54 protein-coding genes (1 of these 54 only partly in view) are annotated in these 55,686 nt (G+C 73.3%); 33 read left to right on the forward strand and 21 right to left on the reverse strand.

Annotated elements, in window-relative coordinates:
* Positions 1-119 precede the first annotated feature (119 nt).
* Together ACWD5O_RS20985 and ACWD5O_RS20990 are read right to left on the reverse strand one after the other, a co-directional pair.
* Complete coding sequence (locus ACWD5O_RS20985) at positions 120-353, reverse strand: DUF7455 domain-containing protein (RefSeq protein ID WP_354963126.1); 234 nt, start codon at positions 351-353, stop codon at positions 120-122.
* 245 nt (positions 354-598) lie between these two features.
* Positions 599-2,212, reverse strand: coding sequence for an RNA polymerase sigma factor (locus tag ACWD5O_RS20990; protein WP_354963125.1), 1,614 nt, complete (start codon positions 2,210-2,212; stop codon positions 599-601).
* Between the two features lie 289 nt (positions 2,213-2,501).
* Here ACWD5O_RS20990 and ACWD5O_RS20995 point away from each other — a divergent pair, with 289 nt between their 5' ends.
* On the forward strand, positions 2,502-3,323 hold the full coding sequence (locus ACWD5O_RS20995) for an inositol monophosphatase family protein (protein WP_354963124.1): 822 nt from the start codon (positions 2,502-2,504) through the stop codon (positions 3,321-3,323).
* A gap of 89 nt (positions 3,324-3,412) precedes the next feature.
* Here the strand turns inward: ACWD5O_RS20995 and ACWD5O_RS21000 are convergent, their stop codons facing one another.
* Entirely contained in the window at positions 3,413-3,931 is a 519-nt protein-coding gene (locus ACWD5O_RS21000; protein ID WP_354963313.1) for a LytR C-terminal domain-containing protein, read from the reverse strand.
* 433 nt (positions 3,932-4,364) lie between these two features.
* On the opposite strand from ACWD5O_RS21000, the gene ACWD5O_RS21005 reads away from it, so the two are divergent.
* Both ACWD5O_RS21005 and ACWD5O_RS21010 read left to right on the forward strand, forming a co-directional pair.
* Positions 4,365-4,661 (forward strand): DUF4193 domain-containing protein, encoded by a 297-nt coding sequence (locus ACWD5O_RS21005; protein ID WP_007075406.1) that lies wholly within the window; start codon positions 4,365-4,367, stop codon positions 4,659-4,661.
* Between the two features lie 120 nt (positions 4,662-4,781).
* Positions 4,782-5,579: a hypothetical protein gene (locus ACWD5O_RS21010; RefSeq protein ID WP_354963123.1), complete on the forward strand. Its 798-nt coding sequence runs from the start codon at positions 4,782-4,784 to the stop codon at positions 5,577-5,579.
* Positions 5,580-5,606: 27 nt separating this feature from the next.
* On the opposite strand, the gene ACWD5O_RS21015 is transcribed toward ACWD5O_RS21010, so the two are convergent.
* A complete protein-coding gene (locus ACWD5O_RS21015; RefSeq protein ID WP_387325311.1) occupies positions 5,607-6,140 on the reverse strand; it encodes a DUF3093 domain-containing protein in 534 nt (177 codons plus the stop codon).
* 69 nt (positions 6,141-6,209) lie between these two features.
* Here ACWD5O_RS21015 and dut point away from each other — a divergent pair, with 69 nt between their 5' ends.
* The 4 genes from dut (at position 6,210) to ACWD5O_RS21035 (ending at position 8,671) form a co-directional block, all read left to right on the forward strand.
* Entirely contained in the window at positions 6,210-6,752 is a 543-nt protein-coding gene (dut, locus tag ACWD5O_RS21020; RefSeq protein ID WP_354963121.1) for a dUTP diphosphatase, read from the forward strand.
* Positions 6,753-6,777: 25 nt separating this feature from the next.
* Positions 6,778-7,455: a DUF3710 domain-containing protein gene (locus ACWD5O_RS21025; protein WP_354963120.1), complete on the forward strand. Its 678-nt coding sequence runs from the start codon at positions 6,778-6,780 to the stop codon at positions 7,453-7,455.
* 126 nt (positions 7,456-7,581) lie between these two features.
* Positions 7,582-7,962, forward strand: coding sequence for an OB-fold nucleic acid binding domain-containing protein (locus tag ACWD5O_RS21030; protein ID WP_089017103.1), 381 nt, complete (start codon positions 7,582-7,584; stop codon positions 7,960-7,962).
* 25 nt (positions 7,963-7,987) lie between these two features.
* Positions 7,988-8,671, forward strand: a complete 684-nt coding sequence (locus tag ACWD5O_RS21035; RefSeq protein WP_354963119.1) for a DUF3159 domain-containing protein — start codon at positions 7,988-7,990, stop codon at positions 8,669-8,671.
* 28 nt (positions 8,672-8,699) lie between these two features.
* Here ACWD5O_RS21035 and ACWD5O_RS21040 read toward each other — a convergent pair whose 3' ends face one another.
* Positions 8,700-9,389: a potassium channel family protein gene (locus tag ACWD5O_RS21040; protein WP_354963118.1), complete on the reverse strand. Its 690-nt coding sequence runs from the start codon at positions 9,387-9,389 to the stop codon at positions 8,700-8,702.
* Between the two features lie 3 nt (positions 9,390-9,392).
* Entirely contained in the window at positions 9,393-10,058 is a 666-nt protein-coding gene (locus tag ACWD5O_RS21045; RefSeq protein ID WP_354963117.1) for a potassium channel family protein, read from the reverse strand.
* A 163-nt stretch (positions 10,059-10,221) separates the two neighbouring features.
* Between ACWD5O_RS21045 and ACWD5O_RS21050 the strand changes: the two genes are divergently transcribed.
* The 4 genes from ACWD5O_RS21050 (at position 10,222) to dxs (ending at position 16,872) form a co-directional block, all read left to right on the forward strand.
* Positions 10,222-12,300, forward strand: coding sequence for an APC family permease (locus ACWD5O_RS21050; protein WP_354963116.1), 2,079 nt, complete (start codon positions 10,222-10,224; stop codon positions 12,298-12,300).
* On the forward strand, positions 12,293-13,567 hold the full coding sequence (locus tag ACWD5O_RS21055) for a class I SAM-dependent RNA methyltransferase (protein WP_354963115.1): 1,275 nt from the start codon (positions 12,293-12,295) through the stop codon (positions 13,565-13,567). Before ACWD5O_RS21050 ends, ACWD5O_RS21055 begins: the two co-directional genes overlap by 8 nt.
* Before the next feature lie 48 nt (positions 13,568-13,615).
* Positions 13,616-14,785 carry an anhydro-N-acetylmuramic acid kinase gene (locus tag ACWD5O_RS21060; RefSeq protein ID WP_450086280.1) on the forward strand — a complete coding sequence of 390 codons (1,170 nt, stop codon included), beginning with the start codon at positions 13,616-13,618 and terminating at the stop codon, positions 14,783-14,785.
* Positions 14,786-14,925: 140 nt separating this feature from the next.
* Complete coding sequence (gene dxs / locus ACWD5O_RS21065; RefSeq protein WP_354963113.1) at positions 14,926-16,872, forward strand: 1-deoxy-D-xylulose-5-phosphate synthase; 1,947 nt, start codon at positions 14,926-14,928, stop codon at positions 16,870-16,872.
* Between the two features lie 75 nt (positions 16,873-16,947).
* On the opposite strand, the gene ACWD5O_RS21070 is transcribed toward dxs, so the two are convergent.
* Complete coding sequence (locus ACWD5O_RS21070) at positions 16,948-18,141, reverse strand: hypothetical protein (protein WP_387325303.1); 1,194 nt, start codon at positions 18,139-18,141, stop codon at positions 16,948-16,950.
* Between the two features lie 367 nt (positions 18,142-18,508).
* On the opposite strand from ACWD5O_RS21070, the gene ACWD5O_RS21075 reads away from it, so the two are divergent.
* The gene (locus ACWD5O_RS21075) at positions 18,509-20,287 is read left to right on the forward strand and encodes a hypothetical protein (protein ID WP_450086322.1); all 1,779 of its coding nucleotides are present in this window, start codon (positions 18,509-18,511) and stop codon (positions 20,285-20,287) included.
* Complete coding sequence (locus ACWD5O_RS21080) at positions 20,287-22,086, forward strand: hypothetical protein (RefSeq protein ID WP_354963112.1); 1,800 nt, start codon at positions 20,287-20,289, stop codon at positions 22,084-22,086. The genes ACWD5O_RS21075 and ACWD5O_RS21080 overlap by 1 nt, the downstream gene beginning before the upstream one ends.
* Here the strand turns inward: ACWD5O_RS21080 and ACWD5O_RS21085 are convergent, their stop codons facing one another.
* Positions 22,087-23,976: a hypothetical protein gene (locus ACWD5O_RS21085; protein WP_450086323.1), complete on the reverse strand. Its 1,890-nt coding sequence runs from the start codon at positions 23,974-23,976 to the stop codon at positions 22,087-22,089.
* A gap of 120 nt (positions 23,977-24,096) precedes the next feature.
* Here ACWD5O_RS21085 and ACWD5O_RS21090 point away from each other — a divergent pair, with 120 nt between their 5' ends.
* Both ACWD5O_RS21090 and ACWD5O_RS21095 read left to right on the forward strand, forming a co-directional pair.
* Positions 24,097-24,234, forward strand: coding sequence for a hypothetical protein (locus ACWD5O_RS21090; RefSeq protein WP_354963111.1), 138 nt, complete (start codon positions 24,097-24,099; stop codon positions 24,232-24,234).
* Positions 24,231-25,514: an outer membrane protein assembly factor BamB family protein gene (locus ACWD5O_RS21095; RefSeq protein WP_354963110.1), complete on the forward strand. Its 1,284-nt coding sequence runs from the start codon at positions 24,231-24,233 to the stop codon at positions 25,512-25,514. Before ACWD5O_RS21090 ends, ACWD5O_RS21095 begins: the two co-directional genes overlap by 4 nt.
* On the opposite strand, the gene ACWD5O_RS21100 is transcribed toward ACWD5O_RS21095, so the two are convergent.
* Entirely contained in the window at positions 25,515-26,717 is a 1,203-nt protein-coding gene (locus ACWD5O_RS21100) for a peptidase C39 family protein (RefSeq protein ID WP_354963109.1), read from the reverse strand.
* A gap of 138 nt (positions 26,718-26,855) precedes the next feature.
* Here ACWD5O_RS21100 and ACWD5O_RS21105 point away from each other — a divergent pair, with 138 nt between their 5' ends.
* The 4 genes from ACWD5O_RS21105 to ACWD5O_RS21120 all read left to right on the forward strand — a co-directional run bounded on the left by ACWD5O_RS21105 (position 26,856) and on the right by ACWD5O_RS21120 (position 29,692).
* Positions 26,856-27,524: a response regulator transcription factor gene (locus ACWD5O_RS21105; protein ID WP_354963108.1), complete on the forward strand. Its 669-nt coding sequence runs from the start codon at positions 26,856-26,858 to the stop codon at positions 27,522-27,524.
* Entirely contained in the window at positions 27,521-28,696 is a 1,176-nt protein-coding gene (locus ACWD5O_RS21110) for a sensor histidine kinase (protein ID WP_354963107.1), read from the forward strand. The genes ACWD5O_RS21105 and ACWD5O_RS21110 overlap by 4 nt, the downstream gene beginning before the upstream one ends.
* A gap of 169 nt (positions 28,697-28,865) precedes the next feature.
* The gene (locus ACWD5O_RS21115) at positions 28,866-29,273 is read left to right on the forward strand and encodes a VOC family protein (protein ID WP_450086281.1); all 408 of its coding nucleotides are present in this window, start codon (positions 28,866-28,868) and stop codon (positions 29,271-29,273) included.
* A complete protein-coding gene (locus tag ACWD5O_RS21120) occupies positions 29,270-29,692 on the forward strand; it encodes a VOC family protein (protein WP_354963105.1) in 423 nt (140 codons plus the stop codon). The genes ACWD5O_RS21115 and ACWD5O_RS21120 overlap by 4 nt, the downstream gene beginning before the upstream one ends.
* 66 nt (positions 29,693-29,758) lie before the next feature.
* Here ACWD5O_RS21120 and ACWD5O_RS21125 read toward each other — a convergent pair whose 3' ends face one another.
* The 5 genes from ACWD5O_RS21125 to ACWD5O_RS21145 form a co-directional block, all read right to left on the reverse strand.
* Positions 29,759-30,616 carry a hypothetical protein gene (locus ACWD5O_RS21125; protein WP_450086282.1) on the reverse strand — a complete coding sequence of 286 codons (858 nt, stop codon included), beginning with the start codon at positions 30,614-30,616 and terminating at the stop codon, positions 29,759-29,761.
* Positions 30,617-30,788: 172 nt separating this feature from the next.
* Positions 30,789-32,858, reverse strand: a complete 2,070-nt coding sequence (locus ACWD5O_RS21130) for a 3-hydroxyacyl-CoA dehydrogenase NAD-binding domain-containing protein (RefSeq protein ID WP_354963103.1) — start codon at positions 32,856-32,858, stop codon at positions 30,789-30,791.
* Complete coding sequence (locus ACWD5O_RS21135) at positions 32,855-34,051, reverse strand: thiolase family protein (protein ID WP_354963102.1); 1,197 nt, start codon at positions 34,049-34,051, stop codon at positions 32,855-32,857. Before ACWD5O_RS21135 ends, ACWD5O_RS21130 begins: the two co-directional genes overlap by 4 nt.
* A gap of 204 nt (positions 34,052-34,255) precedes the next feature.
* On the reverse strand, positions 34,256-35,593 hold the full coding sequence (locus ACWD5O_RS21140; protein ID WP_354963101.1) for a ribonuclease D: 1,338 nt from the start codon (positions 35,591-35,593) through the stop codon (positions 34,256-34,258).
* Positions 35,594-35,702: 109 nt separating this feature from the next.
* Entirely contained in the window at positions 35,703-36,275 is a 573-nt protein-coding gene (locus ACWD5O_RS21145; protein WP_354963100.1) for a DUF3000 domain-containing protein, read from the reverse strand.
* Positions 36,276-36,404: 129 nt separating this feature from the next.
* Here ACWD5O_RS21145 and hemE point away from each other — a divergent pair, with 129 nt between their 5' ends.
* The 3 genes from hemE to hemQ are packed head-to-tail and all read left to right on the forward strand — an operon-like array spanning position 36,405 to position 39,616.
* Positions 36,405-37,502, forward strand: coding sequence for a uroporphyrinogen decarboxylase (gene hemE, locus ACWD5O_RS21150; protein ID WP_450086283.1), 1,098 nt, complete (start codon positions 36,405-36,407; stop codon positions 37,500-37,502).
* A gap of 6 nt (positions 37,503-37,508) precedes the next feature.
* Positions 37,509-38,918 (forward strand): protoporphyrinogen oxidase, encoded by a 1,410-nt coding sequence (gene hemG, locus ACWD5O_RS21155; protein WP_354963098.1) that lies wholly within the window; start codon positions 37,509-37,511, stop codon positions 38,916-38,918.
* On the forward strand, positions 38,915-39,616 hold the full coding sequence (gene hemQ, locus ACWD5O_RS21160) for a hydrogen peroxide-dependent heme synthase (RefSeq protein WP_354963097.1): 702 nt from the start codon (positions 38,915-38,917) through the stop codon (positions 39,614-39,616). The genes hemG and hemQ overlap by 4 nt, the downstream gene beginning before the upstream one ends.
* 15 nt (positions 39,617-39,631) lie before the next feature.
* On the opposite strand, the gene ACWD5O_RS21165 is transcribed toward hemQ, so the two are convergent.
* The 5 genes from ACWD5O_RS21165 to ACWD5O_RS21185 form a co-directional block, all read right to left on the reverse strand.
* Complete coding sequence (locus ACWD5O_RS21165; protein ID WP_354963096.1) at positions 39,632-40,120, reverse strand: GNAT family N-acetyltransferase; 489 nt, start codon at positions 40,118-40,120, stop codon at positions 39,632-39,634.
* A gap of 94 nt (positions 40,121-40,214) precedes the next feature.
* On the reverse strand, positions 40,215-41,330 hold the full coding sequence (locus ACWD5O_RS21170) for a lytic polysaccharide monooxygenase auxiliary activity family 9 protein (RefSeq protein ID WP_450086284.1): 1,116 nt from the start codon (positions 41,328-41,330) through the stop codon (positions 40,215-40,217).
* A gap of 118 nt (positions 41,331-41,448) precedes the next feature.
* Positions 41,449-41,904: a GNAT family N-acetyltransferase gene (locus ACWD5O_RS21175; protein ID WP_354963094.1), complete on the reverse strand. Its 456-nt coding sequence runs from the start codon at positions 41,902-41,904 to the stop codon at positions 41,449-41,451.
* A gap of 53 nt (positions 41,905-41,957) precedes the next feature.
* The gene (locus tag ACWD5O_RS21180; protein WP_354963093.1) at positions 41,958-42,902 is read right to left on the reverse strand and encodes a DMT family transporter; all 945 of its coding nucleotides are present in this window, start codon (positions 42,900-42,902) and stop codon (positions 41,958-41,960) included.
* 178 nt (positions 42,903-43,080) lie between these two features.
* On the reverse strand, positions 43,081-43,341 hold the full coding sequence (locus ACWD5O_RS21185; RefSeq protein WP_089017074.1) for a Prokaryotic metallothionein: 261 nt from the start codon (positions 43,339-43,341) through the stop codon (positions 43,081-43,083).
* A 155-nt stretch (positions 43,342-43,496) separates the two neighbouring features.
* On the opposite strand from ACWD5O_RS21185, the gene ACWD5O_RS21190 reads away from it, so the two are divergent.
* From ACWD5O_RS21190 to ACWD5O_RS21200, 3 genes are all read left to right on the forward strand, one after another.
* On the forward strand, positions 43,497-43,772 hold the full coding sequence (locus tag ACWD5O_RS21190) for an isoamylase early set domain-containing protein (RefSeq protein WP_354963092.1): 276 nt from the start codon (positions 43,497-43,499) through the stop codon (positions 43,770-43,772).
* Between the two features lie 108 nt (positions 43,773-43,880).
* Entirely contained in the window at positions 43,881-44,627 is a 747-nt protein-coding gene (locus ACWD5O_RS21195) for a lytic polysaccharide monooxygenase (RefSeq protein WP_354963091.1), read from the forward strand.
* Between the two features lie 63 nt (positions 44,628-44,690).
* Positions 44,691-45,299 carry a DUF305 domain-containing protein gene (locus tag ACWD5O_RS21200; protein WP_354963090.1) on the forward strand — a complete coding sequence of 203 codons (609 nt, stop codon included), beginning with the start codon at positions 44,691-44,693 and terminating at the stop codon, positions 45,297-45,299.
* Between the two features lie 27 nt (positions 45,300-45,326).
* On the opposite strand, the gene msrB is transcribed toward ACWD5O_RS21200, so the two are convergent.
* Positions 45,327-45,731, reverse strand: coding sequence for a peptide-methionine (R)-S-oxide reductase MsrB (gene msrB, locus ACWD5O_RS21205; protein ID WP_354963089.1), 405 nt, complete (start codon positions 45,729-45,731; stop codon positions 45,327-45,329).
* Positions 45,732-45,778: 47 nt separating this feature from the next.
* On the opposite strand from msrB, the gene ligD reads away from it, so the two are divergent.
* Positions 45,779-46,816, forward strand: a complete 1,038-nt coding sequence (gene ligD / locus ACWD5O_RS21210; RefSeq protein WP_354963088.1) for a non-homologous end-joining DNA ligase — start codon at positions 45,779-45,781, stop codon at positions 46,814-46,816.
* Between the two features lie 12 nt (positions 46,817-46,828).
* Here the strand turns inward: ligD and ACWD5O_RS21215 are convergent, their stop codons facing one another.
* Entirely contained in the window at positions 46,829-47,137 is a 309-nt protein-coding gene (locus ACWD5O_RS21215) for a hypothetical protein (protein ID WP_387325282.1), read from the reverse strand.
* A gap of 10 nt (positions 47,138-47,147) precedes the next feature.
* Here ACWD5O_RS21215 and ACWD5O_RS21220 point away from each other — a divergent pair, with 10 nt between their 5' ends.
* From ACWD5O_RS21220 to ACWD5O_RS21250, 7 genes are all read left to right on the forward strand, one after another.
* A complete protein-coding gene (locus ACWD5O_RS21220; RefSeq protein WP_387325279.1) occupies positions 47,148-47,393 on the forward strand; it encodes a hypothetical protein in 246 nt (81 codons plus the stop codon).
* A 54-nt stretch (positions 47,394-47,447) separates the two neighbouring features.
* Positions 47,448-48,587 carry an HNH endonuclease signature motif containing protein gene (locus ACWD5O_RS21225; protein WP_387325276.1) on the forward strand — a complete coding sequence of 380 codons (1,140 nt, stop codon included), beginning with the start codon at positions 47,448-47,450 and terminating at the stop codon, positions 48,585-48,587.
* Between the two features lie 241 nt (positions 48,588-48,828).
* A complete protein-coding gene (locus tag ACWD5O_RS21230) occupies positions 48,829-49,308 on the forward strand; it encodes a DUF2975 domain-containing protein (protein WP_354963086.1) in 480 nt (159 codons plus the stop codon).
* Positions 49,308-49,523 (forward strand): helix-turn-helix domain-containing protein, encoded by a 216-nt coding sequence (locus tag ACWD5O_RS21235; protein WP_238648963.1) that lies wholly within the window; start codon positions 49,308-49,310, stop codon positions 49,521-49,523. Before ACWD5O_RS21230 ends, ACWD5O_RS21235 begins: the two co-directional genes overlap by 1 nt.
* A complete protein-coding gene (locus ACWD5O_RS21240; protein ID WP_354963085.1) occupies positions 49,520-49,684 on the forward strand; it encodes a hypothetical protein in 165 nt (54 codons plus the stop codon). Before ACWD5O_RS21235 ends, ACWD5O_RS21240 begins: the two co-directional genes overlap by 4 nt.
* 128 nt (positions 49,685-49,812) lie before the next feature.
* Positions 49,813-52,995: an FtsX-like permease family protein gene (locus ACWD5O_RS21245; protein ID WP_450086285.1), complete on the forward strand. Its 3,183-nt coding sequence runs from the start codon at positions 49,813-49,815 to the stop codon at positions 52,993-52,995.
* Positions 52,992-55,686: the 5' portion of an FtsX-like permease family protein gene (locus ACWD5O_RS21250; RefSeq protein WP_449935233.1), read on the forward strand. It continues 11 nt past the right edge of the window; 2,695 of the gene's 2,706 nt are visible here — the first part of the coding sequence; it begins with the start codon at positions 52,992-52,994; its stop codon lies off the right edge, out of view. The genes ACWD5O_RS21245 and ACWD5O_RS21250 overlap by 4 nt, the downstream gene beginning before the upstream one ends.

Genomic DNA, 55,686 nt, shown 5'->3' on the forward strand with positions numbered 1-55,686 from the left:
GCGCGGGGCGCGGGGCGCGGGGCGCGGGGCGCGGGGCGCGGGGCGCGGGGCGCGCGCAGAGAAAAGCCGACCGGAGACACCCTCGGGGTGTCTCCGGTCGGCTATGTCGGGTTGCGGATTCAGTTCGCCATCAGATCGGCGCCACGCCAACTGAAATCGGGCTCCGTTGCGAACCGGACGGTGATCTTCGCGAGATCCTCCGCGTACTTGTTCGCGTGGTGCCCACAGAAAACCAACTCGCTCCCACCCGCCAGAGTGATCCGGAGCTTGCCGGCAGCATTGCAGCGGTCGCACCGTTCATCGGCGGCTGGGGGCGCCACCGTCTCGGGCGGCGGCGTGAGGGTCGAGTTCATCGCCTTCCTCCTCTGGTCGTCACCGATGAACAATCTCTTCGGTCGTTGCTCACCTATCGTGCAACACCCTTGCCGGGCCTTGCCTTCCCTGTGTGCCCGCGGGGGACCGAGGTCACACATGGCTGGGACAGTGTGCCGTGCACCCAGGGTGCCACGTCAACGATCACATTCGTGCATCCGGACGATCACCATCTGGTGTTGCACACCAGGTGGTCAAAACGACACGTTCGGTTGACGAAACCCGCTCAGTCCAGGTAATCCCGGAGGACCTGCGACCGGGACGGGTGACGCAGCTTGGACATCGTCTTGGACTCGATCTGCCGGATCCGCTCCCGGGTCACCCCGTAGACCTGGCCGATCTCGTCCAGCGTCCGCGGCTGGCCGTCGGTCAGGCCGAAGCGCAGGCGTACCACACCCGCCTCACGCTCGGAGAGCGTCTGCAGCACCTGCTGGAGCTGGTCCTGCAGGAGCGTGAACGAGACCGCGTCGACCGCGACCACGGCCTCGGAATCCTCGATGAAGTCGCCGAGCTGGCTGTCGCCCTCGTCGCCGATGGTCTGGTCCAGCGAGATGGGCTCCCGGGCGTACTGCTGGATCTCCAGTACCTTCTCCGGTGTGATGTCCATCTCCTTGGCCAGCTCCTCCGGCGTGGGCTCGCGGCCCAGGTCCTGGAGCAGCTCGCGCTGTATGCGGCCGAGCTTGTTGATGACCTCCACCATGTGCACCGGGATGCGGATGGTGCGGGCCTGGTCGGCCATCGCGCGGGTGATCGCCTGCCGGATCCACCAGGTGGCGTACGTGGAGAACTTGTAGCCCTTGGTGTAGTCGAACTTCTCGACCGCGCGGATCAGGCCGAGGTTGCCCTCTTGGATCAGGTCGAGGAAGGCCATGCCACGCCCCGTGTACCGCTTGGCCAGCGATACGACCAGGCGGAGGTTCGCCTCCAGCAGGTGGTTCTTGGCCCGCTCGCCGTCGCGGGAGATCCAGCCCAGGTCGCGGACCATCTCCCGGGTGAGCTTCTCCTCGCCCTCGTCGGCCGCCCGCAGCCGCTCCGCGGCGTAGAGCCCGGCCTCGATCCGCTTGGCCAGCTCCACCTCCTGCTCGGCGTTGAGCAGCGGGACCTTGCCGATCTGCTTCAGGTATGCGCGCACCGAGTCGGCGGAGGCGGTCAGCTCGGCGTCCCGCCGGGCCTGCTTGAGCGCCTCGGACTCCTCGTCGTCCCACTCGAAGTCGTTGTCGGTGGCCGAGGCGGCGGCGTCGGTCTCGGCGGCCTGGGTCAGCGCGGCCGGCTCCTCGACCACCACGTCCTCGATCGTGGCGGCGAGCTCCTCCGGGTCGATCTCGCCGTCGGCGCCCTCGCCCTTCTTGCCGCCGGCCTTCGCCGGCTTGGCGCCGGCGGCCGCGGCGACCGTCGCCTTGGTGGCCCGGGTCGACTTGGTCGCGGCCTTCGCCGGCGCGGCGGCGGTGGCGACCTCGGCGGTGGTGCCGGCCGCCTTGCGCGGGGCCACCTTCCGCGGGCCCGGCGTGGACGGGCCGTCGTCGGAGGCGGGTGCCTGCTTGGGCGCCGGTGCGGCGGCCTTTTTGGTGGTCTTGGCGGTGGTGGCCCGGGACGCCGGCGTGGTCGAGCGGGCCGCCGCGACCCGGCGACGGGTGCTGGCCGAGCCGTCCACCACCACGGTCACTCCCGCCTCGGAGAGCGCCCGCAGGATCTTCTTGGCCTGGGCCGGAGTCACCTCGGCGGACTCGACGGTGCGCGCGAGCTGAGCCGACGTGAGCTGACCGCCGGCGCTCTGCGCGTGGGCGATCAGAGTGTCGGTGAGCGAGCGAACGTCGGCGCCGGGCTGGCGGGGTTCTGTCACGAATGACCTTCCGGAGGCGAAGAGCGGGTACGGCCGGGTCGTCCGGCACAGCGTGGGGCGACAGGCCGGGCGTTGTGGTGAGGGACCCCCGTGTCCCGGACCGGCCGGTGGTCGGCGGTCCGTGGCGCGTGGGCGCAGGGGTGAATTGTAACGCCGTCTGCGGCGATCATCCTGCGCCGCACGGCGTAACGGCGGCGGGGACCGCCGATTCGGCGCAGATGTGGACTTTGTAAGGATGATACTCACGCGCGGCCCGGAACGGCCCGCTCGTGCGGGAAGGGGACGTGGGATGGACCGTTCGGTGCCGGCGACCGAGGATTTGTTGGCTGTCGCGCTCGACGTTACGCGGGGCGCCGCGGCCACCGCGTACCGGATGCGGGCCGAGGGCGTCACCGTGGCCGCCACCAAGAGTACGGTCACCGACGTGGTCACCGCGGCCGACCGGGCGGTCGAGCGGCAGGTGCTCGACGCGCTGCACCGGCTGCGGCCGGGCGACGCGGTGCTCGGCGAGGAGTACGGCACGGGGGACACCGGGCCGGTCGGGCCGGGCGGCGTGCGCTGGATCGTCGACCCGATCGACGGCACCGTCAACTACCTCTACGGGCTGCCGTACAGCGCGGTGTCGCTCGCCGCCGAGGTGGACGGCGTGGTGGTCGCCGGCGTGGTGCGCAACGTCAGCACCGGCGAGGAGTGGACCGCCACGGCCGGCGGTGGCGCGTGGCGTGACGGCGTCCGGTTGCGCTGTTCCGGCGAGACCGACCTGGGGCAGGCGCTGGTCGCCACCGGCTTCGGCTACGACGCCGGTCGCCGGGCGCACCAGGCCCGGGTGGTGGCCGGGCTGATCGCGCACGTGCGGGACATCCGCCGGCTCGGCGCGGCCGCGCTGGACCTCTGCCTGGTCGCCGAGGGACGCCTGGACGCGTACTTCGAGAAGGGTCTGGCCGCCTGGGACCTCGCTGCCGGTGGGCTGGTGGCCGCCGAGGCGGGTGTGCGGGTCACCGGCCTGGAGGGGCGTCCGGCCGGCCCGGACCTGGTGCTCGCGGCCCCGCCGGCGCTCTTCGCGCCGCTGCACGACCGCCTGGCCGCCCTGGATGCCGCCGGCGGCCCCTGACCGGCGTGGCCGGTGCGTCCGAGGGTCCGTCGGCGACACCGAGCCGGCGGGCGGTGACGGAAGGGGTCAGCGCCCGCCGACCTGCCCGGTCAGTTCTTGGCGACCGGGGACGGGCACGACTCCGGGGGCGCCGCCGGGGCGCCCAGGTCACCGAGGGACTGGTTCACCTCGGTCGTCGTGGCGAGCTGCTGGAAGCGGCTGCCCAGCACCACGTCCACCGTGTCGTCGGTGCGCTTCGGGTCGTAGCCCGGCTCGGCGTTGTTGAGGAAGTACGCCTGCAGCAGGTGCGCCGAACCGACGCCCTTGGGGCCGTACCGCAGCACGGCCACCTCGTCGATCCCCTTGGGCGCGTTGCCGACCTTCTTGACCTGGAACTTGCGGTTGCGGAAGTCGTCCGCGACGCTGCCGGCCCGGCCCGGCTCGTCGGTCGCGTTCAAGACGTTGATCTTGACGTCCTTGGGCTCGTGCAGAGTCACGTCGGCCAGCGGCCAGCCATCGGGGCAACCCTCGGCCGTGCCCGCATTGCCCTGGGTGTCGCGGACCAGCGCGGTGATCACGAAGGCCAGGGCCAGCACCCCGAGCATGCCGACGACGACGAGTGCTCGCACTCGCGCAAAACTCATCTGGGCGCTCCCGGACGTCAGGTGGGTGGCGGCGGCCGCCAACGATCGCACTGACCGGCGGCCGTCGAATACGCCGCTGAGGTTAACGGTTGTCCGGCCGTCGCGTGGAAACAGTCCGACATGCCGGCGCGCCGACCGCGAACCGGGTACTACTACCCCTATCTTCGTGTCGCCTGAGTCACATTGGGAACAACTTGGGGGGCTGGGGCGTACATCTCAGCCGCAAGGGCGGTATACATGCCTCGCCCAAAGGGGGGGTAAGGTTCCGCGCTCGCAGGGGAGTCGCCCCAGCGGGCTCAACCCGTTCGGTCCCCGGGTCGGGTGCCCGACACAACTGGTGGCCGGCCAGCGGAACCGAAACAGCGTCGTCCGGCGTTACAACCGGAAGCGACAACATCGATATGGGAGAGTGAAACCGATGGCCACCGACTACGACGCCCCGCGTCGCGATGAGGTCGACCTCGGCGAGGACAGCCTGGAAGAGCTCAAGGCCCGGCGCGTCGACTCACAGTCGGGCGCGGTGGACGTCGACGAGGCCGAGGTGGCCGAGAGCTTTGAGCTGCCCGGCGCCGATCTGGCCGACGAGGAGCTCACGGTCAAGGTGCTACCGATGCAGCAGGACGAGTTCCGGTGCGCCCGCTGCTTCCTTGTGCACCACCGCAGCCAGCTGGCGGTCGAGCGTAACGGCGAACTGATCTGCCGCGAGTGCGTCTGACACTCACGACACCAGCGGCGGCCTCCTGATCGGGGCCGCCGCTGCCGGTGTAGCGATGCGCCACCGCTGGGTACCTGCTTGACTCGTAGGGGTAGCCACAGCACCGGGAGGTCCGACCCCATGAGCGATCGAGGCGACACCACCGGCGCCGGCGCGGACGACCTCGGCGCCACCGTCGCGGCGTTGACCGCGGACGACATCGAGCCCGCGAAGCGCCGCCAACTGCTCACCCGGATGGTCGGGCAGGCCCGCGCCCGGGGCATCGGCGACCTGTTCAAGCCCCGCTCCGCCGTGCGCTGGATGGTCGACACCGTCGCCGAGATCGCCCCGCACGTACCGGTGCGGGACCTGGCCACCCTGCGCCGGCACTTCCCGGGGCTGGACGACAACGCCCTGGCCGAGCGGTTGATCCGCAACGCGGCCCGGACCACCGCCGGGATCGGCGCCGCCGGCGGGGGAGTCGCCGCCGTCGAGTGGACGGTCGCCCCGACCCTCCTGTCTGCGCCGGTGCTGCTGGCCGCCGAGACGGTCGCCGTGGTGGCGGTCGAGCTGAAGCTGGTCGGCGAGTTGCACGAGGTGCACGGCGTGGCGCTGCCGGCCGCCGGCAGCCAACGGTCGGTCGCCCTGGTGCACTCCTGGGCCACCCAGCGCGGGGTCAACCCGATGCTGCCCGGCGTGGGGGTGGGCGCGGTGCTCGGCACCGCCGCGCGCAAGGAACTGCGGGACACCCTGCTCCGGCGCTTCGGACGCAACCTCACCACGCTCGGGCCGTTCCTCACCGGCGCGGCGGTGGCCAGCTTCCTCAACCGCCGGGCGACCCGGTCGATGGCCGACCAGCTCCAGGTCGACCTGCGTCGGCGCGGCATCGCCCGGCCGGCCCCGCCGCCAGCCCTGCCCGGCCCGCCGACCGGCACCTGAGCGGGCCGACACGCGGCGCCGCCGCGGTCAGCCCGGCTCGCCTGCCGTGCGGTCGACGCGGGCGCGGGCGTCCCGGGCGGTCAGCAGCGCCTCGGCCAGCTCGACCGGATGCCGGGTGCTCACCACCCAGAACGGGGTCGGGTCGGCCGGGTCGTCGAGCACCACCTGCACGGCCCCGCCGATCCACGGCCGCTGGACGACGAAGGCGAGCGGGTCCGCGCCTACCCCGAGCACCTCACGGCGGCCGGCCGCGTCCAGCGGCACCACGTCCGCCACGAAGCGCACCGGCAGCCGGGCGTCGTCCACCCGCAGCTCACCGTCGGCGACCGCGACCCGGATCCGGCCCAGCCACCACAGCCCGGCCGCGGTGGCCGGCAGCAGCACCGCGAACGGCAGCCAGGTGCGGACGCCGTCGGCGCCCATCCAGATCTCGACGGCCAGCAGCGCGGCGCTTGCCAGCCCGGCCAGCCACAACCACCAGGGCAGATCCAGCCGTTCGGCGTACGCCGTGCGGGCCACGACCGGTGGCTGACCGGCGGACGGAGAGGGCGACATGCTCACTCCTGCGAGGGTACGGCGCACGACGGCCCGGGTAACCGGCAGGATGGCAGGGTCACCCCGATCCACCGGATGGAAGAGAGACCCGTGACCGACGTCGTACCCGTGCCCGTACGGCTGCTCGATGCCGAGCTGCCGCTGCCCGCGTACGCCCATCCCGGCGACGCCGGGGCCGACCTGGTGGCGGCCGCGGACGTGGAGTTGCCGCCCGGCGGCCGGGCCCTGGTGCCCACCGGCGTTGCCATCGCGCTGCCCCAGGGGTACGTGGGCCTGGTCCATCCCCGCTCCGGCCTGGCGGCCAGGCTCGGCGTGACGGTGCTCAACGCGCCCGGTACGGTCGACGCCGGCTACCGGGGTGAGATCCTGGTCAACCTGATCAACCATGATCGGGAAACGCCGGCGAAGATCTCCCGCGGCGACCGGATCGCGCAGCTCGTGGTCCAGCGGGTCGCGCGGGCGCGGTTCGAGCCGGTGGCCGAGCTGCCCGGGTCCCAGCGCGGGACCGGTGGGCACGGCTCCACCGGCGGGCACGCCGGGCTGGTGCCGTCGCCGGCGGGCCTGGTCGAGCAGCGGGACGAGCCGAGCCGCGGGCAGACGGAAGAGGTGGCAGGGTGAGTGTGAACAGCGGAGGGTGGGCGCAGTGATCTTCTCCCGAAAGCGGGCCGATGCCGGGCGGCACACCCGTGACGAGCGGACCACCGAGGTCGGCGGCCAGAGCACCGAGGAGTCGACGCCGACGTTGGAGCGCGGCCCGTACGACATCTCCGAGGTCAACGACGACGTGCAGCGGCTCGACCTCGGCAGCCTGCACATCCCGGCGGTCGCCGAGGTGGAGGTGCGGGTGCAGGCCGACCCGCAGGGCGTGATCCAGCAGGTGGTGCTGGTGCACGGGGAGAACGCGCTGCAGCTCGGTGTCTTCGCCGCCCCCCGGTCCGAGGGGATCTGGGACGAGGTGCGCGAGGAGATCCGCCAGTCGCTGCTCCGCGACGGCGCCACCGCCCAGGAGGTCGACGGCGAGTACGGCCCGGAGCTGCACGCCCAGGTGAACACCCCGGACGGCCCGACCAATCTGCGGTTCGTCGGCGTCGACGGGCCGCGCTGGATGGTCCGCGGCGTGTTCCAGGGCCCGGTGGCCCTCGACCCGGCCACCGCCGGGCCGCTCGCCGAGTGCCTGGACGGCCTGGTGGTCGACCGGGGGCAGGAGGCGAAGCCGGTCCGCGAGCCGCTGCCGCTGCGGCTGCCCAAGGAGGTCGCCGACCAGGCCGACGCCGACGCCGAGGCCGGGGACGCGTCCGCCGCTGAACCGCGCCAGGTCTGACCCACGCGCACCGGCCCGCCGGAACCGCCCCCGTCGGCGTACGCTGGCGGCACGGTTCCGGCGTCGCCGGCGGCCGGGCCAGTGCCGGCCGGGGCCGGTGATCGTGGAGAGGGTGACGCGGAGGTCATGACGACCGACGAGAGCCGGGTGTCGCTGCGGCGCATCCTGCAACGGCTCACCGCCAGCGAGGCCGAGATCGACGCGCAGGAGCTGCGTCGGGAGAGCGCCGAGTGCGGCGGTGTCCCGGCCCAGCAGTGTTCCCGGGGCCAGGTGGTCTCGGTCGCCGGTCGACTGCGCACGGTGGTCTACACGCCGCGGACCAACCTGCCCACCCTCGAGGCCGACCTGTACGACGGCAGCGACGTGGTCACCCTGGTCTGGCTGGGTCGGCGGCACATCGCCGGGATCGAGCCGGGGCGGCACCTGACCGCGCGCGGCCGGGTCGCGGTGCGGGACGACCGCAAGGTCATCTACAACCCCTACTACGAGCTGGACTCGCCGAAGTGACGGCGTTGCGGACGGAAGGCCGGCGATGACGACGGGACAGCACCGGGCGGCGCAGCCGGAGACCGGTCCTCAGGACGACGAGCGGCTGCCGACGATCGCCGAGCAGATGGCCGACCAGCTCGGCGGCTGGCGGGGGCTGGTCGAGTCCAGCATCCCGGTGGTGGTCTTCGTCATCGCCAACATCATCGGCGAGCTGCGGCCCGCGGTGATCGCCTCGGTGGCTGTCGCGCTGCTGATCGCCGGGCTGCGGCTGGTCCAACGCCGGCCGATCCGGCACGCGGTCAACGGGCTGTTCGGCGTCGGCATCGGTGCGGCCATCGCCTGGCGTACCGGCGACGAGCGCGACTTCTACCTCCCCGGCATCCTCTACGGCATCGGCTACGGCATCGCCCTGCTGGTCTCGGCGGCCATCCGGCAGCCGCTGGTGGGCTGGATCTGGTCGGTGCTGGTGGCCAAGGGTCGTGCGGAGTGGCGGGACGACCCGAAGCTGGTGCGCACCTTCACCCAGCTGACCGTGCTCTGGGGCGTGGTCTGGCTGGCCAAGGTGGGCGTGCAGGCGGGGCTCTACCTGGCGCACCAGGACACCGCGCTGGGCGTGGCCCGGCTGGCGCTGGGCTACCCGCCGTACGCGCTGCTGCTGCTGATCACGGTCTGGACGGTGCGCCGGGTCACTCGGGAGTCGCAACCGACCCCGCTGCCCGGCGCCTGAGCGCAGCGCCGGGCCGCCGGGCGACGGCTCAGCGGGAGCTGCGGGTCCGCTCGACGCTGTCCGGGCCGAGGATCACCGCCCGGACCTGGTCCTCCACCTCGGCGGTGCAGACGAAGACCAACTCGTCGCCGGCCTCGATCGGGTCGTCCGGGCTGGGCACCAGGACCCGCTTGCCGCGCAGGATCGCCACCAGAGCGGAGTCGCGGGGCAGCGGCACGGCGTGGATCGGCTGACCGACGTACGGCGCGGTCGGCGGCAGCGTGATCTCGACCAGGTTCGCCTCGCCCTGCCGGAAGGTCATCAGCCGGACCAGGTCGCCGACGGTCACCGCCTCCTCGACCAGCGCCGCCATCACCCGCGGCTTGCTCACCGCGACGTCCACGCCCCACTGCTCGGTGAACAGCCACTCGTTTTCGGCCCGGTTGACCCGGGCGACCACGCGGGACACCGCGAACTCGGTCTTGGCCAGCAGCGACACCACCAGGTTGACCTTGTCGTCGCCGGTCGCCGCGACCACCACGTCGCAGCCGGCGACGTTGGCCTCCTCCAGGCTGGCCAGCTCACAGGCGTCGGCCAGCACCCACTCGGCGGCCGGCACCCGGTCCGGGCGCAGCATCTTCGGTTGGCGCTCGATCAACATCACCTGGTGACCGTTGTCGATCAGCTCCTGGGCGATCGAGCGGCCCACGTTGCCGGCGCCCGCGATGGCGATCCGCATGGCTCACTGTCCCCCTTCCGGCGGCGTCGCCGCCACCGACGTGACCGTCGCCACGATGTCGTCACTGACCAGCATGAAGACCTGGTCACCCTCCTGTACGACGGTCGAGGCGGTGGGCAGCGTGCCGATGCCGAAGCGGATCAGATAGGCCACCCGTGCCCCGGTCGCCTCCTCCAGCGCGCGCACCGACCGGCCGATCCAGTCCTTGTGCACCGGGACCTCGACGATCGACACGGTGCTCGTCGGGTCGCGGAAGATCTCCACGTTGCCCTCCGGCACCAGGTGCCGCAGCATCCGGTCCGCCGTCCAGCGCACGGTCGCCACGGTGGGGATGCCCAGCCGCTCGTAGACCTGCGCCCGGCGCTGGTCGTAGATCCGGGCCGCGACCCGGGACACGCCGAACGTCTCCCGGGCCAGCCGGGCGGAGATGATGTTGGAGTTGTCGCCGCTGGAGACGGCGGCGAAGGCGTCCGCCCGCTCGATGCCGGCCTGCCGCAGCACCTCGCCGTCGAAGCCCGCCCCGGTCACCGTTATCCCGGCGAAGTCGGGGCCGAGCCGGCGGAAGGCGTCGGCGTCCTGATCGATCACCGCCACCGAGTGCCCCCGGGACTCCAGGCTGTGCGCGAGGGTCGACCCGACCCGGCCACAACCCATGATCACGACGTGCACGCTGTCCCTCCCAAGGTGCGTACCGCTCCCGCTGCCGGTGGCCTCCGAGTGCGAGCCTGCCACGTCCCGGTCGGAAGCGGGGACCGACCGTACCCCGCCGCTCCAGCCAGCCGTGATCGCCCACCCCCGCGCCCCCGCCGTGGTGGTCGTACTCTTGGCGTTCGTGGCCAGTCCCACCTCGCTGCTGAAGCGGCTGCTCCTCGGTCGACCGTTCCGGTCCGACCGGCTGCAGCACACCCTCCTGCCGAAGCGCATCGCGCTGCCCGTGTTCGCTTCCGACGCGCTGTCCAGCGTCGCGTACGCGCCTGACGAGATCCTGCTAACCCTCTCCATCGCCGGCGCGTCGGCGTACGTCTTCTCGCCGTGGATCGCGCTGGCGGTGGTCGTGGTGATGCTGACGGTGGTGGCCAGCTACCGGCAGAACGTGCACGCCTACCCCTCCGGGGGCGGCGACTACGAGGTGGCCACGGTCAACCTGGGCCCGAAGTTCGGCGTCGGCGTGGCCAGCGCCCTGCTGGTCGACTACGTGCTCACGGTGGCGGTGTCAGTCTCCTCCGGGGTGGCGAACCTCGGTTCGGTGCTGCCCTTCGTGGCCACCCACAAGGTCATGATCGCGGTGGCGGCGGTGGTGCTGCTGAGCGCGGTGAACCTGCGCGGCCTGCGTGAGTCGGGCACCGCGTTCGCCATCCCCACCTACGGCTTCGTGATCGTGATGGGCGGGATGCTGCTCACCGGGCTGGTCCGGGTCTTCGTGCTGGGCGACGAACTCCGCGCGCCGAGCGCCGATCTGGTGATCCAGGCCGAGCACAGCGTGACCGGTTTCGCACTGATCTTCCTGCTGCTGCGGACGTTCAGCTCGGGCGCCGCCGCGCTCACCGGAGTCGAGGCGATCTCCAACGGGGTGCCGGCGTTCAAGGCGCCGAAGAGCCGCAACGCCGCCACCACGCTGCTGCTGCTCGGCACCATCTCGGTGAGCATGCTGGTCGGGATCATCTGGCTGGCCCGGTTGACCCACCTGCAGTTCGTCGAGGACCCGGCCCTGCAGATCGTCTCCGGTCCCGAGGGGTACGTGCAGAAGACCGTCACCACCCAGCTCGGCGAGACGGTCTTCGGGTCCGGGTCGATCCTGCTCTACGTGGTGGCCGGCGTGACCGCCCTGATCCTGTTCCTGGCCGCGAACACCGCGTTCAACGGCTTTCCGGTGCTCGGCTCGATCCTCGCGCAGGACCGTTACCTGCCCCGGCAGTTTCACACCCGGGGCGATCGGCTGGCCTTCTCCAACGGCATCGTCTTCCTCGCCCTCTTCGCGATCGTGCTGATCGTCGGCTTCCAGGCGGAGGTGACCCGGCTCATCCAGCTCTACATCGTCGGGGTCTTCGTCTCGTTCACCGTCTCCCAGGTCGGCATGATCCGGCACTGGAACCGGCGCCTGCGCACCGAGCGGGATCCGGAGGCGCGTCGCCGGATGCAACGGTCCCGGGCCATCAACACGTTCGGCGCGGGCCTGACCGGTACGGTGCTGGTGATCGTGCTGATCACCAAGTTCCTGCTCGGCGCCTGGATCGCGATCGCGGCGATGGCGGTGATCTACCTGTTGATGCTGGCCATCCGTGGGCACTACGACCGGGTCGCCCGGGAGTTGACCCCGCCGGACGAGGGCCGCGCCGTGCTACCCGCCCGCAACCACGCGATCGTGCTGGTCAGCAAGCTGCACCAGCCGACCCTGCGGGCCATCGCGTACGCCCGGGCCACCCGGCCGGACACGCTGACGGCGGTGACGGTCAACGTGGACGACAAGGACACCCGGGACCTGCAGGTCGAGTGGGAACGGCGGGAGATGGCCATCCCGCTCACCGTGATCGACTCGCCGTACCGGGAGATCACCCGGCCGATCCTGGACTTCGTCGCCTCCACCCGCCGTAAGTCGCCCCGGGACGTGGTCACCGTCTTCATCCCGGAGTACGTGGTCGGGCGCTGGTGGGAGAACCTGCTGCACAACCAGAGTGCGCTGCGCCTCAAGGGGCGGCTGCTCTTCGAACCTGGGGTGATGGTGGTCAGCGTTCCGTGGCAGCTCGCCTCGACCGCGAGCAAGAACCTGGACCGGCTGGACGCCACGCTGTCCCGGACCCCGGCGCGCGGCCCGCGGGTGGCCCCGCCCGGCACCCCGCCGCCGGTCGTCAGCGCGCCGTCCGGCGAGAGCGGCCCGGTCGACGGCGGCCCGGTCGGGACCGGCCGTGACTGAGCCGGGAGTACGGCGGGCCGAGACACCACCGCCGCCGGAGCGCGGGCTGGCCGAGGCGGAGCTGGTCGAGCTGACCGTCGACGCGGTCGCCCCCGGCGGGCACTGCGTGGCCCGGGTGGACGGCCAGGTGGTCTTCGTCCGGCACGCGCTGCCCGGCGAGCGGGTGATCGCCGAGGTCACCGAGGTGCACCGGGGGTTCGTCCGCGCCGACGCGGTGACCGTGCTGGAACCCTCGCCGGACCGGGTCGAGCCGCCCTGCCCGTACGCGAAGCCGGGCGCCTGTGGTGGCTGCGACCTGCAACACGTCGCACCCGACGCGCAGCTGGCCTGGAAGGCCGCCGTGGTGCGTGAGCAGTTGGTCCGCCTCGGTGGGCTGACCGACGCCGAGCTGGACCGGCTCGGAGTCCGGGTCGAGGCGCTGCCCGGCGGGCTGCTGGGCTGGCGCTCCCGGGTCCGCTACGCGGTGGACGCCGCCGACCGGGCCGGCCTGCTCAAGCACCGCTCGCACGAGGTGGTGCCGATCGACCGCTGCCGGATCGCCCACCCGGCCATCCAGCAGCTGCCGGTACTCACCCCGACCGGCGCGCGCTGGCCGGCCGCCGAGGCGGTGGAGACCGTCGCCAGCACCGGCGGGGACGTGACCGTCGCGGAGGTCCGCGACGGTGCGGCAACCCCGGTGAGCGGGCCGACGACGGTCCGCGAGGTGGCCGCCGGGCGGGACTGGGAGCTGCCCGCGTCCGCCTTCTGGCAGGTGCATCCGGCGGCTGCGGACACGTTGTCCACGGCTGTGCTGGAACTGCTCGACCCGCGACCGGGCGAGGTGGCCTGGGACCTCTACGGCGGTGCTGGACTGTTCGCCGCCGGGCTGGCCGCTCGGGTCGGTGCGACCGGCCGGGTGACCCTGGTGGAGGCATCCGCCCAGGGCGTCGCCGCCGCCCGGGAGAACCTGGCCGACCTGCCCCGGGTCGAGGTGGTGTCGGCCCGGGTCGAGACGGCGCTGGCCCGCCGACGGATCACCGGCCCGGTCGACGTGGTGGTCCTCGATCCGCCGCGCTCCGGGGCGGGCGCCCCGGTGGTGCGCGCGCTGGCCGCCGCCGGTCCGCGCGCGGTGGCGTACGTGGCCTGCGACCCGGCCGCCTTCGCCCGGGACGTGCGCACCTTCGCCGAGCTGGGCTGGCGGCTGGAGGCAGTGCGCGGTTTCGACCTGTTCCCGATGACCCAGCACGTCGAGCTGGTCGGGCTGCTGCTCCCGCCCGCTGCGCGTTAGCAGGGGACCCTTCCTATACACGAGGCGTTAACAGGGGGCCCTTCCTTCATGCGGATCGTCGGGTTGATGTCGGGGACGTCGTACGACGGGGTGGACGTCGTGGCGGCGGAGTTCACCGCCGAGGGGGACACCCTGTGGCTGCGCCCGCTGGGGCACCGCGGCCTCGACTACGACGAGCGGCTGCGCGCCGAGATCGCCGCGCTGCTGCCACCGGCGGCCACCACCATCGAGGCGGTCTGCCGGCTCGACAACCGCCTCGGAGAGGTCTTCGCCGAGGCGGCGGCGGTCGGCGTGGAGCTGGCCGGCGGGCGGGCCGACGCGGTGGTCTCGCCCGGGCAGACGGTCTTCCACTGGGTCGCCGACGGGGTGGCCCTCGGCACCCTGCAACTGGGCGCGGTGGCCCGGGTGGCCGCCCGGGTCGGCGTACCTGTGCTCAGCGACCTCCGCTCGGCGGACATCGCCCTCGGCGGGCAGGGCGCGCCGCTGGTGCCGGCCTTCGACGCGCTGCTGCTGGACCCGGCAGACGGCGCCGCGGCGCCGCGCGCGGCGCTGAACCTCGGCGGCATCGCCAACCTCACCGTGGTCGCGCCGGGGGCACCGGTGCTCGGGTACGACGTGGGCCCGGCCAACGCCCTGCTGGACGCGGCGGCCCGGCGCTTCCTGGATCGGCCGTGCGACCTCGACGGCGCCCGGGCGGCAGCCGGCCGGGTGCACCCGGGGCTGCTCGCCGAGCTGCTGGCCGAGCCGTACTACGCGGCGCCGCCGCCGAAGTCCACCGGCAAGGAGCTGTTCCACGCCGGCTACCTGGACCGCCACCTGGCCGCGCTCGGCGCGCCGGTGCCGTTGGACGACCTGCTGGCGACGCTGACCGAGCTGACCGCCCGGGTGGTGGCCGCCGAGTGCGACCGGCACGACGTGGTCGAGGTGGTCGCCGCGGGCGGCGGTGTGCGCAATCCCACCCTGCTGGGCCGGCTCGCCGCGCTGGGCGCCGGCCGGTGGCGGTTGCGCGGCACCGACGAGCTGGGCGTGCCCGCGCAGGCCAAGGAGGCGTACGCCTTCGCGCTGCTCGGGTGGCTGTCCTGGCACGGCCTGCCCGGGTCGCTCCCGTCGGTGACCGGCGCCACCCGGGGCGCGGTGCTCGGCTCCTGGACCCCGGCCGGGCCGGCGTACCCCGGAACGCCGGCCGACCCGCCGCGCCGGCTGCGGATCCGGTCCTGACCAGGCACGCGCCCACCCGCCGGGTGACCCGGCCGAACCGTGTCTGACCGAACGCTCAGCCGGCGGGTGCGGACCGGGTCCGAGCGTGCGGTGCTCGGGCCGGGCTGCGGAGTACCGGAGGGCCGATAGACTCTGCGGTCATGAGCGTTGAAGAGGACAGGGCCAACCACGGTCGGCTGCTGGGGACGGTGCGCGGTCCGCAGGACGTCAAGCGGATGTCCGGCGAGGAGCTGGACGTCCTCGCCGCCGAAATCCGGGACTTCCTGATCGCCAAGGTCTCCCGCACCGGCGGGCACGTCGGGCCCAACCTCGGTGTGGTCGAGCTGACGCTGGCCATGCACCGCGTCTTCGACTCCCCCCGCGACCGGCTCCTGTTCGACACCGGTCACCAGTCGTACGTGCACAAGATCCTCACCGGGCGCCAGGCCGGCTTCGACAAGCTCCGCCAGCGCGGTGGCCTCTCCGGCTACCCCAGCCAGGCCGAGAGCGAGCACGACCTGATCGAGAACTCGCACGCCTCCACCGCGCTCTCCTACGCCGACGGCCTGGCCAAGGCGTACGCCCTGCGGGGCGAGGCGCGCAGCGTCGTGGCCGTGGTCGGCGACGGCGCGCTCACCGGCGGCATGTGCTGGGAGGCGCTGAACAACATCGCCACCGCCGGCAACTCCCTGGTCATCGTGGTCAACGACAACGGTCGGTCCTACTCGCCCACCATCGGCGGGCTGGCCGACCACCTCTCCTCGCTGCGGCTCAACCCCGGCTACGAGAAGGTCCTCGACACGGTCAAGGACGCCCTCGGCTCCACGCCGCTCGTCGGCCGGCCGATGTACGAGGTGCTGCACGCGGTCAAGAAGGGCATCAAGGACGCCGTCGCCCCGCAGGCCATGTTCGAGGACCTCGGCATCAAGTACGTCGGCCCGGTGGACGGGCACGACGTGGCGGCGGTCGAGTCGGCGCTGCGCGCGGCGAAGAACTTCGGCGGCCCGGTGATCGTGCACGCGGTCACCCGCAAGGGCTACGGCTACCGCCCGGCCGAGGAGGACGAGGCGGACTGCCTGCACGGCCCCGGCAGCGCCTTCGACGTGGAGACCGGCGCCCTGCTGGCCGCCCCCTCGGTGAAGTGGACCCACGTCTTCGCCGACGAGCTGCTGGCCGTCGCGGACGAGCGGCCGGACGTGGTGGGCATCACCGCCGCGATGGCGGAGCCGACCGGCATCGCCAAGCTGGCCCGCAAGTACCCCGAGCGGGTGTACGACGTGGGCATCGCCGAGCAGCACGCGGCCACCTCGGCGGCCGGGCTGGCGCTGGGCGGCCTGCACCCGGTGGTCGCGGTCTACGCCACCTTCCTCAACCGTGCCTTCGACCAGGTCCTGCTCGACGTGGCGATGCACAAGCTGCCGGTGACCTTCGTGCTGGACCGCGCCGGCATCACCGGCCCGGACGGCCCCAGCCACTACGGCATCTGGGACATGTCGGTCTTCGGGGTGGTGCCCGGGCTGCGGATCGCCGCCCCCCGGGACGCCGCCACCCTGCGCGAGGAGTTGCGCGAGGCGCTGGCCGTCAACGACGGCCCGACAGTCGTGCGCTTCCCGACCGGTGCGGTCGCCGCGGACCTGCCGGCGCTGCGCCGGGTCGGCCCGGTCGACGTGCTGGCCGAGTCGGCCCGCACCGACGTGCTGCTGGTCGCCGTCGGCTCCTTCGGGCAGCTGGGCATGGAGGTGGCCGCCCGGGTCGCCGAGCAGGGCTACGGCGTCACCGTGGTCGACCCCCGATGGGTCCGCCCGGTCCCGGCCGAGCTGGTCGAGCTGGCCGCCGGCCACCGACTCGTGGTCAGCGTCGAGGACGGCGTGCGGGTCGGCGGCGTGGGCGACGCGCTCGGTCAGGCGATGCGTGACGCCGACGTCCGGGTGCCGCTGAAGGACCTGGGCGTACCGGCCGACTGGCACCCGCACGGCACCCGCGCCCAGATCCTCGCCGACCTGGGCCTGACCGCGCAGGACGTGGCCCGGAACGTCACCGGTTGGATTTCCGGTCTGGACGCCACCCCGGACCGCCTCACCCCCACCGACGCCACCGCCCAGAACTGACCCACGGCACACGACGGCGGGCGGCCCCTCCGGGCCCGCCCGTCGTTTCCGTGCGCCCCGGGACGACGGGGTGGGTCAGCGGGGGCTGACCGAGCGGTAGTGGGTCTTGTCGGTGCCGGCGAGGCTGAAGGTCTGGGGGCGTGACGGTTCGGGGATGACCACCAGGCCGGGGCGTTCGACCAGCAGCGGGGTGCCCGGCGGGACGGAGAGCGAGTTGTCCCGGGTGGCCCGCCAGCTGAGCACCACCAGCGGCTGGCCGGGCACCGGCAGTTGGTACGTCTGCAACGGTGTGGCCCGGTCGGCCGGTGAGACCACCGGCGCGCTCCCGTCCGCCGGTCGGTAGACCACCGCGGTCATCGTGCCGGCGTCGGTGGCCCAGCTGAGCTGCTGCAACTCGGCCGGCTCGCCGCCGCCGAGAGCGACCTCGCCGAGCGAGCGGATCGTGAGCTTCGCCATCGGCCAGGACGTCGGCACCGACCGCGGCGCGTCGCGGTCGCCGATCCGGCGGGGGATGCTGCCGAAGGGGCCCCGGTCGTCGGCCAGCACGCAGGTGTCCAGGCCGGTGAGCGCCCGCCGGCCCGTGCCGGACTCGTCGCGTACCAGCGGATAACGCGGATCGGCGGTGCCGGTGCCCAGGTCGAGGAGCCGGTCGGCGGCCCGCCCCCGGGGCAGCGACTCGGTGGCCCGCAGGGTCGCGGTCACCGGGACCGCCGCGCAGGCCGGCACGTCGACCGGCGCGCTGAGGCCGTCGGCGACGGTCAGCGCCCGGCCCTGCGGCCCGAGCAGCCGCTGCACCCGGGCGGAGACCAGGTAGCGCCGGCCGCCGGGGGCCTGCACCGGCAGCACGTCGGAGTAGACCAGGTAGCCGGGGTCGGTGTACTCGGTGGCGCGGGTGACCGCGTACCGGTCGCCGTCGCGGGTGAGTTGCAGCAGCCAGGAGGCGCTCTCGCCGGGCACGTCCGTGGCGACCAGCGCCACCGGGGCGCCCTCGACGCGTCCGGAGAAGAGGATGCCGGACGAGGGCAGGTGCGCCCGATCGTCGGCGGGTGACCGCCAGGCGCGTACCGCGTCGGTGACCGCCGCCGTCGTGGTGGCGTCGCCGGACAGGTCGCCCCGGGGCGGCCACACCGTCAGCGTGCCGTCCAGGCTGTCGTACCCGACCCGCAGATCCTTCGGCTTGCGGTCGGCGACCGGGCCGCATGCCGTGGCGGCCAGCAGGGCGGCCAGCAGGACGGTGAGCGCCCTGCCGTGCCGGCGGTCTGGAGTCACCTGATCCGCCCTCCCGATCGCCTCGTCGTCGCTGTGGGAAAGCGCCATAGTACGAGATGTCCGACGCGACGCCTCCGGTGGCGGTCGGTCCATCCACCACATTGGACGACACCGGGGTTTAAATACCCTTTCGTCGCTCGGGTAGACTCCGCCGACTGTGACGCCTGCCGAGTCCCGCGCCCTGTCCGCGCCGCACCGGGAGGCGGAGGCCCGCTCCGACGAGACAGTGAGCCACCACACTTCGGCCGCCGCTCCCGTCGCGCCCGCCAGGGTTCCCCGCGTCGCCGAATCCGTGCTCGCGGGGCCGCCCGCGGCGCCGACGTCCGCGCCCGCCGCGGCCGGGGCGGACGAGGAAGCGGAATCCGCAGTGGAGGCCCCGGGCCGGACACGGCGACCTTGGTGGACCGGCTGGACCCGGCGGCGGCAGGACCTGGCCGTGGGTGCGCTGTTCCTGCTCGCTGCGCTCTGGGTGACCAGTCGGCTCTGGCTGGACCCCTCCGGCCGAGTGGCCTCGCTCTACACCGGCGACCCGGCCCAGGTGCAGTTCTTCCTCGCCCACTCGGTACGTGTGGTGCTGCACGGCGAGTTCCCGTTCTACACCGAGCAGTTCAACTACCCCGATGGCGTCAACCTGATGGCCAACACGGCGGTGCTGGCGCTGGGCATCCCGATGGTGCCGGTGACCCTGCTCTTCGGACCGGCGGTGTCCTTCGTGGTGCTGGTGACGCTCGGCCTCGCCGGCACCGCCATGGCCTGGTACACGGTGCTCTCCCGGCACCTGGTGCGCACGCCGCTCGCCGCGGCCGTCGGCGGCTGGTTCTGCGGGTTCTCCCCGGCGATGCTCTCGCACGCCAGCTGGCATCCGAACATCATCAGCCAGTTCCTGCTGCCGTTCATCGTCTGGCGGGTCCTCGTGCTCACCCGGTCCCACCGGCCGGTGCGCGACGGGGTGCTGCTGGCGTTGTTGGTCACCGCGCAGGCGTTCATCAACGAGGAGATCCTGCTCTTCACCGCGATGGCCTGCGGGGTCTTCCTGCTGGCGGTGCTCGCCCAGGAGCCGGCCCGCTGGTCGGCGGTGTGGCGACCGCTGGGCGCCGGTTTGGCCGCCTGCGCGCTGCTGGCCGGGGCGCTGCTGGCGTACCCGCTGTACGTGCAGTTCGCCGGGCCGATGGCGTACCACGGGCTGAGCGACGCGGTGCAGGACTACGGCAACGATGTCGCCGCCTTCTTCGCCCCCGGCTCGCCCACCCTCGGCGGCAACCAGCGGGCCAACATCAACCTGGCGCCGAACTACTCGGAGGAGAACGCCTTCTTCGGCTGGAGCCTGTCGTTGCTCGCCGTCGGTGTCGTGGTGTGGCTGCGGCGGGACCTGATCGTGCGGGCGCTCGCGGTGACCGGCGGGTTCTTCGCCGTGCTCTCCCTCGGCGAACGGATCTCCTGGTGGGACCGGGAGCTGGTCACCGGGCCCTGGCAGTGGCTCGTCCACCTGCCGCTGCTGGACGCGGTGGTGCCGACCCGGTTCGGTCTGATCACCAGCGTGGTGGTCGGTCTGCTGATCGCGCTCGCGGTCGAACGGGCCTGGGCGCTGCGTCCGGCCGACCGGCGCACCGTGCGGAAGCTCGTCGTCGCAGGCCTGGCGTTCGCGCTGCTGCCGGTCGCCCCGATGCCGCTGCGGATGGTGTCCCGGCCGCCGGTGCCGGAGTTCATCACCGCCGACCGCTGGCGGGCGTACGTCGGCCCGGACGAGACGCTGGTGCCGGTCCCGGTGCCCAGCATGGGCAACACGCACGGCATGCGCTGGGCGGCGGCCACCAACCTCGACTTCAAGATTCCCGGCGGCTACTTCCTCGCGCCCCGCAACGGCAACACGGGTGACCCGGGCCGGTTCGGTGGTCGACCGAGCGGAGTGGGTCAGCTGCTGGAGGAGGTGGCGACCACCGGCCGGACACCGAAGCTGGACGACCGGCAGCGCCGCCGCTTCACGGACGAGCTGCGGCACTGGCGGGCGGCGATCCTGGTGCTGCCGGTCCGGCAGCAGAACGTCGAACCGCTGCGGCGTACCGTCGAGGAGTTGGTCGGTCCCGGCCGTCAGGAGCTGGACGTCTGGGTGTGGGACGTCCGGACGCTGACCGACCGCTCAGTCTGATGACCGCCGGGACGGCGTCCACGGCGACCGCGGACCCGGCGCCGGCGGTTTCGGCGCCGGCACGCCGGTCCCGGCCCGCCTGGCTCCCGGACGCCCTGGTGGTGGTCGGCTACCTGGGGTTGGCCGTGCTGCTGACCAGCGGGCAGTGGCGCCACCCCGGGCGGCTCTTCCACCAGGCGGGCGACCAGGTCCTGTTCGAGTGGATGCTGGCCCACGCGGCCCGTGCCGTGGTGGAGGGGGAGAACCCGCTCTACAGCACCGCGTTGAACGCGCCGGACGGCGTCAACCTGATGGCGAACACCTCGGTGCTCGGCCTGGGTGTCCCGCTGACCCCGGTCACCCTGCTCTTCGGCTCGCAGGCGGCGTTCTGCGTGGCGGTCGTCTGCTGCCTCGCCGGCACCGCCACGGCCTGGTACGCGCTGCTGCGCCGCCGGATGGTCACCGCCCGGTCCGCGGCGGCGGTCGGCGGGCTGATCTGCGGCTTCGCCCCCGGCATGATCGCTCAGGCGGGCGCGCACCTGCACATGGCCGCCCAGTTCCTGGTGCCCGCGATCCTCGCCCTGGTGTTCCGGCCCGGACCGGGCGGGGTGTGGCGGCCCGGTGTGGGCCTCGGGCTGCTGCTCGTCTGGCAGGTCTTCATCGGCGAGGAGGTGCTGGTCTTCCTGGCGCTCGCCGCCGGGGTGTTCGCGCTGGGCTACGCGCTCACCGACCGGGTGTCGGCCCGGCGGCTCGCGCCGGCCCTGCTCGGCCGGCTCGGGGTGGCCGCCGTCGTGGCGGCGGTGCTGCTGGCGTACCCGATCTGGTTCCAGTTCCACGGCCCGCAGCACTACTCCGGGATGGCCTTCGCCACGCATGGCTTCCAACTGGACGCGGCGTCGTTCACCGCGTCGGCCCGGCAGACCGTGCTCGGTGACGACTGGCTGCCGGGGCTGCTCTCGCCGAATCCCACCGAGGAGAACTCGTTCTTCGGGCCCGGGCTGCTGGTGCTCGCCGTGGTGGTCGTGATCTGGCTGTGGCGACGGCCGCTGGTCCGCGCGCTGGCCGGCTGCGGGCTGGTCTTCGCTCTGCTCTCGCTCGGCACCGAGCTGCGGGTGGACGGCACGGCCACCGGCATTCCCGGGCCGTACCGGCTGGTCGCCGAGCTGCCGTTGCTCGACCTCGCGGTCCCGGCGCGGTTCGCGCTGGTCTGCGTGCCGGTGCTGGGCGTGCTGATGGCGCTCTCCCTGGACCGGGTCCGGGCGGCATGTCGGCCGAGGACCGCGCCGGGCCTACCGGTGCGGCTGCTGTGGACCGGTGCGGTGGCCGCCGCGCTGCTGCCCCTGGTTCCGACGCCGATCCGGGCCGTACCGGTCGCGCCCGTGCCGGAGTTCGTCGCTGGCGGCGGGTGGCGCCCGCTGGTGCCGCCCGGCCGGACCGTGGTCGCGGTGCCCCCGGTCACCGGTGCCGCGCTGAGCCCGGTGATGCTCTGGTCCGCCCGCACCGGGTTGGCCTTCCGCGCGCCCGGCGGGTACTTCATCGGCCCGACCGGTCCCGACGACCCGGCGGCGCGCTGGGGTGCGCCGGACCGGCCCACCGCCGTGCTGCTGCGCCGGGTGGCCGAGACCGGCGCGGTGCCGGTGCTCACCGACGCCGACCGCCGTCAGGCGGTCGAGGATCTGCGGCACTGGCGGGCCGCGCTGGTGGTGCTCGGCCGACTGGCGCACGGCGAACCGGTCCGCCGGACCGTCGAGGAGCTGCTCGGGCCGGGCCAGCCCGTCGACGGCGGGTGGGTGTGGGACGTCCGAGGCCTCGTCGGCTGACTAGCCCACCAGCGCGCGGACGTCCCAGACCCAGACGTCGTCGACCCGCTGCGGCGGCCCGATCAGGGCGGTGACCAGCTCGCGCAGCACCGCCTCGCGCGGATGCGCTCCGAGCACCACCACCGACGCCCGCCAGAACCGCAGATCCTCGACCGCCTGGCGGCGATTCTCGTCGGTGAGCGCGGGGACCGCGCCAGCGTCCATGGTGGAGTAGATGAGGCTGCTGGTTGGCCGGTTCGGTGCGCCGAAGACTCCCTCGCCCACCTCGTTCGGGCCAATGAAGTAGCCGCCCGGGATGGGGAACTCCTGCCTGGTCAGCGCACTCCAGCGCAGCGTCGGCAGACCGTGCACGTTGCTCGGGATCGGCACCGGCACCAACGTGCGGCCCACCGGCACGTACGGCCGCCAGCCGCCCGCGGTGATGAAGTGTGGCGGCGGGTCCATCGGCTGGGCCGGCAGCGGGCGGGGGAGGAGCGGCAGCACGGCGAGGGCGACCGCCGCGTACCCCACCGGACGCAACCACCGCCGGCGCGACGCGGCCGGTGCCGCTGCGTCGCCGGGCGTCGCCGGGTCCGGCTCGCCGGCACGCGGGGCCGGCACCCGGGCTCGGTCGGCCGCCGAGCGGCCCTGGCGGGACGCCGCGTCCCAGGTCAGTGCGAGCAGCACGCCCACGGCGGCGGTGACCACCAGGCTCAGCCGGGTCGGCATCATCATCTCGACCAGCGGCAGGTCGTCCGACACGTACGACCACGGTCCGCGTATCCCGGTCTCCACGCCGTTGAAGCGCATCCGCGGCCCGATCGAGGCCACGGTGAAGGCCACGATGAGCACCGCGACGATCCGGGCGGCCAACGACCGGCGCACGAGCAGCACCAGGGCCACCACCGAGAGCAGCACCAGCGGCCAGCCGAACCAGGTGTTCTGCTCGGTCAGCCCGATCGTCTGCTCCACCGCCGGGTCACCGGCCCAGGTGTCCCGGGCGAAGGTGACGAAGGCGACCAGGTCCTCGCCCCAGTTGTGGAAGACGCCGCCCTGCAGGCCGCGGTAGGACTGCGGGCCGCTGAACTGGAACCAGATCGGGTACGCGGCGAGCACCAGCGCCAGCCCGCCGGCGACGCCCAGTCCGGCCAGGAACGGGCCCGCCGCGGCGCGCGCCGCGGACGGCCGCTGCACGGTGTACGCCAGCACGACGACCAGGCAGGCCAGCGCGGTGAGCAGCAGCATCTCCTCGTTGATGAAGATCTGGTACGCCACCAGCACCCCGAGCACCAGCCCGTTGTGCCGCCACCGGCCCGGCTCGCCCAGCCGCAGCACCCGCAGCACGATCAGCGGCAGCAGGAAGTTGGACACGAAGTTGGGTTGGCCGTTGGCGTGGTGGATGATCCCCGGCGCGAAGCCGAGGAAGGCGCCACCGACGAAGGCCGCCGCCCGGGAGCGCACCAGGTGTCGGGACAGCACCCAGTACCCGGTGCCGGCGGTGGCCGCCAACGCTCCGCCGAGGTAGAGCGCGTACATCACCTGCGGGCCGAGCAGCATGGTCAGCGGGGCCAGCGGCAGGGTCACCCCGAGCAGCGAGGTGTTGGCCATCATGTTCACCCCGTCCGGGGCGTTCTGCCGCGCCGTGAACAGCGGGTTCTCCAGGTGCCGCAGCGAGTACGCGCCATGCGCGAACAGCCACTCGAACCAGCTGTGGTCGGTGGGCAGGTGCGAGGACACCCGAGCCTGCACGTCCCCCCAGTAATTGAGGCAGACGAAGATGCCCAGCAGCACATAGGCTCCGAGGGCCAACAGGTCGGCACGGGCCGGGCGGCGTCGAGGCCGTCGTGTCGGCTCGACCTCGGCCGGGTCGGCGTCGGTCCTGAAATTCAGCGAAGGGTCTACCACCGGCACGGCCACGACGCGCCATCGTACAGGCGAGGATGCGTCGCTTTTGCCAGGCCGGTACGCCCAACGGCAGGTTTGCGGGGCCCGTGCGCCGGCCAGCCGGAGTCGGGGATGGAAGGACGGTCGGTGTCGTCGATCATCGAGCTGGGCGCGGCGGTGCCGCTGCCGGTGCCGGCCGTCCTGACCGCCGCGACACCGGCCCCACCGGTCCTGCTCTGCCGTCGCCTCGACGGGTCGACCGCGCTGTGGCGGTTCCCGCGGTGACCGGCCCGGTGATCGAGCTCGGTGAGCTGCGGCACGAGCCGGAGCCCGACACGCTGCCCCGCCCGCCCCGCGCCAACAATCGGCCGCTGCGCTGCGCGCTGGTCCTGCTCTTCGTGCTGGCCACCCTCGTCGCCGCCGGGCCGGTGTCCGGGCGGGCCGTGGTGCCGCTGCCGGCCCGGCTCGGGGCCAATGTGGTGGTCACGGGTGACCTGTTCCTGGTCATCGACCCGATCACCCCCGAGACGCCGCAGCGGCGGCTGGCCGCCTTCCGGCTGCCCGGCGGCGAGCCGGTCTGGCAGGCGCCGTTGCCCGCGGAGGGCCGGTACTGGGGAGTCATGCCGCTGGCCGGGATGCTGCTGGTCACCGGGCACGAGATCGGCTCGGACGGCCGGGGCACGCTGACCGTGGTGCTGGACCGGGCGACCGGGGCGTATCGGTGGCAGCAGCCGGGCAACGCCATTCCGCTGACCGACGGCAACCTGCTGCTGCAGTCCGGCGGCGGTGACGAGCCGGGCAGCCTGCGCGCGGTCGACCCGTGCTGCGGCACCGTGCGCTGGCAGCAGACCACCGCCCCGGGTGAGATCAACTACCGGACGGTCGGGTACGCGGTGGACCGGGTGCTGCTCAGCAACGCGGACGGGTCGGTCGAGGTGCGCGACGCGGCCACCGGCAGAATGCTGGCCCGGCGCGACCTGCGGGCGCGCGGCGGGGCGTACGAGACCATGCAGGTGGTGGACGGCCTCCTGCTCACCGTCGGCGGGGCTCGGGCCACGGTCACCGCCTACGAGCTGGACCGGCTGGACCAGCGCTGGAGCACCACCGCCGACGGCTCGCTGTACGCGACGGAATGCGGCCCCGTCGTCTGCCTGCTGACCCGGGCCGGTCGGCTGCGGGCGGTCGATCCCGCGACCGGCCGGGAGTTCTGGAGCAGCGATCGCTGGGGGTGGGTCTGGCCGGTCGCCGGCCGGCTGGTGGCCACCACGTTGAGCAGCGCCGGTCCCGGAGCGGAGGAACTGGTCGTGCTCGATCCGGCGACCGGCCGGGTGCTGGCCGAGCTGGGCCGTTGGGAGCTGGCCGGGTCCGATCTCGGGGGTCCGATGATCGGGCTACGCCGGCATCCCGGCGGCGGGCTGCTCGTCGCCGAGCTGGACGTCCGTGTGGGCGCGGTGCGGATGCTGGACGTGCTGCCGGACGCGACCGGGGAGTGCCAGGCGAGCCCGGGTCGGCTGCTGTGCCGGCGGGTCGACGGCTCGTTCGGGCTGTGGCGGTTACCCGACTGATCACCAGTTGGCCTGGGCGGGCGGCGGGGGCAGCGGCACCGACGCCGGTCGCAGCACGTATGCCACACCGCCGCTGCCCCGTTGCCAGGCCACCTCGAACCGCTGCCGGGGCACGGTACGGCGTACCGCGTCGTCGTCCGGTGCGTACGGGTCGTTGAGCACGGGGTCACCGTCGGCGGTGAAGCCGACCAGCACCATCAGGTGCCCCCTGGTGTCGTACGCCAGCCCCGGCACCTCGCTGGCCCGGAAGGCGGCGGAGACGATCAACGGGATGCCGACGGCGATGAACTCCTCCGCCTCGGCCAGCGACCGCAGCCGGGTGACGAACGCGTCCACCCCGTGCAGCCCGGCGTACGCGGTGTTGAACGGCCAGTTGCCGGCCCCGGCGTACCCGTGGTCGTAGCAGTGCCGGGCGGCGTGCACCACCATCGGGCGCGGGCCGGGCGGCTCCACCCAGGCGTAGCGCTCCGGCGCCGGCTCGGCGCCCCAGTAGGCGAGCACCATCGAGGTGCAGGTGGGGCTGCACCAGGAGTCGCCGCCGCCACCCCACTGCGGGTGCTGGCCGGTGTGCAGCCGCTGCGAGTAGCGCGGAACGTCCAGCACCCTCCCGCGGCCGGCGCCGGCCGGCAGCTCGGGGACCGGACCGGCGGCGGGTGCCCGGTCGACCGCGCCCCCCGGCTCGCCGGCCGGGTCGGTCGGTGGGTGGCCGGTGGCGACCGCGCCGATGCTGCGCAGCACCGGGCCGGCCGGGCTGCCCGCCGGCCGGCACAGGGTCACCCGGGCCTGCCAGCCGGTGACCACCGCCCCGGTCACGATCAGCGTGTCGGTGTCCACCCGGGCGTCGGCGTCGCGCTGCCCGGGCACCGAGGTGCGCCGCACCGCGTGGTCGTCGGCCGCCCAGCGGGCCAGCAGGTACCAACCGGTGCTGGGCCCGTCCCCGTGCCAGCCGCGCAGCTCGACCTCGATCCAGCAGCCGTCGGGGGTGTCGGCGGTCCAGGACGGCACCACCTCGGCGACCGGGAAACCAACCCGGACCGGCGGCGACGTCCAGCTGCCCCGGGCCACCGACGGGTCCGCGTCGACCGGGGTCAGCCCCCGGTCGTCGGCGCGCGGGCCGTCACCGGTGCCGGCCGTCCGGTCCGTTGGCAGGCGGAAGCCCCGGTAGGCGATGTCCCGCAGGGCGGGTGGTGCCGCGATGGTCATGACAGGTCCGTCCGTCGCTCGGTGCCGGAAGCATCGCGTACGCCGCGATGGTCCGCAACGCCGGCCCGCGCGGGCGGCGAGGGACGATGGTTGCCGGCCGGCACTAGGTTGTCGGTGGTCAGCAGCGAGGAGGCCGGGATGCGGGTACTGGTGGTGGAGGACGAGCGCAACCTCGCCGACGCGATCGCGCGCGGGTTGCGCAAGCGGGGCATGGCGGTCGACGTGGCCTACGACGGTGACGCCGGGCACGAGGCGGCGTTCGTCACCCGGTACGACGTCGTCGTGCTGGACCGCGACCTGCCCGGCGTGCACGGCGACCAGATCTGCGCCGACCTGGCCGCCTCCGGCGCGCTGACCCGGGTGCTGATGCTGACCGCGAGTGGCACGGTGGCCGACCGGGTGGAGGGGTTGCAGCTCGGCGCCGACGACTACCTGCCCAAGCCGTTCGCCTTCGACGAGCTGGTCGCCCGGGTGCAGGCGCTGGGCCGGCGGGCCACCCCGGCCGCGCCGCCGGTGCTCGAACTGGCCGATCTGGTGCTCGACCCGGCCCGCCGGGTCGCCACCCGGGCGGGCGTGCCGGTCGACCTGACCAACAAGGAGTTCGGGGTGCTCAGCGAGCTGCTCAAGGCGCGCGGCGCCGTGGTGTCCAGCGAGGAGCTGCTGGAACGGGTCTGGGACGCCAACACGGACCCGTTCACCACGATCGTCCGGGTCACCGTGATGACCCTGCGTAAGAAGCTCGGCGACCCACCGCTGATCGAGACGGTGGTCGGCGCGGGTTACCGCACCGCCGGGGTGGGCGCATGAGCCGCCGTCTGCGGCCCACCCTGCGGTTGCGGCTGACCCTGCTCAACGGCGTGCTGCTGATCGGCGCGGGAGCGATCCTGGTGCTGCTGGCCTGGCTGCTCGTTCGTGACGCGTTGCGACCGACCGACGAGCTGCTGCCGGGCACGACCGTGGTGCTGTCCGACGGCCGGGTGCTCGAGGCCGCCCAGTGGCAGCGCCAGTTGGTCGACGCCGCCTCCGGGGAGTTGCTGGCCAAGGGACTGGTCGCGTTGCTGGCGATCAGCGTGGTCGGGGTGGCCGGCGCGTACGCGGTGGCCGGCCGGGCTCTGCGGCCACTGCACCAGGTCACCGCGACCGCGCAGCGGCTCGGTGAGGCGACCCTGGACCAGCGGATCGGCTACTCGGGCGCCGACGACGAGGTGGCCGAGCTGGCCAAGACCTTCGACGCCATGCTGGACCGGATCGCGTCCGCGTTCGAGGCGCAGAAACGTTTCGTGGCCAACGCCTCGCACGAGCTGCGTACCCCGCTCGCCGTGATGCGGACCGAGATCGACGTGACGCTCAGCGACGACGATGCGGACGCCGCCGAGTACCGCCGGATGGCGACGGTGGTCCGGGACGCCTCGGAGCGGGCCAACGGCCTGGTCGACGCGCTGCTGGTGCTGGCGCGCAGCGAGGCGCAGGCCGGGCGGCGGCTGGGCCGCCGCACCGAGTGTGACCTCGCCGCCGGCACGGCCAACGCGCTGTCGGCGATGCGCCGGGAGGTGGAGCGGATCGGCCTGCGGGTGCAGACGTCGCTGGAGTCCGCGCCGGTGGTCGGCGACCCGGGGCTGCTGGACCGGCTGGCCGGCAATCTGATCGAGAACGCCGTTCGCTACAACCACCTGCACGGCCGGCTCTGGGTGCGCACCGGCACCGACCGCGAGCGCTCCTGGCTGGTGGTGGGCAACACCGGTTTCGAGGTGGACCAGGCCGACGTGCCGGGCCTGTTCGAGCCGTTCCGGCGCGGTGGCCGGGAACGCACCGGGGCCCGTGGTTCCGGCCTGGGGCTGTCCATCGTCCGGGCGGTCTGCGACGCGCACGGCGGCACGGTGCGGGTGATCGCGCAGCCCGGTGGGGGCCTGGAGGTGACGGTCACCCTGCCGTCGGCGGACGCCCCGGCGGTGACCGGCCCGGTGCCCACCGCCGGCTGACCCGGCTCGGCGGGGTTGCGGGCGGCGCGGATCCGATGGCACGATCACGTGTCAGCTCGAGATCGAGAGGGGGTGCGTCGATGTCCACCATGTCAGGCTCCGCGCCCCGGGTCTGCGTCGGCTGACCCCCGGAGGCGGAGCGTCCCCATCCAGTACGGAGGGAACACCCGTGTATCCACGGATCCGCAACATCAGTTTCGACTGTCACGACACGTACGCCCTGGCCGGCTTCTGGTCGGCGGTGCTCGGGTACGCCCGGCATCCCGAGGACGTCCCGGGTGATCCGGAGGCGGCGCTGCTGCCACCGGACGAGGCGACCCCGGACCTGTTCTTCCAGGCGGTGCCGGAGGACAAGGTGACCAAGAATCGGCTGCACATCTGCCTGGAACCCGTCGAACGGACCAGGGACGAGGAGATCGAGCGGGTGCTCGGCCTCGGAGCCACCATGGTCGCCGACCGACGGAACGCCGACGGTACGGGCTGGGCGGTGCTCGCCGGCCCGGAGGGCAACGAGTTCTGCGTGGTACGCAGCGCCGGGGAGCGTGTCCCCACCACCACTGTGAAGGACCAAGCGTGAGTTCGACGATTCACAACATCAGCATCGACTGCCACGACACGTACGCGCTGGCCGGCTTCTGGTCGCAGGTCTTCGACTGCCCCCGGCAGCCGGACGACTTTCCCGGTGACCCGGAGGCGATGCTCCTGCCTCCGGGTGGACCGGAGGTGCTGTTCATCGCCGTGCCGGAGGGCAAGGCGGTGAAGAACCGGCTGCACCTGGACCTGCAGCCCGCCGACCGAACCCGGGACGAGGAGGTCGAGCGACTGCTCGCCATCGGCGCGACGCGCGTCGACGACCAGATCAAGCCGGACGGTTCCGGCTGGGTTGTGCTCGCCGACCCGGAGGGCAACGAGTTCTGCGTGCTGCGCAGCGCGCCCGAACGGGAGGCGTCAGCGGCGGCGGCGCGGGCCGCCGCGGAAGACGGCGAACAGGCCTGACCGCCGGCGTACGGCGTCGGGCCCCGGCCACCCGAGGGTGGCCGGGGCCCGTTCGGTCCGTACGGCTCAGGAGCGCTGCTCGACCTGACCCCGGATGGTGACGAACTCGGCCTTCGCCTCCGCGCCGGACTTGAAGAACATCACCACCAGACCCACGCTGCCCTTGTCGGCCCAGACGCAGACGCCCAGCGGCACACCGTCGGTCGTGCCGTCGCCGCAGCGCGCCTCGCCACCGAGCGGACCGGGCTCGACGGCCGCCATCGTGGCCACCCCGAGCTCGGTGGAGAGCCCGGTCACCGCGGTGTCCAACTCCTTCTTCGGGTCCGACATCAGGCCGGACGTGCCGGCGATCATGACGAGGTCCTCCTCGGCGGGGTTGCCGTAGAAGGCGCCGACGGCGCTGGTCTCGTTCTGCACCGTCGACTTCATCTCGGCGACCAGATCGTCGGAGAGCCTCTGCAGCTCCGGGTCGTCGATCTTCGGCCGGCCGGCGAGGGTGGTCGGCGCGACCACCCGCGTGTTGGTGGCGTCGACGACCTCGCCCACCTCGTCCTTGACCGCGAACCAGGTGATCGCCGCGCCGCCGAGGCAGAGCACCAGCACCACGGCCAGCACGATCAGCACGATGCGGCCGACCTTCGACTTCTTCGCGGGTGGCGGGCCGCCAACCATGCTCGGGTCGCCCCACGGCTGACCCTGCTGAGCGGGCGGGAAGCCCTGCTGCGGCGGCGGGAAGCCCTGCTGCGCGGGTGGGAAGCCCTGCGGTGCGGGCGGGAAGCCCTGCGGTGCGGGCGGGAAGCCCTGCGGTGCGGGCGGGAAGCCGGGCTGGCCGCCGGGCTGCGGCGGCACCGGCTGGCCGGGCTGCTGCGGCGGGGGATAGGAACCGTGGGGCGGTCCGTAGGGGTCGGCCGGCGGCTGGGACATCAGTCAGCTCCAAGATCGGATAGCAAAGCGGGTGATTTTAACCCGGTGACGAGTCCGCGCGCTGCCCGCGGCCGGTGCTCCCGTCCTCGGTACGCCGGGGCAGACGCGATCGCGGTGGCCGGCCCGTCCACGAGGGACGGCCCGACCACCGCGATGGTGGTGCCGCGAACGGTCAGGCGGGCAGGCTCGCGGCCCCGCGCGGCAGGAACCGCTGGCCGGTGACGCGCTCGCTGGTGCCGGTCCGGTCCAGGTACGGCGTGACGCCGCCCAGGTGGAACGGCCAGCCGGCGCCGAGGATCATGCACAGGTCGATGTCCTGCGCCTCGGCGACCACGCCCTCGTCCAGCATCAGCCGGGTCTCCTGGGCCAGCGCGTCGAGCGCGTTCTGCTGTACCTGCTCGGCGGTCAGCGGCTGGTCACCCACGACGAGCAGCTTGGCGACCTCCTCGTTGACCTTGTCGTCGACCACGATGGGCTGGCCCGAGTCGGCGATCCGCTTGAGGTTCTCGCTGACGCCGAACCTGTCCGGGTACGCCGCGTGCAGGGTGCCGCCCACGTGGTGCGCGACGGCCGGCCCGACCAGCTGGAGCAGGGCGAGCGGGCGCATCGGCAGGCCCAGCGGGTCCAGTGCGCTGTTCGCCACGTCCAGCGGGGTGCCGGCGTCGACGGCGGCGAAGACGGTGCCCAGGAAGCGGGTGAGCAGCCGGTTCACCACGAACGCCGGGGCGTCCTTGACCAGCACCGAGGACTTCTTGAGCTGCTTGCTCACCGCGAACGCGGTCGCGAGGGTGGCGTCGTCGGTCCGCTCACCCCGGACGATCTCCAGCAGCGGCAGCACCGCCACCGGGTTGAAGAAGTGGAAGCCGACCACCCGCTCGGGGTGCTCCAGCTCCGCGGCCATCTCGGTGATGGAGAGCGAGCTGGTGTTGGTGGCCAGCACCGCCTCCGGCGAGACGATCTTCTCCAGCTCGGCCCAGACCTGCTTCTTGACGCCCAGGTCCTCGAAGACCGCCTCGATGACGAAGTCGGCGTCGGCGAAGGCGCTCTTGTCGACCGTGCCGCTGACCAGGCCGTACAGCTTGGCGGCGGTGCCCTTGTCCATCCGGCCCTTGGTGACGGCCTTCTCGATCTGGGTGTGCACGTAGCCGACGCCCTTGTCCACCCGGGACTGGTCCAGGTCGGTCATCACGACCGGCACCTGGAGGCGGCGGGCGAACAGCAACGCCAGCTGGCTGGCCATCAGGCCGGCGCCGACGATGCCGACCTTGGTGACCGGCCGGGCGAGGCCCTTGTCCGGCGCGCCGGCTGGCCGCTTGGCCCGCCGCTGCACCAGGTCGAACGCGTACAGGCCGCTGCGCAGTTCCTCGGAGAAGACCAGGTCCGCGAGGGCCTCGTCCTCGGCGGCGGTACCGGCGGCGAAGTCGCCGTCCTTCGCCGTCTCCAGCAGGTCGAGCGCCTTGTACGCGGCCGGAACCGCGCCGTGCAGTCGCTGGTCGAGGGTCTGCCGGGCGAAGTAGAGCACGCCCGCCCACATGTCCTTGTCGACCTCGGGCCGGGTCACGGTTACCTGGCCACGCACCACGCCGGCCGCCCACTCCAGAGACCGCTCCAGGAAGTCGGCCGGCTCCAGCAGCACATCAGCGATGCCCAGCTCGGCGGCCTGCTTCGGCTTGAGCATCTTGTTCTGCATGAGCGGGTTCTGGATGATCACCTGGGTGGCGGCGGGGATGCCGATCAGGTTCGGCAGCAGCTGGGTGCCGCCCCACCCGGGCACCAGACCGAGGGAGACCTCGGGCAGCGCGAGGGCCGCGGCGCCGCCGGAGAGCGTCCGGTAGTGGCAGTGCAGTGCCAGCTCCAGGCCGCCACCCATCGCCGCGCCGTTGACGAACGCGAACGTGGGCACGGTGCTGTCCTTCAGCCGGGCGAAGACCCGGTGGCCGAGCCGGCCGATCTCCAGCGCCTGCGCGCGGTCGGCGAGCTGCGGCAGGCCGACGATGTCCGCGCCCACGCAGAAGATGTACGGCTTGCCGGTGACCGCGATGAATGCCGGGTCGGCGGCGAGCGCGGCGGTGATCGCCTCGTCCAGGCTGGCCAGCCCACCCGGGCCGAAGGTGTTCGGCTTGGTGTGGTCGAAGCCGTTGTCCAGCGTGATCAGGGCGGCGGGTCGGTCCAGCCCCGGTACGTTCACCTGACGCAGCAGCGCCCTGGTGACGACCTCGTTCGGTGCGGCGAGCGCGCTCACTTGTTGCCCTCCGTCCAGTGCGGGTTCTCCCAGATCACGGTGCCGCCCATGCCGATGCCGATGCACATGGCGGTCACGCCGTAGCGGACCTCGGGGTGCTCGGCGAACTGGCGGGCCAGCTGGGTCATCAGCCGCACGCCCGAGGAGGCCAGCGGGTGACCGATCGCGATCGCGCCGCCCCACGGGTTGACCCGCGGGTCGTCGTCGGTGATGCCGAAGTGGTCGAGGAAGGCGAGCACCTGGACGGCGAAGGCCTCGTTCAGCTCGAACAGGCCGATGTCGTCGATGCTGAGCCCGGCGATGCGCAGCGCCTTCTCCGTCGACGGGATCGGGCCGACGCCCATCACCTCCGGCTCGACGCCGACGAAACCGAACGACACCAGGCGCATGGCGACCGGCAGGCCCAGCTCGCGGGCGGTGGCCTCGTCGGCGAGCAGGCTCGCGGTGGCGCCGTCGTTCAGGCCGGCCGCGTTGCCCGCGGTGACCTTGCCGTGTGGGCGGAACGGGGTCTTCAGGGTGCCGAGCTTCTCCAGCGAGGTGTCCCGGGGAGCCTCGTCGACGGTGGCCAGACCCCAGCCGCCCTCCGCGTCACGGATGGACATCGACACCAGGTCGTCCTGGAGCTTGCCGTTCGCGTACGCCTTCGCGGTCTTCTGCTGCGAGGCGAGCGCGAACGCGTCGGTGCGCGCCTTGGTGATGTGCGGGACCAGGTCGTGCAGGTTCTCCGCGGTGGCGCCCATGACCAGCGCGGACGGGTCGACCAGCTTCTCCGCGATGATGCGCGGGTTGGGGTCGACGCCCTCACCCATCGGGTGGCGGCCCATGTGCTCGACGCCGCCGGCGATGGCGATGTCGTACGCGCCCATGGCGATGCCACCGGCGACGGTGGTCACCGCGGTCATCGCGCCGGCGCACATCCGGTCGATGGCGAAGCCGGGAACGGTCTTGGGCAGACCGGCCAGCAGGGCGGCGGTCCGCCCGATGGTGAGGCCCTGGTCGCCGATCTGGGTGGTGGCCGCGATGGCGACCTCCTCGACCCGCTCCGGCGGCAGCTGCGGGTTGCGGCGCAGCAGTTCACGGATGCAGCGGATCACCAGGTCGTCGGCGCGGGTGTTGGCGTACATGCCGCCCGCCTTGCCGAACGGGGTACGGACGCCGTCGACGAAGACGACATCCCGAACTTCACGGGGCACTTGAGCCTCCTTTTCGACCATGATCCGGCCTTCGCGCCGACAGACGGCACTCCGGACTGAACGAGGGTCGCCGACACGGGCAGGTCCCCCGGATGCTACTCGCCAGTAACCAAACTCGTCCCCACCCCCCACTGTGGCCCACCCCACACCCGTCGGGCCGGACGGCAATTACTTCATCACCAACCGCGGTCGGGTGGGGGTGGGTCAGGGGAGTTCGGGGGTGGGAGGGTCCGGGTTGAGGGCGGGCGTGAGGTGGGGGGTGAGGAGGGCGATCTGCCACTCGCGGGCGTTGAAGCCCCGCAGGGTCTCCGCCACGGTGTCCTCGGTGAGCTCCTCCGGTGGGGTCCAGGCCAACCGGCGCACCGAGTCCGGGGTGATCAGATTCTCCGGGGGCAGGTTGTGCTTGCTGGCGATGCGGACCACCACCTCCCGGGAGCGGGCCAGCCGACCGGCCGCCACCGGGTCCCGCTCGGCCCACCGGTGTGGCGGAGGCGGGCCCTCCACCGCGGGCGTGACCGGCAGTGCGTCATCCGGCAGTTGCCGGGCGTCGTCGAGCGCGGCCAGCCAGGTGCGGGCCAGCCGGCGCACCGACCGACCGCCGAAGCCGGGCAGCGTCAGCAGGGTCTTCTCGTCCTTCGGGTCCAACTCGGCAGCGGCGATGATCGCCGAGTCGGGCAGCACCCGGCCGGGCGCGGCGTCCCGCCGGGCCGCGATCTGGTCCCGCGCGTACCACATCGAGCGGACCCGGGCCTGGGCCCGCGCCCCGCGCACCCGGTGGATGCCGGAGGTACGCCGCCAGGGCTCCGCGCGGACCCGGGGTGGGCGGGCCCCGGTCCGGACCAGGGCGGCGAACTCCTCCGCGGCCCAGGCCGACTTGCCCTGCCGGGCCAGCTCGGCGTCCAGCGCGTCACGCAGGTCGGTGAGCATCTCCACGTCCAGGGCGGCGTAGGTGAGCCACGACTCGGGCAGTGGTCGGCTCGACCAGTCGGCCGCCGAGTGGTGCTTTTCCAGGGTGAACCCGAGCAACTGCTCGGTCAGCGCGGCCAGGCCGACCCGCTCGAACCCGGCCAGCCGGGCGGCCAGTTCGGTGTCGAACAGCCGGCGCGGGCGCAGCCCCACCTCGGCCAGGCAGGGCAGATCCTGGCTCGCCGCGTGGAGCACCCACTCGGCCTCACCGATCACGGCGTCCAGCGCGCTGAGGTCGGGCAGCGGCAGCGGGTCGATCAGCACTGTGCCGGCACCGGCCCGGCGCAGCTGCACCAGGTAGGCGCGCTGGCTGTAGCGGTAGCCGGAGGCCCGCTCGGCGTCCAGGGCGACCGGGCCGGTGCCCGCGGCGAAACGCGCCACGACCTCGGCCAGCTCGGTCGGAGTGGCCACCGGATCGGGGGTGCCGTCACGCGGGGCGGTCAGCGGAACGGGCCCACCGTCGGTCGGGTCGACCCCGTCGCCCGCCGGCTGCGGCTGGGCCGACGGCGGGTGCTGGGGTGCGGTGCCCTGGAGCTCTTCGGCGGGCCGACGGCGCAGGGGTGGTTCGTCGGTCACCTGCCAACCCTAGTGCGCGCGGTGATCCGGCGGGTGCAGCCGGTCCGGCGTGTGTCGGTCGGGTGTCCGCAAGGTGGCCTTTGGATGCCGGTCGAGGGTGGTCGACGGGTCAGGTGGCGCCGGCGGGGCGGCGGTCGGACAGGGCGGTCACCCCGGGTGGAGGCAGGCCCGCCGTGGAGGAGAGCAGCGCGCACCAGCCGAGCAGGTGCGGGGTCAGGTCGTCGTCGACCGGGGTCCACGAGGCGCGGATCTCGATGTCACCGGCGGTGGGTGGGCCGGCCAGGTCGCCGAACCGGGTGGACATGGTCTGGGTGACCGTCCCCCCGATGGCGCGGTGACCGGCGTCGTGGGCGTCCAGCGCGTCGGTCAGCCAGGTCCAGCCGACCCCGGGCAGCAGCGGGTCGGCGGCCAGGTCGACCTCCAGCTCGGCGGTCACGTAGGTGACCAGCCGCAGGGTGCCCTGCCATGCCTCGTGCCCGACCGGGTCGTGCAGCAGGATCAGCCGGCCGGTGGTCACCTCGTCGCCGTCGCGCAGCACCGTCGCGGAGAGCGCGAACGCGTACGGGGCCAGCCGCTGGGGGGCACCGACCTCCTCCAGCGTGATCTCCGGCCGGGGCGCCGCCGACCGCAGCCCGGTGACCGCGCGGGCGAAGGTCTCCGGGAGCGCGATCGGGGGGGCCATGCAGGCAGCCTATGCCGCCGTCGGTCCCCCGGCTTCGACGGCGCGCCGACGCCCCGTTCGGCGGCGGGAAGGTGTTCTTCCTTTCACCCCGGGCGGGGAGGGGGTGGGTGCCGTGGCACGATTGCGGCGATGAGCACGGAGACCACGGGCACTGCCGCCCGAGACGGAGAACAGCGCCCCGGAGGGCCGGCCGACTCGCCCTTCATCCGGGCATGCCGGCGCCGGCCAGGCCCGCACACCCCGGTCTGGTTCATGCGGCAGGCTGGCCGCTCACTGCCGGAGTACCGGGAGATCCGGGCGAGCGTGCCGATGCTGGAGTCCTGCCGTCGCCCGGAGCTGGTCACCGAGATCACGCTCCAGCCGGTGCGCCGGCACGGAGTGGACGCGGCGATCCTGTTCAGCGACATCGTGGTGCCGGTCGCCGCGGCCGGGGTCGACCTGGACATCGTGCCGGGCACCGGCCCGGTGGTCGCCGAGCCGATCCGCACCGCCGCCGACGTGGAGCGGATCCGCCCGATCAACCGCGACGACGTCTGGTACGTGGACGAGGCGGTCCGGCAGCTGGTGGTCGAGCTGGGCGACACCCCGCTGATCGGGTTCGCCGGCGCGCCGTTCACCCTGGCCAGCTACCTGGTCGAGGGGGGCCCGTCGCGGACCCACGCGAAGACCAAGGCCCTGATGTACGGCGATCCGGAGCTGTGGCACGCGCTCTGCGGCCGGCTGGCCGAGGTGACGCTCGCCTTCCTCCGGGTGCAGGTCGAGGCCGGGGTATCCGCCGTGCAGCTGTTCGACTCGTGGGCCGGCGCGCTCTCCGAGGCCGACTACCGCCGCTACGTGTTGCCGCACTCGACCGCCGTGCTGAGCGGGCTGGTCGACGCCGGGATCCCGCGGATCCACTTCGGGGTGGGCACCGCCGAGCTGCTCGGCGCGATGGGCGAGGCCGGCGCGGACGTGGTCGGCGTCGACTGGCGGACCCCGCTGGACGTCGCCACCGGCCGGATCGGCCCGGACAAGGCGGTGCAGGGCAACCTGGACCCGTGCGTGCTGCTCGCGCCCTGGCCGGTGGTGGAGGCCGAGGTGCGCCGGATCCTGGACCAGGGCAGGGCCACACCCGGGCACGTGTTCAACCTCGGCCACGGGGTGCTGCCGGAGACCGACCCGGACGTGCTGACCCGGGTGGTCGCGCTGGTGCACGAGCTTTCCAGCCGCCGGGCCGACCAGGGCTGACACGCGATGCGGCAGCCCTGGCGGGTGGCGGTGGTCGGCGGCGGGATCGCCGGGCTGGCGGCCGCGGTCCGGTTGCGCGACCGCACACCGGCGGGCACCGAGATCACGGTGTACGAGCAGTCCGGCGCGCTGGGCGGCAAGCTGCGCACCGGGGAGCTGGCCGGGCAGCCGGTGGAGTTCGGCGCCGAGTCGTTCCTGATGCGCGACCCGACGGGCGCCGAGTCCGCCGCGGTGGCGCTGGCCCGCCGGCTCGGGCTGGCCGACGAGATCGTGCACCCCACCGTCGGGCAGGCCGCCCTGGTGGTCGACGGGGGGCTGCGCCCCATCCCGGGCGGCACCCTGGTGGGCGTACCCGGGGATCTGGATCGGGTGCGAACGGTCGCCCGCCCGGTCGCGGACGCCGACACCGACGGTGGCCGGCCGCTGGTCGGGCCCGACGCGGACGTCTCGGTGGGCGCGCTGGTCCGGTCCCGCTTCGGTGACGAGGTGGTCGACCGGTTGGTCGACCCGATGCTGGGCGGCGTGTACGCGGGCCGCGCCGACGATCTCTCCCTGGTCACCACCATGCCGGCGCTGGCCCGGGCGGCCCGGGTGGAGCACACCCTGACCGGCGCGGTCCGGGCGGCGCAGGCCGCCGCGCCGCGCGCTCCCGGCACTCCGGTCTTCGGCACCCTGGCCGGCGGGCTGAGCACGCTGGTCGAGGCGGCGGTGACGGCCAGCGGCGCGACGGTGCGGCGCGACGCCGCGGTCCGGGAACTGACCCCGACCGACACGGGTTGGCGGCTCACGGTCGGCCCGACCCGGGACCCTGAGCTGGTCGAGGTGGACGCCGTGGTGCTGGCCGTGCCGGCCCGCCCGGCGGCCCGGCTGCTCGCCGGCCCGGCCCCGGCGGCCGCCGCGGGCGTCGGTGCGCTGGACTACGCCAGCGTCGCGCTGGTCACCCTGGCGCTGCCGCAGCCGGAGCTGCCCGAGCTGTCCGGCTTCCTGGTGCCGAGCACCGAGGGGCTGCTGATCAAGGCGTCCACCTTCTTCACCACCAAGTGGGGGCACCTGCGCCGGCCCGACGGGCTGGCGCTGGTCCGCGCCTCGGTGGGTCGGTACGGCGAGGAAGCGCAGCTCCAGCGCCCGGACGCGGATCTGGCGGCCACCGTGCACCGGGAGTTGTCGGCGGTACTCGGCGCGCCGCTGCCCGCCCCGGTCGACGGGCACGTGCAGCGATGGGGAGGGGCTCTGCCCCAGTACACCCCCGGGCACGCCGACCGGGTCGCCGCCGCGCGGACGGCGTTGCGGGCCGCGCACCCCACCCTGGTCCTTGCCGGCGCCGGCTACGACGGCGTCGGCATTCCGGTCTGCGTCCGCTCCGGCGAGACGGCGGCCGACGAGATCATCACAGCACTGGGAGGATCGGCGAGATGACCGAGCAGACCAACGCGGCCCGAATGCGGGAGCTGAACGACAGCATCCGCTACACCATGTGGTCGGTGTTCCGGGCCAGCGCCCCGCTGCCGTCGCTGCGGGACAACGTCACCGGTGAGGTCGAGTCCCTCTTCGAGGAGCTGGCCGGCAAGGACGTCGTGATCCGCGGCGTGTACGACGTATCCGGGCTGCGCGCCGACGCGGACATGTTGATCTGGTGGCACTCCGCCTCCAGTGACGCGCTCCAGGACGCGTACCTGCGGTTCCGCCGCACCACGCTGGGGCGGGCGATGACCCCGGTCTGGTCGCAGATGGCGCTGCACCGGCCGGCGGAGTTCAACAAGAGCCACATCCCGGCGTTCCTGGCCGGGGAGGAGGCCCGCCCGTACCTCTGCGTCTACCCGTTCGTCCGCTCGTACGAGTGGTACCTGCTGCCCGACGCCGAGCGGCGCGAGATGCTGGCCGAGCACGGCCGGCAGGCCCGTGGCTACCCGGACGTGCGGGCCAACACCGTGGCCTCGTTCGCGCTGGGCGACTACGAGTGGATGCTCGCGTTCGAGGCCGACGAGCTGCACCGCATCGTCGACCTGATGCGTGACCTGCGTGCCTCCGGCGCCCGCCGGCACGTCCGGGAAGAGGTTCCCTTCTACACCGGTCGCCGCCGCTCGGTCGCCGAGATCGTCAACTGCCTGGTCTGAGCCCGGGGGCGCGGCTCAGAGCGGGCGGAGCATGACCTGTTCGCGGCGTACGCCGTCGGGCAGGAGGTCGCCGAGCTCGTCGGTGCGGCTGAAGCCGGCGCGCTGGTAGAGGGCCTTCGCCGCCGCGTTGTCCGGCATCACACTGAGGCGCAGCCGGTCGGCGCCGCTCTCGCGGGCCCAGTTCGCCACCGCGTCGATCAGTTGGTGGCCGACCTTGCGGCCGCGCCCCTCGGGGTGCACCCACATCGAGATCAGCTCCGCGACGAGCGGGTCCGGCGTGGGTACGCCGCTGGCCATCCCGACCGGCCGCCCGTTCAGGCTGGCCAGCAGGTTGTGCGAGCCGGGGATGCTCAGCCGGTCGCGCCAGCGCTGCTCGCGGTCGCCGTCGCCCTGCCAGTCGGCCAGCCGGGAGCCGAACGCCTCCGGTGCCTCGGTGAGGGCGGCGAGCCGCAGCTCGCGCCAGGTGGGCCAGTCGTCGGGGGTGAGCACGGTCATCTCGATCATGTCGGGATGATGCCGGTGACCGGCGGGGGCGCACCACCGGATTTCCCCGCCGGCCGGCGCCGCACCCCCGCCCGGGTGCGGCGCCGACCGGGGATCAACTGGTCGTCGTGCAGGAGACCAGCGGAACCTGGTTGCTGCCGTTCCACGAGCCGAGGAAACCGAACGTGGTGCTCGCTCCGGCGGCGAGGCTGCCGTTGTGGCTGACGTTGCGCGCGGTGACCAGCGTGCCGTTGCTGGCGACGGCGGCGTTCCACGCCGAGGTGACCTGCTGGCCGTTGGCGTAGTTCCCGCTCACCGACCAGCCCCTGGTGGGTGAGCCGCCGGCGGTCACCCGCACCTCGGCCTGGAAGCCGCCGGGCCACTGGCCGGTGACCGCGTACGTCGCCGTGCAGGCGCCGGCCGGCGGCGGCGTGGTCGGCGGGGGAGTGGTGGGTGGCGGCGTGGTCGGTGGCGGCGTGGTGGGCGGGGGAGTGGTCGGCGGAGGCGTGGTGGGCGGCGGGGTGCCCGGTCCGCCGGAGAAGTCCACGTCACTGCACAGGTAGTACGACTGGTCCAGGTGGCTGGCCTGCCAGATGGTGTAGACGATGTGCCGGCCGGTGCGGCCCGACGCGTTCACCGGGATCTCGATGGAGACGCCGCCGGTCTCCTGCTTCCACTGCGAGGCCGGGGTGTTGCCGATCTGGCCGGACAGCACCAGGTCGTCCCAGCCGAGCGTTTCGGTCAGCGGGTTGAAGCCCTGTCGGGTCACGTACACCCGGATGTAGTCGGCGCCGTGGCTGGCCTGGTCGAAGAAGCGGACCCGGAAGTTGCTCGACACCGGGGTGGCCTTCCAGGCGCCGACGGTGTCCAGGGCGTTGTACCGACCGCTCTGGGTGCGCCCGCCGCTGCACAGTTGACCGTTGGGAATGGCGCCCTGGTGGTTGCCGGCCACGCCCTCGCGGAACAGGCCGTTCCAGTTCCACATGGCGTTCGGGTCGGCCTGCCAGGCCTGCCAGCACATCGGGTCCTCGGTGGCCATCCGAGGGTTCTGGAAGTCGCTGCCCCAGCGTTGCCAGCAGCTGTAGTTGCGCGAGGCCGGGTCAACGACCGAGCCGTGCGCCGAGGCGGGCCGGACCAGTGCGGTGGTCAGCGCGGTGGTGAGCAGGAGCGTGGCGGCCGCCGCGCTGGCGAGCAGCCAGAGCACGCGTGGTGATCGGACGAGAGTGGACATGGAGCCCCCGGGGGGATGAGGTCGGACGACGACACCCGGACCGCCGGGAGATGCCCGCTCCCGTGCCTACTCGCAGGCTCCCGCGATGGCTCTACCCGGCACGATGCCAGGCAGATCGTCAGCCGTCAATGCCGTCGCGACGCATCGGGGTGTGCGGGATGCCGTCCTCGACGTACTCGGGGCCGCTGACCGTGAAGCCGTGCCGGGTGTAGAAGGCGACCAGGTGCGACTGGGCGTCCAGCACGCAGGGCCGGTTGCCCACCACCTCCAGCGCCGCGGTCATCAGCCGGCCGGCGTGCCCGCCGCCGCGCGCGGCGGGGGCCACCACCACCCGGCCGATCCGGGCGACGCCGTCCGGGTCGGCCAGGATCCGCAGGTACGCCAGCGGCGCGCCGCCGTCGGTCAGCCAGAGGTGCCGGGTGCCGGGTTCCACGTCCCGTCCGTCGAGCTCCGGGTACGGGCAGTGCTGCTCGACCACGAACACGTCGATGCGCAGCTTGAGCAGGTCGTGGAAGGTGTGGGCGTTCAGGTCGGCGAAGGACGCCGTCCGGACCTCGATGGTCTGCTGGGGCACCCACCGATGGTAGGCCGTCCGGTCGGGCGGGGCCCGAGGCGTCCTGCCGATGGTCACGGTACGTCCGCCCGGGTGGGGGCGAGGTAGGTGGCGGCCACGGCGGTGAGCAGCAGCGCGCCGCCGACGATCACCGGCAGCGGGAGCGGCTCGTGCAGCAACGCCACGGCCAGCGCCGCCGCGGTGAGTGGTTCGAGCAGGGTCAGTACAGCGGCGACGCTGCCCGCGGTGGTGCGCAGCCCGGCGTAGAACAGCGCGTACGCCACCGCGGTGGTGATCACGCCCAGGTGCAGCAGCAGCGCCACGGTGTCGACGCGTACCGGTACGCCGACCCCGGCGACCAGCGCCAGCGGGGCCAGGGTCAGCGCACCGATCACGGTGGAGATGGTGGTCAGCGTCATCGGCGCGGTGCGCTGCGACACCTGCCGGGTGATCAGGGTGGTCACGGCGTAGCCGAGGCCGGATCCGGCCGCCGCGAGCAGGCCGAGCAGCGGGGCGGGCGCCGCCGTGGTGGGCTCCGCGGTGGCACCGGTGATCAGGGCGAGGCCGGCCACGGCGGCACCCAGCGTCCCGAGCCGCAGCGGGCCGGGCATCCGGCGGGCCCGCACCGATTCCCACGCCGCGGCGAGCACCGGGGCGAGGCCGAGGCTGACCACGGTGGCCACGCCGACTCCGGCCAGGGCCACGGCGGCGAAGTAGAGCGCCTGGTAGAGGCCGAGGCCCACGCCGGTGAGCAGCAGCGGCACCGGCGCCGCGCGCAGGGCGGCCAGGATCGCGCCGAGCCGACCGGCGGTGCACGCCAGCAGGACGAGCGCGGCGATGGCCAGGCGGTGGAAACCGATGCTCACCGGGCTGAGCCCGGTGCTCTCGCGCAACAGTTGCACCGCTACGCCGGTGGTGCCCCACAGCACTCCGGTGACGGTGATCTGGATCAGGCCGGTGCGGGCCTGGGTGACGGCCGGGGCCGGGGCGGCCGGCGGCGCGGTACGGGAGGTGGACACGGGTGCGCTCCGAAAGGGTGAGCCGTTGACGGGACGACGTCGACGGAGCGCGTACGGCGAGGTGGCCGAGTCGGGTCAGTGACCGCTCGGCGAGAGGCGCGGCGCTCCGGTCAGGAGCGCGGCGGGGGCAGGACGCCCAGGAACGGCCGCATTCCACGACCGTACCGCAGGGGCGGGATCAGGCGGGGCGTGCCCCGACGGCGTCGCGGATCTCGGCGCCCTCGGCGCCCTCGACCGCGCGGGCGCAGTGCCCGCAGCAGAAGAACCGGCCGTTGACCTCCACGCCGTGCCCGACGATCTTGATTTCGCAGTGCTCACAGATCGGTGCCAGTCGGTGGATCGCGCACTCGAACGAGTCGAAGGTGTGCACGTCGCCGCTGACCGTGCGCACCTCGAACGCCATCCAGTAGTCGTTGCCGCAGACCTCGCACGTAGCCATAGAAACCCCCGTATCAGGACATGTGTCTTCAGAATGCCTCGCCGTGTGGCGGTACCGGGCGGAATGCCGCTACCCGGACGACCTCAGCGGCGTGTCGGCTCCGGCGTGTCGTCCGTTAGGCCGAGTGAACCGCCGCAGCACCGGGAGGGATCGCAATGATCAAGCGCAACAAACTCTTCGGCAACCAGACCCGGGTCACCTTCTGCCTGCCCCGGGACATCCCGTCCGGCCCGGTGAGCGTGGTGGGCTGCTTCAACGGTTGGGAGCCCGGTCGGCACGAGCTGGTGAGCCGCCGCGACGGCACCCGGACGGTGACCGTGCGGCTCGGGCCGGGCGAGTACCGGTTCCGCTACCTCGCCAGCGGTGGGGTCTGGTTGGACGACGAGTCGGCCGACCAGGTCGACGAGCGGGGTGGCCTGCTCCGGCTCTGACAGAAAACTCGTCACCATCGATGTATTTATCGATGGGGGTCTTTACTGTTAACAAAGTTAAAATTACGTTGAGGGGCACTCACCGGACCTGGAGAAGGAGCTGCCCCGATGCGTCGAAGAATCACCGTCCCGCTGGTGGCGGCGGGCGCCGTCGCCGCCACCCTCACCGTCGCCGCGCCCGCCCAGGCGCACGGCTACGTGTCCGCCCCACCGAGCCGGCAGGCGCTCTGCGCCCAGGGCCGGGTGCCCGACTGTGGGCAGATCAAGTACGAGCCGCAGAGCGTCGAGGGGCCCAAGGGCCTCCGCAGCTGCCACGCCGGCATCGCCCACTTCGCCGTCCTCAACGACGACAGCCGGGGCTGGCCGGCGACGTCGGTCGGCAGCTCGCTGACCTTCACGTGGGTGAACACCGCCCGGCACGCGACCAGCAACTGGGAGTACTGGATCGGCAACACCCGGGTCGCCTCGGTCAACGGCAACGGCCAACAGCCGGGCGCCACCGTCTCGCACAATGTCAACCTCGGTGGCTTCTCCGGCCGGCAGAAGATCCTCGCGGTGTGGAACATCGCCGACACCGCGAACGCCTTCTACTCCTGCATCGACGTGCAGATCGGCGGCGGTGGCGGCCCGGGGCCCAGCCCCACACCGACCCCCACCCCGACTCCGACCCCGCGGCCGACCCCCACCCCGACGCCGACCAACCCGCCTGCGGGCGGCACCTGGGCGGCCGGTCGGGCGTATCAGGTCGGTGACCAGGCCACCTACGGCGGGTCGACGTACCGCTGCCGGCAGGCGCACACCGCCATCGCCGGGTGGGAGCCGCCGAACGTGCCGGCGCTCTGGAGTCAGGTCTGACCGCACGGGTGCGGCCCCGGTCGCACCCGTGTCGCCGTCCTCGCGTGATCGGAGCAACCCGGCATGACCCGCCGAACCCCGCTGGCGCCCCTGCTCGCCGTGCTGCTGCTCACCGCCGCCTGCGCCGGACCGCCCGCGTCGACCCCGTCGGCCGTGCCTCAACCGGCGCCCACGTCCCCGGCCGGGTCGGCAGCGGCCGGGGACGCGCTGAGCGGCATCGACGTGGTCTTCCTGACCACGATGGTCGGGCACAGCGAACGCACCCTGGAGATCGTCCGGCTGGCTCGGGACCGGGTGCGGGACGGCTCGCTGCGCACCCTGGCCGCCGCCATCGACGCGACCGAGGCGGATGAGCTGGCCGCCATGCGCGGCTGGTTGCTCACGGCGGGCCCGAGTGCCAGCGCGGGCGCGCACCACCACGCCGGACACGGCGACGACGCCGCGCTCGACCGGCTACGGGCCGCATCGGACGCCGACGTCGACCGGGTGCTGCGCGAGGTGCTCGCCGACCACCAGCGGGCGGCGGCCGACCTGGCCCGGGCCCAGGTCGACGTGGGCCGCAGCGAGCAGGTTCGCGACCTGGCCCGGCGGATCGAGCAGTCCCGCACCGCCGAGGTCGAGCTGCTGACCGGGGCCGCCGGCCGCGCGGCGGTGACCGGGGTACGCCGCTGACGCCCCGCCGCGCGGTGGCTGCTCAGCTCAGCGCGATTCCAGCCGGATGGAGACCGAGTTGACGCAGTGCCGGGTGTCCTTCGGCGTGAAGCCCTCGCCGTGGAAGACGTGCCCGAGGTGGCTGTTGCAGCGGGCGCAACGGATCTCCGTACGGACCGCGCCGAGGCTGCGGTCCTCGATCTCCTTGACCCGACCCGGGATGGCGTCGTCGAAGCTCGGCCACCCGCAGTGCGAGTCGAACTTCGTGTCGCTGGAGAAGAGTTCCAGCCCGCAGGCGCGGCAGTTGTAGACGCCAGCGGTCTTGGTGTCCACGTACTCACCGGTCCACGGGCGTTCGGTGCCGGCCTCCCGGAGCACGTGGAACTCCTCGGGGGTCAGCCGGACCCGCCACTCGTCATCGGTCTGGGGCAGTTCGTTGTCGTCAAGACTCACGCCCCAACCGTACGTCGAACGTCGGGGGCGTGGCATAAGGTCGCGGGATGGGTGGCACCAAGGCAGCGGTCGCCGAGGTCGAGGTGGCCGGGCACACCGTCCGACTGAGCAGTCCCGACCGGGTGATCTTCCCGCAGCGGGGCTTCACCAAGGCGGACGTCTTCCACTACTACCTCGCGGTCGGCGACGGGATCATGCGCGCCCTGCGGGACCGGCCCACCACGCTGCAACGCTTCCCCGAGGGCGTCGAGGGCGAGATGTTCTTCCAGAAGCGGGTGCCGACCCGGGGTGTCCCGCCCTGGGTGACGACCGCGGAGATCACCTTCCCGAGCGGCCGGAGCGCGGCTGAGCTCTGCCCGGCCGATCTGGCCCACGTGGCCTGGGCGGCACAGATGGGCACGATCGTGTTCCACCCGTGGCCGGTGCGCGCCGCCGACGTGGACCGCCCCGACGAGCTGCGCATCGACCTGGACCCGCAGCCCGGCACCGACTTCGCCGACGCGGCGCGGGCCGCCGGGGAGGTCCGCGCGGTGCTCGACGAGCTGGGCGCCACCGGCTGGCCGAAGACCTCCGGCGGTCGGGGCGTGCACGTCTACCTGCGCATCGCCCCACGTTGGACGTTCACCGAGGTGCGCCGGGCGACCATCGCGCTCGCCCGGGAGGTGGAGCGCCGCTGCCCCGAGCTGGTCACCACCGCCTGGTGGAAGGAGGAGCGGGGCAGCCGGGTCTTCGTCGACTTCAACCAGATGGCCCGGGACCGGACGATCGCCTGCGCGTACTCGCTGCGGGCCAACGCGCGTGCCACCGTTTCCACCCCGGTCACCTGGGACGAGCTGCCCGACGTCGACCCCGACGACTTCGACCTGCGCACCGTCCCGGCCCGGCTCAAGGAGCGGGCCGACCCGCACGCCGGCATCGACGACACCCCGTGGGACATCACCCCGCTGCTGGAGTGGGCCGAGCGGGACGCCGCCGCCGGCCAGGGCGACCTGCCGTACCCGCCGGACCACCCGAAGATGCCCGGCGAGCCCAAGCGGGTCCAGCCCAGCCGCGCCAAGCGCACCCCTGGCGACGACAGCGCCTGACCGACCCCTGCCTCATGGCGGCGGCTGGGCCGTCCATGCCAGAAACCGGTTGAACAACTCCTGCGGGTCGGGTGCGGGGTTGGGGTTGAGCCTGTACAGGTCGGCCGTGGCGTCGAACAGCTGACCGGCCATGTAGATCGACAATGCCACCCGGTCTGCCCGGTACTCCACCCGCATCAGCATCCGGGCGGAGGCGCACGGCCAGGGGGCAGCGCACACCCGGCAGAGCCACAGGGGTCGGCGCGGCAGGTGCTGGTGCACGGGATGAAGGTTTCTCAGTGGACCGCGGTAATCGGCGGGTGAGGTGTTCGGCGCGGGCATACCCTTTACGGTGACCGAGGCGTTGCCTCGGGTCAAGGAGTCTGGTCAACTGTTTACGGTCCGCCGTATGGAGCTGGTGGGCGCTGCGGAGATTCGCGTGATGCTCGGCGGTATCAGCAAGCAGCGGGTGTACGTGATCACCAGTCACCGGAACTTCCCGGATCCGGTGGCGGACCTGGTGCAGGGAAAGGTCTGGCGGAAGTCGGATGTGATGGCCTGGATCAGGGAGCATCGGCCGGAGTTGGCCGAAGGCTGAGAAGGGCCCTCGGCGCGGCCGGGAACTGTCGTACACCTGTTCTAAAATTTGGGTGTGATCGATGAGTTGGCGCGGGCGGAGATTGCGGTGGCGGCCTGCGTCGACGCCGCCGTCTGGGCGCTCTCCGAGCACGATCTGATCGCGGCGCTCGATGCCACGCACCGGCTTCAGCAGCGGCTGGCGGCAGCGCAGTTGGCGGTTGTTCGGCAGTTGCACGGTCGGGGCACCTTGGTCGCGCAGGGCGCGTCCTCGTCGGCGGTGTGGCTGCGCCACCGCCTGCGACTCGACGTCTCCGCCGCCCGTCGGCTGGTCGGCCTCGCCGCCTCAGTCGAGGCGGCTCCGTCCGGCGTGCGCGACGCTCTGGCGAGCGGGGCGGTCACTGTGGAGCAGGCCCGGGTCATCGCCGGCACGGCCGCCGTGGTGTCGGCCTCGGCGGGCGCCGAGGTGGCCGACAAGGCCGTTGGCCTGCTGGTCGAGTGGGCCGAGCAGTTCGACCCGTCGCTGCTGCGCCGGATGGGTGCCCGGATTCTCGACCATGTCGCTCCCGACCTCGCCGACGACCTCGCCGACGACGGCGCCGCGGCGGCCCTCGCCGCCGAGGCCGCCCGGGCTGCGCGCGACCGGCACGTCACCATCTCCGAGCAGGCCGGCGAGCGGCTACGGCTCACCGGCACCCTCGACGCGGAGGGCGCCGCGCTGCTGCGCGCCGTCATCGACCCGCTCAGCGCACCCTCCGGGCCCGACGACACCCGCTCCGCCGGGCAGCGCCGCCATGACGCTCTCGCCGACGTGTGTCGGCTCGCGCTGCGCACCGGTGGGCTGCCGGAGCACGGCGGCGAGAGCGCCCAGGTTGTCGTCACCACCAGCTACGACGGACTGACGCGGCAGTTGCACGCCGGCGCCCTCGACATCGGCCTGCAGCTCACCCCCGACACGGTGCGCCGGCTCGCCTGCGATGCCGCCATCCTGCCCGCGGTGCTCGGCGGTGCCGGCCAGGTTCTCGACGTGGGCCGACAACGTCGCCTCGTCACCGGCCCGCTGCGGCGGGCACTGGTGCTGCGGGACGGCGGCTGTGCCTTCCCGGGCTGCGACCGACCACCCCGCTGGTGCGCCGCCCATCACATCGACCACTGGGCCGACGGCGGTCCGACCAGCCTCGACAATGCGGTGCTGCTCTGCGGCCACCACCACTGACACGTCCACCAGACCGACTGGGCGGTCCAACTCGCTGGCGACGGCGACCCGGAGTTCGTGCCGCCGGCCTGGCTGGATCCCGAGCAGCTTCCGCGTCGCAACCAATACCACCGGCGCACGTGAGGAGCCGATACCGCCAGGGTCAATATCAGGCGTTGCTCGCGGCAGACCTGCCGGCTCACTCAGTACAGGAAACAACATACCGATTGACTTTCGATAGATAGCGAGCGAAGCTCGATGCATGGTGACAGAACATCGAGCGGTTGCCGCTCTCCGGGTCTTTCTCGTGGTGCTGTTCGGGGTCCTGGTCCTGTTCCAGACCTTCTCGCTGCCGGGGCAGTTCGCGCACATGGCCCAGGAGTCGCCGGACGACGCCTACCTTCGGTGGCCGGCGACTGCCGTGGCGGTGTTCTGGGTGCTGTGCGTCCAGGTGGTCATCGTCTCGACGTGGAAGTTGCTCAGCCTGGTCAAGGACGACCGCATCTTCACCGAGGCGTCCCTGAAGTGGGTGGACGCGATCGTGTGGGCCATCGCCGCCGCGTGGGTGGTGCTCGTGGGTGTCTTTCTCTACGTCGGGTTCAACGCGGATGACCCGGGAGTGCCACTCCTGCTGTTCCTCCTGACGGTGGGCGTCACCGTGCTGGGGCTCCTGATGGTGGTGATGCGTGCGCTGCTGCGGCAGGCAACCACGCTGCGGACCGACATGGAAGCGGTGATCTGATGCCCATCGTCGTCCGCATCGACGTCGAGTTGGCCAAGCGCAAGATGAGCGTCGGTGAGTTCGCCGAACGTGTCGGGCTCACGCCAGCCAACGTGGCGGTGCTGAAGAACGGCCGTGCCAAGGCCGTCCGCTTCAGCACGCTGGAAGCGATGTGTCGGGTGCTCGAATGCCAGCCCGGCGACCTGCTCGAGTGGGTTGAAGAGGAGACCTCATGAGGTACGTCCTGACCGTCGCGGCCATTCTCGCGACCGCGCTCGGCGTCGCCGCCATCGTGCACGGCGAGGCCGACGACTCGCCGGGCCTCCAGTTCCTGGGCGTCGTGCTGGTGATCGGCGCGGTTGCGTTCGGAATACGGAACGTTCGGGGCGGCAGCTAGCCGTCCTGGCGTGCGGGCCGAGCCCACCAGACGCTCCCGAGTAACGATCAAGTAACGGGCGCGAACCTTTCCCGGTAGATGGCCTGTCTTGATGGTCGTCGGCCCGCCAGGGCCAGGGGAGGCGTCGGATGAAGTTGGTGTGGAGGCGGGCCCGCGAGGCGCGCGGTCTGCTGGTTGCCGCGGTGATCGCCGCCCTGGTCGCCGTCGTGTTGGTCACCGGCCTTTCCGACTACAACCGCCGCGCGGTGGACGCCGGGCAGCGGGCGCTGGTGGCAGCCTCGCCGGCCGAGGAGCGCGGCCTGCTGGTCAGCGGCTCCGGTGGGCGCGACGCCGCCGAGTTCGCCGCCCGGGACGAGGCCGTGCGGGCCGGATTCGACGGCGGGTTCGCCGGCGTCCCGGTCACCGTCGCCGCGGCCCGGTACGGCACCGGCCGGGAGTTGACCGGCGACCTCGGACCCGTGCCCCGCACCGACGACGAGCCCATCTTCGCGAATGTGGCCACGTTCGACGACCTGGCCGGGCACGCGGAGCTGACCAGCGGGGCGTGGCCCCGGCCCGGGGCGAACCCGATCCAGGTGAGCCTCCCCGAGCGGGTCGCCGGCCAGCTGGGCCTGAGTGTCGGCGAACGCGTCCCGGTGCGCGACCGGTCGACCGAACAGCGCGGCGAACTCGTGGTCGCCGGCACCTGGCGGCCCCGCGACCCGACAGACGCGTACTGGCTGCTGGCCCCCGGAGTGGGGGAGGGCGGCGTCGGATCCACCACCTCGTACGGGCCGTTCGCGCTCGACCCGGCTGACTTCGCGGCCACCTTCCCGGGCTCGGTGTCGGCGTCCTGGCTGGCCGAACCGGACCTCGGCGGCGTCGACGCCGCCGACCTGCCGGCCATGCGGAAAGCCCTCACCGAGGCCACCACGGCGGTGCCCGAGGCCGCTCAACTGGGCAGCTCCGGGCAGGCGGTGACCAAGATGGAACTGCTGCTGGACCGGATCGCCCGCGCCGACCTGGTGGGCCGCTCATCGCTCGCCACCCCGCTGTTGCTCATCCTGGTGCTCGGCGGGTACGCGCTGGTGCTGGTCGCGGCCCTGCTGCACGAGGATCGCCGCTCCCAGACCGCGCTGCTGCGCGCCCGTGGCGCCGCTCGCCGGCAGTTGGCCGGCCTGGCCGCCCGCGAGGCGACCCTGGTGGTCGCCCCGGCCGCCGTGCTCGGCCCGCTGATCGCCGGTGAGGCGCTGCGGTACATCCGGCCCGGCGGGTCGGCGGAACTCTCCACCGCCGGCGGTAACACCACCCTGGTCTGGGCGGCCGCCGCGGCCGCCGCGGCCGGCTGCCTGGTCGCCATGGTTCTTCCGGCGCTGCGCAGCGCCGGCACGTACGTGGCGGACATGGCCGCCCGGTCGCGGCCGAACCGGGCCGCGAGCGTCCAGCGGGCCAGCGTCGACCTGGTGCTGGTTGCGCTCGCCGTGCTCGCCTGGGTGCAGCTGCGCCGGTACGCCTCCCCGCTGGCCGGCTCGGGTGGCCGGCTCGGGCTCGACCCGCTGTTGATCGCCGCCCCCACGCTCGGCGTGCTGGCCGGCGCCGTGCTGGCGTTGCGGGTGCTCCCGCCGCTCACGCGGTTCGCCGAGCGGTTCGTCGACCGACGGCCCTGGACGGCCACCATGTTCGGCATGTGGCAGGCCGGTCGGCGTCCACACGCCGGCCCGGTGCTGCTCCTCGCCCTCGCCGTCGGCGGCAGCACCCTGGCCTGGTCCCTGATCAGCACGGGGGAGCGGTCCCAGGTTGAGCAGGCCAGTCACACGGTCGGCGCCGACCTGCGGGTGACCGAACGGACCGGGTCAGCCCCGCCGAGCCGCGCCGGTCAACTCGCCGCGCTGCCGGGCGTGGACCGGGTGTTGCCGGCGTGGCGGGACGAGACGCGGGTCGGCCGGGAGGACCTGCCGGCCACCGTGATCGGCGTCGACCCGGCCAGCGCCCCCGGCGTCGTCCGACTCGCCGACCGGCTGAGCGACGAACCGGTGTCGGACCAGTACAAGCGGATGGTCGGGGCGCGGGGGGAGCCCGCGGGCATCGAGTTGCCCGCCGACGCCCGCGCGATCACCGGCACGGTCCGCACCCCGGTGAGCAGGGCCGAACAGCCGCTCCGGGTCGCGGTGACGCTGCTGGTCACCAGCTCCAACGGGCTCGCCCTGCGGCTGCCGGTAGCCGACTCCGACAGTGCTGGCCCGGCCACCCGGTTCACCGTGCGACTGCCCGACGTGGGCGGGGCACGGCTGCGGCTGGCAGGGTTCGAAGCCGACGGCGGGCGGGCGGCCGGCAACTCCTACGGGCTCCAGGTGGACGGGTTGACGGTGGTCGCCGCTGACGGCACGACCCGGCCCGCCGGGCTGACGGGTGACTGGGTGATGACGGTCCCCGGCAAGAAGTCCTCGCCGGTGGTGACCACTGCCACCGGGTTCGCGGCGGTCAACGCGGTGGAAGTGATTCCGGGCGGGGAGTTCGCGTACCAGCCACCCACCCGGTTCGCCGTCGTGCCGGCCGACGACAGCACGCCCGTGCCGGTGCTGATGACCCCCGGGGTACGCGACGCACTGAGCCTGAGCGTCGGCGACACCGTCGACCTGACGCTCTCCGGGGCGACGCTCCGGGTCCGCCTGGTCGGTGAGCTGACCGCCGTGCCGGCCACCACCGGGGAGGGGGTGCTGCTCGACCTGCCCGCGGCGGTCGACACGCTGATTCGGGGCGGCGCGGTGCGACCCGTACCGGAGTGGTGGGTCGGCGCCGACGACCCGACGGCCGCCGCCCGAGCGGCCAGCGAGCTGCCGGGCGTCACCGTGCTCAACCGGGAGGCGGTCATCGAGTCGGCCGCCGACGACCCGTACTGGCGCGGGTCCCGGACCGGGATGCTCGCCGCGGCGCTCGGCGCGGTGCTCCTCGCCCTGGTCGGCCTCATGGTGGACGTGTGGGCCACCGCGCGGCGCCGGCTGAGCGAGTTCGCGGTGCTGCACACCCTCGGCGCCACGCCTCGGCTGCTGGCCCGGGCGCTGCTGGCCGAACAGACCTTCCTCGCCGGCATCGGCGTGGGGGTCGGGCTGCTGCTCGGCGCCGCGGTCGGGCCCACCATGGCCCCGCTGGTCATCCTCACCCCGGCCGCCGGCCGGCCGGTTCCCCCGGCGACGTTCGCGCTGCCCTGGGTGCCGATCGGCGTGACCGCGGTCGGTCTACTGCTGGCGGCGCTCGCCTTCAGCGCGTTCATAGCCACCGGCATCCGACAGCGGGTGGCGGCGGTGCAGCTGCGAATCGGGGGAGAACGATGAGCGTCGGCGCGGCCGTCCGGCGGGTCCGGGCGTACGGTGGGCAGTTCCTGCTCCTGGCGGTGCTGACCCTGGTGGTCACGCTGCTCATCAGCGGGGTGCCCCGGCTGGTCAACCGGCTCGCCGAACAGGGGCTGCGCGCCCAGCTGAACAGCGAGCCGGCCGCCCGCCGGGACCTCTCGTACACCTCCGAGTTCCTGACCGCCTCTCCGGTGGAGTCGGTCATGGCCGACGCCCGTGGACGGTCCGAGGCCTTGGCCGAGCAGATGCCGCCGCCGGTGCGCTCGGCGGTGGAGGAGCAGTGGTTCAGCGTGGACGTCGCGCCGGCCCGACTGGTCGGCCCCGACCTGGCAGCCCGCAAACTGCTGGTCGACCTGAGTCTGCGTTCCGTCCCCGGCATCCAGCAGGCCGGCACCCTCGTCGAGGGGGCGTGGCCGAACGAGACGTACGTCCCCGGTCGGCCGATCGAGGTGGCGCTCCACGTCGACGTGGCCCGCAAGCTCAACCTGCGGACCGGCAGCCAACTGCGCATCGGTAACGCCACCCAAACCGGTCTCACCGACGCGGCCCCGGTGGTGGTGGTCGGGCTGTTCCGCCCCGTCGACCCTGCGAACGGCATCTGGGACGGGCTGCCACCGATACAGCGAATCATCGAACCGATCGGGGACGGCCAGCCGTTGATCGTCGTGGGTGTGATCGCCGAGTCGGCCCTCAACAAGCGGGCTGCGGCCGGTTGGTCGGTGCGGTCCGACTGGCGGTACCGGCTGGGCGTCGACCGGATCGACGCGCGCCACGTGGATGAGCTGATCGACGGCCTGCAGGAGACGCAGCGCAGCAAACCGTCGAGCCTCACGTTGACCCAGGGTGTCGATGTTCCGCTGCGCGCGTTCGCCGCCCAGGTCAACGCCGCCCGTACCCTGCTCGCGGTGATCGCGGCCGGCGTGCTGGCCACCCTGGCCGGGCTGATCGTGCTCGCGGCCACCCTCGCCACCCGGCGGCGTCGCTCGGAGTTCGTTCTGCTGCGGGCCCGCGGTGGCGCCGCCACCGCCGGTGCCCGCCGCAGCCTGGCCGAGTCACTGCTGGTGGTGCCGATAGCCGCCGCGGTGGGCTGGTGGCTGGGCACCCTGTTCCCCGGCGTTCCGGACCCGACCGCGCCGTACGCCGCCGCGGCGACCGTCCTGGTCACCCTGGCGCTGCCGCTGGCGACACTGGCGGTACCGGCCGGTGGGGCGGCCCGTCGTGACCTGATCCGGGTACGCCCGTCGGCCCGCCGGCTCACCGTCGAGGTCTCCCTGCTGCTGCTCGCCGGGCTCGCCGCGGTGCTGCTGCGCCGGCGCGGCCTCACCCTCGGCGAGGTGGACCCGCTGCTGGTGTCGGTGCCGGTGCTGCTCGCGGTCGCGGCGGCGGTGCTCGCGCTGCGGGCGTACCCCTGGCCGTTGCTGCTGGTCAGCCGGCTGGCCGCGCGGACCCGGGGCAGCGTGGCCTTCCTCGGCACGGCGCGGGCCGGCCGGTCGGCCGTCGCCGCCCCGCTGGTCGTCGTGGTGCTGGCGATCGGCACCGCGGCGTTCTGCGCCGTGGTCGCCGCCGGCGTCGGCGCGAGCCGGGAACGGGCCGCCGAGCAGGTGGTGCCCGCCGACGCGGTGATCCGCGGGGAGCGCTTCGCACCCGACACCGTCGACGAGCTGGGCCGTCTGCCGGGGGTGCGAGCCGTCACGCGGGTGCTGTTCGAGTCCGATGAGCGACTTGCGGTGGACGAACTCGGCACCGACGCGCGGGTCGCGCAGACGACCGTGCTGCTGGTCGACGGCTTGGGACTGGACACGGTGGCCCGAGAATCCGATGTGGACCTGTCGGTCCCGGCCGCGCTGCGCACCGCTCGGCCCGGACCGGGGCCGCTGCCGGCGATCGTCTCCCCGGCGGTCGCGGCCGACCTGGCCAAGGCCAAGCTGGACCACTCCGCGTTCATCTTGGTGCAGGGCGAGCGGTACGAGTTCCGGGTGGCCGGCACCGAGGAGAGTTTCCCGCTGCTGTCGTCGAACAGCGGCCGGTTCGTCATCCTGCCCTGGCAGGCGCTGCCTGCGCGGAACACCACGCCCGTCCCGACCAGCCTGCTGGTCGCCGGCGACCGGTTGGACCCGGAGGCGCTGCGCCAGGCCGGTGACCAGGGACAGGAGCGGTACCAGCGCACCGGGGCGGTGACCGGCAAGGACCGGCCGATCGGGGTCACCGTCGACACCCGGGCGGGCGTCCGGCGGGATCTCGGTAACGGTGGCGCGAACGGCGTACTGGCCTTCGGGTTCGTGGCCGGCGCCGTCGGCGGCACCGTCCTCGGGTTGCTGGCCATCGCGTTCACCGTGCTGGCCGGTGCGCGAGCCCGGGGCCAGGTGCTGTCCCGGCTGCGTACCCTCGGCCTGTCCCGCCGGCAGTGGCGGGGGCTGCTGCTGGTCGAGTTGACCCCGCTGGTCGCGGTGTCGGTGCTGACCGGCGCGCTGGTCGGCGCGGTGCTGCCCCTGCTGCTCAACCCGGTGCTCGGCCTGTCCGCGTTCACCAGTGGTATGCCGGTCCGGGTGGCCTTCGAACCCAGCCTGGTCGCCGCGGTGCTCGTGCTCGGGGCGGTCGCCCTCGGCTTCGCGGTCGCCGTCGAAGCCCTGAACAACCGCCGGTTGCGCCTCGGTGAGGTGCTTCGGCTCGGAG

The sequence above is a fragment of the Micromonospora sp. NPDC005161 genome (assembly GCF_053599855.1).

Coding starts and splice junctions, on each gene's coding strand:
- ACWD5O_RS21145 (WP_354963100.1), bottom strand. CDS start 36,275: ATGGCCCCCCCGATCGCGCTCCCGGAGACCTTCGCCCGCGCGGTCACC.
- dut (WP_354963121.1), top strand. CDS start 6,210: ATGGAAGAGAGACCCGTGACCGACGTCGTACCCGTGCCCGTACGGCTG.
- dxs (WP_354963113.1), top strand. CDS start 14,926: ATGAGCGTTGAAGAGGACAGGGCCAACCACGGTCGGCTGCTGGGGACG.
- ACWD5O_RS21100 (WP_354963109.1), bottom strand. CDS start 26,717: ATGACCATCGCGGCACCACCCGCCCTGCGGGACATCGCCTACCGGGGC.
- ligD (WP_354963088.1), top strand. CDS start 45,779: ATGGGTGGCACCAAGGCAGCGGTCGCCGAGGTCGAGGTGGCCGGGCAC.
- ACWD5O_RS21040 (WP_354963118.1), bottom strand. CDS start 9,389: ATGCGGATCGCCATCGCGGGCGCCGGCAACGTGGGCCGCTCGATCGCC.
- hemQ (WP_354963097.1), top strand. CDS start 38,915: ATGACCGAGCAGACCAACGCGGCCCGAATGCGGGAGCTGAACGACAGC.
- ACWD5O_RS21060 (WP_450086280.1), top strand. CDS start 13,616: ATGCGGATCGTCGGGTTGATGTCGGGGACGTCGTACGACGGGGTGGAC.
- ACWD5O_RS21215 (WP_387325282.1), bottom strand. CDS start 47,137: ATGCCCGCGCCGAACACCTCACCCGCCGATTACCGCGGTCCACTGAGA.
- hemG (WP_354963098.1), top strand. CDS start 37,509: ATGCGGCAGCCCTGGCGGGTGGCGGTGGTCGGCGGCGGGATCGCCGGG.
- ACWD5O_RS21240 (WP_354963085.1), top strand. CDS start 49,520: ATGAGGTACGTCCTGACCGTCGCGGCCATTCTCGCGACCGCGCTCGGC.
- ACWD5O_RS21185 (WP_089017074.1), bottom strand. CDS start 43,341: ATGGCTACGTGCGAGGTCTGCGGCAACGACTACTGGATGGCGTTCGAG.
- ACWD5O_RS21245 (WP_450086285.1), top strand. CDS start 49,813: ATGAAGTTGGTGTGGAGGCGGGCCCGCGAGGCGCGCGGTCTGCTGGTT.
- ACWD5O_RS21105 (WP_354963108.1), top strand. CDS start 26,856: ATGCGGGTACTGGTGGTGGAGGACGAGCGCAACCTCGCCGACGCGATC.
- ACWD5O_RS21165 (WP_354963096.1), bottom strand. CDS start 40,120: ATGATCGAGATGACCGTGCTCACCCCCGACGACTGGCCCACCTGGCGC.
- ACWD5O_RS21005 (WP_007075406.1), top strand. CDS start 4,365: ATGGCCACCGACTACGACGCCCCGCGTCGCGATGAGGTCGACCTCGGC.
- hemE (WP_450086283.1), top strand. CDS start 36,405: ATGAGCACGGAGACCACGGGCACTGCCGCCCGAGACGGAGAACAGCGC.
- ACWD5O_RS21190 (WP_354963092.1), top strand. CDS start 43,497: ATGATCAAGCGCAACAAACTCTTCGGCAACCAGACCCGGGTCACCTTC.
- ACWD5O_RS21230 (WP_354963086.1), top strand. CDS start 48,829: ATGGTGACAGAACATCGAGCGGTTGCCGCTCTCCGGGTCTTTCTCGTG.
- ACWD5O_RS21125 (WP_450086282.1), bottom strand. CDS start 30,616: ATGTCCCAGCCGCCGGCCGACCCCTACGGACCGCCCCACGGTTCCTAT.
- ACWD5O_RS21110 (WP_354963107.1), top strand. CDS start 27,521: ATGAGCCGCCGTCTGCGGCCCACCCTGCGGTTGCGGCTGACCCTGCTC.
- ACWD5O_RS21170 (WP_450086284.1), bottom strand. CDS start 41,330: ATGTCCACTCTCGTCCGATCACCACGCGTGCTCTGGCTGCTCGCCAGC.
- ACWD5O_RS20985 (WP_354963126.1), bottom strand. CDS start 353: ATGAACTCGACCCTCACGCCGCCGCCCGAGACGGTGGCGCCCCCAGCC.
- ACWD5O_RS21035 (WP_354963119.1), top strand. CDS start 7,988: ATGACGACGGGACAGCACCGGGCGGCGCAGCCGGAGACCGGTCCTCAG.
- ACWD5O_RS21030 (WP_089017103.1), top strand. CDS start 7,582: ATGACGACCGACGAGAGCCGGGTGTCGCTGCGGCGCATCCTGCAACGG.
- ACWD5O_RS21195 (WP_354963091.1), top strand. CDS start 43,881: ATGCGTCGAAGAATCACCGTCCCGCTGGTGGCGGCGGGCGCCGTCGCC.
- ACWD5O_RS21235 (WP_238648963.1), top strand. CDS start 49,308: ATGCCCATCGTCGTCCGCATCGACGTCGAGTTGGCCAAGCGCAAGATG.
- ACWD5O_RS20995 (WP_354963124.1), top strand. CDS start 2,502: ATGGACCGTTCGGTGCCGGCGACCGAGGATTTGTTGGCTGTCGCGCTC.
- ACWD5O_RS21010 (WP_354963123.1), top strand. CDS start 4,782: ATGAGCGATCGAGGCGACACCACCGGCGCCGGCGCGGACGACCTCGGC.
- ACWD5O_RS21200 (WP_354963090.1), top strand. CDS start 44,691: ATGACCCGCCGAACCCCGCTGGCGCCCCTGCTCGCCGTGCTGCTGCTC.
- ACWD5O_RS21080 (WP_354963112.1), top strand. CDS start 20,287: ATGACCGCCGGGACGGCGTCCACGGCGACCGCGGACCCGGCGCCGGCG.